Below are 57,671 nucleotides of genomic sequence, written 5' to 3'. Positions count from 1 at the left end.
TCCAGTCCCAGCAGGGGAATTCCCTGTTCTTCGGCTACGTCCATAAGAGGATTATCCTGGTTGGGTGTCGAAGTCACCTTCAGTCTGCCTTCCGCTGTGAGGATCAGCCAGGCCCAGCCCGATCCGAAACGGGCAGCCGCGGCGGCGCGGAATGTTTCTTTAAAGGATTCCGGAGAACCGAAATCCCTGCTTATGGCTTCGGAGAGTTCGCCTGAAGGAAACCCGCCACCACGAGGGGAGAGGGTTTTCCAGAAAAGGCTGTGATTGTAGTGCCCTCCGGCATTATTGCGGATGGCCCGGGGGAGGCCCGATATATTTTCCAGTAATTTTTCCAGGCTTTCGGGATGTATGTCCGCATCTTTCAATGCGGCATTTAAATTGTTTACATAGCCTGCGTGGTGCCTGGAATGGTGAATTTCCATGGTTTCCGTATCAATGTAAGGAAACAATTCGCTGTATGTATAGGGTAATTCCGGTAACTCGTAATGCATGATTTTTTCTTATTTTGGAGAAATGAACGTCGTTTATGGCACAAATATAGTATATTTGCATAATAAACCAAATAATTACTTTGTTTATTATGAATAATGAAGCGGCAGAACATGATAAAGCTGTCCTGATACTTAAAAACCAGGGGCCTAAGAGCCTGAAGGAACTGGCAGCGGAACTGAAGATCACCACGGAAGGTGCGAGGTTTCAGTTGTTGAAGCTTTCCGGGGAAGGTCTGGTAACTTCAGAGAGTGTTTCCCGGGGAAGAGGGCGGCCGCAGCAGATATGGTCACTGACGGATAAGGGGCATTCCAGGTTTCCGGACGCACATTCGAGCCTTACAGTAAGGCTGATACAGAATATACGTGAGAATCTTGGAGAAGAGGCCCTGGAAAAGATCATTATCGCCACAGGAAAAGACAATCTGCGTAAATACGAAGAACTGATGCACGGGGCGGTGACACTGGAAGACAAAATCAGGATACTGGCAGAAATACGGAAGGAAGAAGGGTATATGGCGCATTATGAAAAAACCCATGACGGTTACCTGTTTCTTGAAAATCATTGCCCTATATGTGAAGCGGCCAAAGCATGCCAGGATTTTTGCAGGACCGAATTACGGACTTTTCAATCCGCCCTGGGCGATGAGGTGGTTGTAAAGCGTATAGATCATATCCTTGCCGGCGCACGCAGGTGTGCTTACCTGATCAGGGCCTGATAAAGAACGGTAGCATCAGGATGAAACATTCTCCTGCCCGTCGGAGATTTTTTCCAGTCCGGGTATATTAATGAGAAGTATTTTTTTACCTCCGGTTTTAAGGTATCCTTCCTTCATGAGTCCCGAAAGCATGCGGATAAGCGATTCGGTGGCCGTACCTACCATACCCGCCAGTTCTTCACGGGTGAGTTGTGCCGAAAGAAAACCGTGCTTATCCGTACCGAAAGTTTTGTAAAGGTATAACAGTGTATCCGCAAGGCGCTGTTTCACTGTTTTTTGCGCCATGTTTACGGTGGAATTATTGGCATTTTTCAGGTCGTGGCATACCTCTTTCATCACTTCGGAAGAAAATTCCCTGTTATTGGCCAGCGATCTCAGTATATCTTCTTTCGGCAACAGGCAGATTTCCATATCACTCACCGCAATGGCAGTGAGATTTACCTTTTCGCCGCTTAAAATGCTTCGCTGCCCGAGAAGGTCGCCGCGGGTCACCAGCTTTACGATCTGTTCCCTGCCATTGGCACTCAGCTTGGTAAGTTTACAGATACCGCTTTTTATGCAATAAACACCTTTCGGATGTTCCCCCTCTTCAAATAAAATCTGTCCCTTCTTTATATTTTCCGATGTCCGGCATACCGCCATCCGCATCAGCTCATCTTTTGTAAGTGCATTAAGGGCAGTGAACTGCCGTACTATACATTGCTCGCACCTGTTCATAATTCCTACGGTTGAAATCCGAAGTAAAATTACGAAATATCAACTGATAAATGTCATGTCATTTCTGGTTATAGATCATCACTTTTGCTGTAAAATCACTGGGACATGGAAGATAACGGAAAAGCCTGTTTTCATTGCGGTACCTCCTGTAAAGGAACAGATATTGTATATGATAACAAGAATTTTTGTTGTACCGGGTGCAAAACGGTTTACAGTATACTTGCCGGGAATGGTCTGGAGAATTACTATGATATGGAAGCAGCTCCCGGTATGCGCCCCGGGGAGTACCATTCGAAATACGATTTCCTGGACAACCGGGATATTTCCGGAAAACTCCTGGAGTTTCACGATGGACCTGTACATGTTGCCCGTCTTTATATTCCCGGAATTCATTGCAGTTCCTGTATCTGGATACTGGAAAACCTGAAAAAACTGCACAAGGGCATAAGGGAATCTCAGGTAGATTTTCCGAAAAAGAGTATTCGTGTCACTTATGACAGTGATACGGTTTCCCTGAAGGAAATTGTACTGTTACTGGTTTCCATAGGATATGAGCCCAATATAAACCTGCAAAACCTGGAATCCGTACCGGAGCCGGAAAACAGCTCATTACTGTACAAATTAGGGATTGCCGGTTTTGCCTTCGGCAATGTAATGTTGCTGTCTTTCCCGGAATATTTTGAAGTGGAAGAATTCTGGCTGGAACAGTATAAGCCATTTTTTCGCTGGCTGATGTTTGCCTTGTCCCTTCCTGCGGTTTTCTATGCTGCGGGAGATTATTTTATATCTTCTTATAAAAGTATCCGCTCCGGTTTACTCAACATAGACGTTCCTATAGCTCTCGGCATAGCCGTGATGTTCTTCCGCAGCCTGGCGGATATAACCTTCGGTTACGGCCCGGGATTTTTTGACAGCCTTACGGGCCTGATCTTTTTTATGACCATAGGGAGATACCTGCAGCAAAGAACTTATGACTTTCTTTCTTTTGAACGTGATTACAAATCCTATTTCCCCGTAGCCGTGACCAGGGTATCCGGAGAAAGGGAGGAAGCCGTACAGGTGAATGAGATCGTAAAGGGAGACCGCTTTCTGGTGCGGAACGAAGAACTCATTCCGGTTGACGGTAAACTTTTAAAAGGCAATGCCCTTATCGATTACAGTTTTGTAACCGGAGAGGCGGAACCGGTGGAAAAACAACAGGGAGAGAAATTATTTGCCGGGGGACGGCAGTTATCGGGTTTACTGGAAATAGAGGCTCTGGGCTCCGTCTCCCAAAGCTATCTTACCCGATTGTGGTCCGACAGCGCTTTCGGGGAGAAGAAGGAAGACCGGTACAGTACCCTGACCAACACGGTGAGCCGCTATTTTACGCCTATAGTCCTCGGGATAGCTTTTTTATCACTTGCATATTGGTTATACCGGGGATATACGGATGTTGCATTCAATGCCTTTACCGCAGTACTTATCATAGCCTGTCCCTGTGCGCTGGCCCTGTCCGCACCTTTTGCTCTGGGAAACCTGGTGCGGATTTTCGGCAGAAAAAAATTCTACCTGAAAAATGCTTCTGTAATAGAAAGACTGGCAAAGACAGATACCATTATCTTCGACAAGACCGGAACCATTACCACGGGGAATTCCGCAGCCATTACCTACGAAGGGGATATTCTTAATCCGGAAGAAGAAGATATGCTTAAAAGTACCCTCAGGAACTCTTCCCATCCGTTGAGCAGGCAGTTATACACTATTCTGCATAGCAATGGCATCCTTACGCCCGATATTTTTCAGGAATACCAGGGAGAAGGAATAGAGGCCACATATACGGAGAAACAGATACGTATAGGATCTGCCGGGTTTACAGGAAATAAAAGTCCGGATGTCCCGAGAAAAACAAGTGTCCATATCAGTACTGACAACCATTATCGAGGCAGGTTTACTTTTGGTAATGCCTACAGGGAAGGCATGTTGTTTTTATTTGAAAAGTTATCCCGGACCTACCACCTTGCCATTCTGAGCGGTGACAACGAAAGCGAACGGCCTTACCTGGAACAACTGCTTCCACCGGGAATACAGATGCTTTTTAACCGCAAACCGAAAGACAAACTGAACTATGTTCGGCAATGCCGGGACAGGGGAGCCAGGGTAATGATGGTAGGAGATGGTCTCAACGATGCCGGGGCCCTGCAGCAAAGTGATGTGGGTGTTGTCATTGCCGAAGATACCAATGCTTTTTCGCCCGCATGCGATGCCATACTCGATGCTTCCCGCTTCCGGGACATTCCGCAGTTCATAGATATTTCGAGAAAGGGGATAAGGGTACTTAAAATCAGTTTCGTACTCTCTTTCCTCTACAATATAGCCGGGCTGTCCTTTGCGGTTTCCGGACGATTATCGCCGGTAATAGCCGCTATCCTCATGCCCCTGAGCTCTGTTACCATCGTAGTCTTCGTAACCGTGCTCACCAATTTTATCAGCAGAAATTTAAAATGACGCAATATGACTTTTATCATATTTTGCCCGCTGGCGGGAAAGTAATTTTGACAGCAAAAGAAACCGGAATGAGTGTCATATATATTCTTATAACAGTGAGTATCGCAGTAGCGGTTATTTTCCTTACGGCTTTTATAACCGCGGTAAAAAAAGGGCAGTACCACGATAGTTATACGCCCTCGATACGTATGCTTTTCGAAGACGAACTGGTAGAGGAAAAAGAACCCTGCAAAACAACAGATAATAAACAATCATAACTATGGAAATAGAGCAATTTTATTACGATAACAAAATTGTACGGAAGTTTTTACTGGCCACTATGTTCTGGGGCATTATCGGGATGGCAGTGGGGCTGTTACTTGCATTTTTGTTTTTATTCCCCGGCCTTACCGAAGGTATTTCCTGGCTTAGTTTCGGGCGTTTGAGGCCATTGCATACCAATGCCGTTATTTTTGCATTCGTCGGGAATGCCATTTTTGCGGGGGTATATTACTCCCTCCAGCGACTACTCAAGGCCCGGATGTACAGCGACTTTTTGAGTAATTTTAATTTTTGGGGATGGCAGCTTATTATTGTTTCCGCTGCAATAACCCTTCCCCTGGGGTATACCACTTCCAAGGAATATGCCGAACTGGAATGGCCTATAGATATTGCCATAGCACTGGTCTGGGTAGCTTTCGGGGTAAACATGATAGGTACTATTCTCAAGCGAAGGCAAAGACACCTGTATGTAGCCATATGGTTTTACCTGGCAACCTTTGTTACCGTGGCTGTGTTGCATATATTCAACAGCCTTGAAATTCCGGTCAGCGCACTGAAAAGCTACTCGGTTTACGCCGGAGTTCAGGATGCCCTGGTACAATGGTGGTACGGACATAATGCAGTTGCTTTTTTTCTTACGACTCCTTTCCTGGGATTGATGTATTATTTTGTTCCCAAGGCAGCCAACAGGCCGGTATATTCCTATAAGCTCTCCATCGTTCACTTCTGGTCACTGATATTTATCTATATCTGGGCGGGCCCGCACCATTTGTTGTATTCCGCTTTGCCCGACTGGGCGCAAAACCTGGGTGTTGTATTTTCCATTATGCTTATAGCGCCTTCCTGGGGAGGAATGATAAACGGATTGCTGACACTGCGCGGGGCATGGGATAAAGTACGTACGGATCCCGTGCTGAAATTTATGGTGGTTGCCATTACCGGGTATGGGATGGCCACTTTTGAGGGGCCTATGCTCTCCCTGAAAAATGTCAATGCCATAGCGCATTTTACAGACTGGGTCATCGCTCACGTGCATGTAGGCGCACTGGCGTGGAATGGTTTCCTCACGTTCGGTATGATCTATTGGCTGGTGCCGAGGATGTTCAGAACAAAGCTCTATTCCAATACACTGGCAAACTTCCATTTCTGGATAGGTACCCTGGGGATCGTTCTCTATACCCTGCCGATGTATGTAGCCGGCTTTCTCCAGGCTTCTATGTGGAAACAATTCAATCCTGACGGAACACTGATCTACGGCAATTTCCTGGAAACTGTTACACAGATCATACCCATGTACTGGATGCGTGCCATTGGAGGCTCCCTTTATATAGTTGGTGCTCTGGTTGGTGTTTATAACGTTTGGGTGACTATCCGCAAAGGAAATAAAGTAAATGACGAACTGGCGGAAGCGCCTGCATTGCAACGCGTATCCAAAGGCAAGGTTAGGGGAGAAGGTTTTCATACCTGGCTTGAACGTCGCCCCGTACAGCTTACCATACTGGCTACCATAGCAATTCTTATTGGTGGGATTGTGGAAATCGTGCCTACACTGATGGTAAAATCCAATATCCCTACCATAAGCAGTGTTAAACCATACACTCCCCTTGAACTCGAAGGGAGGGACATATATATCCGGGAAGGTTGTGTGAGTTGTCATTCGCAGATGATCCGGCCGTTCCGCAGTGAAGTGGAACGTTACGGAGAGTATTCCAGGTCGGGGGAATACGTATATGACCACCCGTTCCTCTGGGGAAGTAAACGTACCGGTCCGGACCTGTTCCGGGTTGGCGGAAAATATTCCGACAACTGGCACTTTAACCACATGTGGGACCCGCAGAGCACATCTTCCGGCTCCATTATGCCCAGCTATAAATGGCTGGTTAAGAACAAGCACGACAGAAGCAATACGGAAAGCAAAATGAAAGCCATGGTGTCTCTGGGTGTACCTTATACCGATGAAGACATAGCAAAGGCACAGGAAGATATGAAAACACAGGCGAAGACCATTGAAGCGAATCTGCATAACGACCCGGACTTCGTAAGATCGTATGAAGAGGACAGGCAAATAGCGGAAGAACGCGGAGAAGCATTTACTGAAATGAAAGACCGTGAGATCATTGCCCTGATAGCTTACCTGCAAAGATTGGGAACAGATATCAAAATAAAAGAAACCAACAGTATTACTGATAAAAAACCATAATCATGCTCAAATTCGTTAAAGATCATCTGGCCGGTATTGATGGGGTGGAGATATATCCTGTCATCTCCCTGTCCATTTTCTTCCTGTTCTTCCTGGCCTTGTTCTGGTGGGTATTTACCGCGAAGAAAGATTATATAGAATCCGTAAAACAGATTCCCCTGGAATCCCGAGAAAACCAAGAATCATGAGGTCATTTTCATCTTATCTGCGCATTATTGTCATAGTAGCCCTTGTCTTCGGTGCTGCGGAATATTTTATCGATTCCGGGGACAAGCCCGCGTTTATAGAACACCCCGAGGTGCTTTTATTCCTGTTGGTTTTCACCATTATTCTTGTCGCTGTTGAAGCTGTTCTGTCAGCTTTGCGAAGGCTTACGCAAATACTGATGACCGAAGAGCAGCGGGAAACCGAAAAGGCCCGGGAAGTATGGTACCGGGTATGGATGCGAAAGCTCACCGGGTCCAAACCGATGGAAGAGGAAGGGGAAATTCTTCTGGACCATAATTACGATGGCATCCGGGAGCTGGACAATTCCCTGCCACCCTGGTGGATATACGGTTTTTATCTGACTATAGTGTTTGCTGTGGTTTATATCATCCGTTTTGAAATGTTCGGAGGGCCCGGCCAGGAAGAAGAATACCGGGCAGAAGTAGCCAGGGCCGAGGAAGCAATAGCTAAATACAGGGAAACCGCAAAAGACCTGGTCGATGCCAATACGGTAACCCTGCTGACGGAGACGAAGGACCTGGAAGGCGGAAAAAACATATTTCAGACCAACTGTGTGGCCTGCCACATGGCCGATGGCGGTGGCGGGATAGGCCCTAACCTTACCGATCCGTACTGGATACTGGGGGGAGGTATTAAAAACGTGTTTCACACTATTTCAGAAGGAGGGCGTTCGGGCAAAGGGATGATCGCCTGGAAACAGTCCCTGAGCCCACGGGAAATACAGGAAGTAGCCAGTTATGTCTTGTCTTTGCAGGGGACTAGCCCTGTAAATCCTAAAGAACCGGAGGGAGACATCCCGGAAGAAAAAGAAGAATAAGATCGGGGCTGCCCGGAGGTTTTGTTAGTTAAGGCGTATTTACAGGTTACGCCGGTAGTTATCCTGAATTGCTATTTGTTATTCCGGGCAGCCTATTTTTAGAAAGATAAAAAATGATACAAGAGAACGAGAATTTCCGGGATTCCATAGGTACGGTAAATGCTGAAGGAAAGAGGGCCTGGGTTTTTCCTAAAAAACCTTCGGGAAAGTATTATACCCGCAGGACCCTGGTGAGCTATATCCTGCTTATATTCCTGTTCCTGGCCCCCTTTATAAAAGTAAACGGCAATCAATTTCTGCTGTTCAATATATTGGAAAGGCGGTTTCATATTTTCGGTTTCCCTTTCTGGCCGCAGGATTTCTATCTCTTTGTCCTTTCCATGATTGTCGGTGTCGTTTTCCTGGCACTTTTTACCGTGGCTTTCGGGAGGATATTCTGTGGGTGGATATGCCCGCAGACCATTTTTATGGAAATGGTGTTCCGCAGGATCGAATACTGGATAGAAGGAGACCGCGGCGCACAGATGCGACTGGACAAACAGGTCTGGAACGGGGAAAAAATACGGAAACGGCTTCTGAAATGGAGTATATTCCTGCTCGTTTCCTTTCTCATTGCCAATATATTCCTCGCTTACCTCATAGGAGGCGATGTGTTGCTGGAATATATAAAAGAAGGGCCTGCTTCCCACCCGGGGACATTTATACCTCTCCTGGTCTTTACGGGGGTGTTCTATTTTGTGTTTGCCTGGTTCCGGGAACAGGTATGTATCATTGCCTGTCCGTACGGCAGGTTACAGGGCGTATTGCTCGACGAAAAATCGATTGTGGTAGCTTACGACTATACAAGAGGAGAAGGGGAAAACGGCCGGAAAAAGTTCCGGAAGAATGAGGACAGGAAAACAACGGGATACGGAGATTGTATAGATTGCCTGCAATGTGTACAGGTATGTCCTACGGGAATAGATATCCGCAACGGTACGCAACTGGAATGTGTGAACTGTACCGCCTGTATAGATGCCTGCGACCATATTATGGAAAAGGTAGGCTTTCCAACAGGGCTTATCCGGTATACGAACGAGGAAAATATTCGTACCAAAGCACCTTTCCGGGTTACATTGAGAATGAAAGGTTATGCCGCCGTATTGTTCATACTGGTAGGGATACTCACGGGACTGTTACTTATGAGAAACGAGGTGGAAACTACGCTTCTCCGTCTTCCGGGGCAGTTGTACCACAGGGAAGAAGGAAATATTATTAGCAATGTATACACCTACAAGGCTGTAAATAAAACGACCAGTACGCTGGACAGCATAAGTTTCCGGTTGCTTTCCGGCGGTGGAGAAGTAAAACCGGTCTCCGGCGAGTACTTTACGATCCCGAAACAGGGATTTGCCGAAGGAACCTTGTTTATCAGGGTCCCGTTATCCCGGCTGGACGGAGAAAAAACAAAACTGAAACTCGGACTGTTCCGCAACGGGGAACAGATAGAAACAACTAAAGTAAGTTTCCAGGGTCCCGCACATTACCGGTAGTACGAGAGGTATGAAATATAGTAGTTGGTTTATTTAGTAGTCCGGCCGTCATCCCCGATATCCGGATAGGTTTATGGTCTGAATATTTTAATCTGTTTGGACGGGATGGCGGCTTTTTTACACAACCAGTTTTGATGGATGACAAAACCGGGTCTCCTCTAAGATAATGTCAATGCGTTCATTTTATTGAAAAACAAGTTTTACGGGTACTTAAATAACCGGCACTATAGAAACAGAAAGCCATGAAAAAAATAAAAACAAACTGGGGAACAGCTGTAGTTCTGGCCTTTATAGGGTTTATAACCTTCATTATGTCGTTCGTAATTCGGATGAATACGGAGAAGAAATACGATCACCAGCTGGTGACCGAAGCATATTATGCCAGGGAATTGTCTTTCCAGCAGGATATGGACAGGGAACAACGGACACATGCGGAAGGAATGGAACCCCGGGTGGAACAAAAGGCAGCAGGAATTTATATTTATTTTCCGGAACAGGCCGATATGCAAAAAATTACCGGAAAGGTATCCTTCTACCGGCCCTCTGACCGGGCAGAAGATTTTGAAGTGCCGATAACGCTTACGGAAACTTTTTTACTGGTCCCGGCCCCGCAGTTGCTTCCGGGGCGATGGAACCTGGAAATCGACTGGCAGTACGGTGATGACCGGTTTCTCACACATAAGAAAATCATGTATTGATTTGCTGTGTTTGAAGGAGGAATAACACAAACATATATAAAATGCTTATATCTGCAATCATATTGGGAATAGCCGGGGGCTTTCACTGCGTTGGTATGTGTGGTCCCGTTGCATTGATGTTGCCGGTAGACCGGAATAACGGGAAGAAAAAGGCCCTGCAACTGGCGAGCTACCATTTGGGACGGATTGTCACCTATACGCTTATCGGGTTGTTATTCGGAACGCTGGGGCTGGGTTTCCGCCTGTTCGGGGTACAGCAGCAGTTATCAGTAATTACAGGGGTTGTCATGATAGCCATTGTATTATTGCCCGGGCTTAAGATACCGTCCGGTGTGTTGCCCGCATGGTATTTCCGCGGTATTGCAATGGTAAAGAACCGTCTCGGGGCTGCTATGAAAAGAAAGTCCCCGGGCACTTTCTTTGCTGCCGGATTTCTAAACGGGTTATTGCCTTGCGGAATGGTGTATATGGCTGTACTGGCGGCGATGACTGCGGATGAGGTATGGAAAAGCGGTTTGTTTATGGCCTTTTTCGGAACGGGGACCATACCCCTGATGACGGTATTTGTATATCTTGGTAACGTACTCAAACAAAAGGCACGGCAGAAACTGCAAAAACTGGTCCCGGTTTTTGTCATAGGTATGGGATGCCTCTTTATACTGAGAGGACTTGGCCTCAACATTCCGTATATATCTCCCGGCCCTGTAGTTGACGAAGCAACATACCATGTACAATGTCATTGATATTGGGGCGGTATATGCATTTGCCTTATTTTTGTCATGAGTTTTCATGTATTTCAACGGAGTACATGAATGTATAATTATAATCACTTTACCGTCAGTTGTGTCTCCGGGCAAACAGGTTTTAGGACTGATCCGTAACAATCACAGATAATGAAAGATATTCAGAACAGGAATGATATCTCCAGGCTCGTTTCTTCCTTTTACGAAGAAGTGAGGGAAAATGAGGAAATAGGCCCGTTTTTCAACCGGGTGATCACCGATTGGGAGGCACATATGGAAAAGCTCACGGATTTCTGGGAATCCAACCTTTTTCACAAAGCCGTATATAAAGGAAACCCGCGTATAGCCCATATTCATATGGATGCTGATACGGATCATACCGTGGAAATAAAACACTTCGGAGAATGGATGCGGTTATGGATCAAAACCATAGATCAGATGTTTCAGGGCGAACTGGCTGAACGGGCCAAGAACAATGCCAGGAAAATGTCCACGCATTTGTACCTCGGGATCTATATGAACAGAAAACCGGGCATTGCCGGGAACCCTTAAAGGAATTTCCGGCTAAAAATAAGTGTAAAGTATGTTAAGTAGGTCCGGATTACACCGTGGAACTGAATAACCGGGTTTCCGGTTTTTTTCGCTGCAATCTCAAATCGAAGGCCATACAGATATTGCGTACGAAAGGTTTTCCTGCCGGGGTGACCCTTATTTCATTGTCCCGGATTTCCACAAGACCGTCCTGCCGGGGTTCTTTCAGCATATGAAGTACCTCGGGAATACCTGTAAACCACATATCCGGATTTTTCCAGGAAGTATAAAAACCGCACATAAGATTGAGTATGTGCCGGCGGATGATGAGGTCCTCATCGTTCAGAATATGGCCTTTGTGAATGGGAAGTATATTATTGTTTACGAGAGCATGGTATTCTTCTGTACTTTTTACATTCTGTGCAAAGCCGTACCAGCTATCGCTTATGGCGGAAACCCCAAGTCCTATGAGCAGGGGAGTGTTTGATGTGGTATAGCCCATAAAATTCCGGTGGAGCGTTCCGTTTTCCGAAGCCCGGAAAAGCGGATCGGAGGCCAGGGCGAAATGATCCATCCCTATTTCGGTATACCCGGCTTTGTGCAACAATTTTTTTCCGGTTTCATACAATAGCCGTTTTTCCTTTCCCGAGGGAAGGTCCTCTTCGCGGAACCCCCGTTGCCCGTTGCCGCTTATCCAGGGCACATGGGCATAACTGTAGAGCGCTATTCTGTCGGGTTTCAGGGCCGTGGTGTATTGCATGGTATTTTCCACATCTTCAGCTGTCTGAAAAGGCAGCCCGAAGACCAGGTCGTGCGATACCGACGTAAAACCTGTTATCCAGGCAGCATCGGTAACCTCACGTACCTTCTCAAAGGGTTGCACCCGGTGGATGGCCCGCTGCACATGAGGGGCATAATCCTGTATACCGAAACTGACCCTGCGGAAACCGAGGCCATACAATGTTTTCAGGTGATCTTCCGTAGTGTTGTTGGGATGGCCTTCGAACCCGAATTCGTAGTTTACGGCCCTTTCCGCATATTTTAAAATACCGTCTATGAGCATTTTGAGATGTTCCGGCGCAAAAAAAGTAGGGGTGCCTCCACCCAAATGGATTTCCTTTATCCTGGGTACATGGCTCAGCATTTCCACATACAATTTCCATTCTTTCAAAACGGATTCGATATAGGGGATTTCCACTTCATGCCTTTTGGTGATACGCTTGTGACAGGCACAAAAGGTACAAAGGCTTTCACAGAACGGCAGGTGAATATAAAGACTTATTTCCCGGGAAAAATCTCCCCCGGAAAAAGCGCTTCTCACCGAAGATATCCAGTGCCGGCTGGAAAAACTGTCCGGGTCCCAGTAAGGTACCGTAGGGTAACTGGTGTACCTGGGGCCTGCCACGTCATATTTTCGGATCAGGGAATCCTTCATGCTTACTTGTTTTGACAGCAAAACTACAATGAGGAATGTTCTCCGGAGATGATATTTGTCATATACGGTTCGGGGAGGTTTGCTATATTAAACAGGTCATCTGCTGTGTTGGCAGGTTTACAGATAAAGTTCGTATTTTAGTTGCACAGTGCCCGATCCGTAAAAAAAGCAAGATTTTCTGTCCCCCTTTTTCGGTCTCGTTCGTCATAGGGATAGAAATATTAAAATTTATAAAGATGAAAGAATTCGTATTAATTTTCAGAAACAGTGCCGATCCGCATACCAACCCTTCTCCGGAACAGATACGGGAAAGGATGAACTGGTTGGGAAGCATAGCGGCACAGAACAAACTTGCGGACAAGGGCAACCGTCTCTCGGCAGACGAAGCAAAGACCGTCAAACCCGATAATGTTGTTACGGACGGCCCTTATACGGAGATCAAGGAATTTATAAGTGGTTTTATGATCGTAAAAACGGGATCTATTGAAGAAGCCGTAGAACTGGCCAAGAGCAATCCCATCCTCAAAGCGGGAGGAAATGTGGAAGTAAGGGCCGTATTACCTACTCCGGGTAAATAATGAAAATGTCGGACAAGAAAACATATAGAGAAGTTTTACCATATCTGTTCCGGCATGAATATGCCAGGATGACGGCAGTATTGTGCCGTCATTTTGGTTTAAAGGATATGGAAACCGCGGAAGATATTGCCAGCGCCACTTTTTTGAAAGCGACGGAAGAATGGAAAATACAAGGCATGCCCGATAATCCGGCCGGGTGGCTGTACACCGTAGCGCGGAACAAAGCCAAAGACCACCTGAGAAGGCGAGCGGTTTTTGAAACAAAGGTCAGTGTTTCTTTAAAAGAGGATTCCCCGGAAGGGCCGGGGGAGATAGATTTTTCCGAAGAGGTTATTGCCGATAGCCAGCTGGCCATGATATTTTGGGTGTGCGATCCGGTAAATGCGCCGGAAAACCAGATATGCCTGGCTCTTCAGGTATTGTGCGGATTCAGCATAAAGGAAATTGCCCATGCTTTTCTCTCTGCGAAAGAAACGATAAAAAAACGCTTGTTCCGGGCCAAAGCCAATCTTCGCAAAAACAATGTCCATATCGACCGGCTACCGGAGCCGGTTGTGCTTTCCCGGATGGATTCCGTATTACGGACACTCTATCTCCTGTTTAACGAAGGGTATTTTTCCAGGTCGGGGAACCATTTGATACGAAAAGATTTTTGTTCCGAAGCGATACGGCTGGCCCTGGTACTTGTCGGGGACCGGAGGACCAATACGCCTCAGGTGAATGCACTTCTGGCCCTGATGTGCTTTCAGAGCTCCCGGCTGGATGCGAGAACGGATAATACGGGAGAAACCGTATTGTTTGAAGAACAGGATAAAAAGGAATGGGATAAAGACTTGATACAGAGGGGGAATTATTACCTGGTAGAGGCCTGCTCCGGCAACGCGGCTTCCAAATATCACCTGGAAGCAGGGATTGCTTACTGGCATACCACCCCAACCGATAAGGACAAATGGCAGCATATATTACAACTGTACAACCGGCTCATTCTCATAGAATATTCCCCCGCTACCGCATTAAACCGTGCCTTTGCTTATGCCCGCGTTTACGGTAATGAAGAGGGGATAAGGGAGGTTGAAAAACTCCGGCAGGAAAAAACAGTTTTTTATCACGCTTTGCTCGGATATTTATATACCACCGTAAACAAAGCTGAAGCTTTAAAACACTATTCCGAAGCTTTGGCAAAGTGTACTTCCGGAGCCGAAAAAAGAAATCTGAAGAAAAAAATAGCCGGACTCCGTTAAATTTCTTTTGTAGCTGGCAAAGGTTCCGGTTATGGGTATGCAGAAAGTACCGAACCACTCCGTACCTAAAGACAGGATGGTCTTGATAAACAATGACGTTGTATTTCATTTTTTTGATTATCACATGTTTGAATTGATTAAATATTATGCCATCGACTCATAAACCTATTGCCCTGTATAAGATTATAATTTAAATCGCAACGTTCCGGCTCTTGGACCCGTGCCAACAAACAATTCCATCAGGGTTGTAACATTTCTTCCTTTTTTTCGTCTATTTATTGTGACACTCAATATACTAGTGTCTGTCTTTTTTGTATTTTAGATGTCACACACTACGTTGGGTATGTGGCAAAAGTGCGGTTTGATAACTCCCGGATACATTCCCCTGTTTCACGGGAGCAAATCGGGGATAACCAGATACCCGGGTTGAAGGAAGCTGCCTTCGGGGCAGGGAAACCGGTTTTCGGGGCAGATGGCTCCACAACAAATTTTGTCATGTACTGAACACGCCAAGTTAAACTTTAACATTATTCTTCATGAAGCTAAACATTACGTTTTTAATGATGTGCATGTTTTTCATTTCCTGTAAAAACAGCACAGAAACTAACCGGGAGGAGACGGTCGGGACCTATCAGGTGCCGGTCGAATATTACAAGCTGGACAATGGCCTTAAAGTGATTCTTTCACAGGACAAGACTTCGCCGACGGCCATTGTTGCGGTGTACTACAACATCGGGTTCCGGATAGAACCGAAAGACAGGACCGGCTTTGCCCACTTATTCGAACATATGATGTTCCAGGGATCCGAAAATCTCGGAAAAATGGAATTCATTAATCTGGTACAGAAAAACGGGGGCGTGCTTAATGGGTCCACCAGGTTTGATTTTACCAATTATTTTGAAATTGTACCGTCCAATAAGCTCGAAACCATGTTATGGGCCGAAGCGGACAGGATGAAAGGACTGGATATAACCCAGGAGAACCTGACCAATCAGCAGGGAGTCGTTAAAAATGAAGTTAAGGTAAATGTACTTAACCAGCCATACGGCGGGTTTCCCTGGCTCGATATGCCGCAGTATGCCAATGAGAATTGGTACAATGCACATAATTTTTACGGCGACCTCGAAGACCTGGATGCTGCAAACCTGCAGGATGTAGAAGATTTCTTCAAAACATATTACGCTCCCAATAATGCGGCACTGGCCGTAGTGGGAGATTTTGATACGGAAGAGACCAGGGCCTGGATAGAAAAATATTTCGGAAGCATACCGTCTGCCGAGATCCCTGCGCAGCCCGATATTACGGAACCGGTGCAGGAAGCGGAAAAACGTTTTGTGAAAGACGATTCTCTTGCCAATAAGCCCGCCATAGCCGTAGCATATAAAATGCCCGAAAGAAATACACCGGAATATTTTGCCATGGGCTTGCTGGACCAGATACTGGCTCAGGGAGATAATGCGCTGCTCAGGCAAAAATTGGTTAATGAAAAAGGATATACCTCCGGGATAAGCGGTGGTATAAACTACCTGGGAAACATGTTTAACTACAAAGGCCCTATGCTCTGGATGTTCGATTTTACCTATGATAACGGTACTACCGAAGACGAGGTGATCGGTGCCGTAGATCAGGTAATGGACAGCCTTAAAGGGAATGTAACCCAAAAAACACTGGATGGGGCCATAGTAAAAATGAGATCCGGCCTTTACGATGAACTGGGCGGGACTTTCGGCATGGGAAGGGCCGATCTGTTGTGCAGCTTTGCCCTTTTTGATGATGATCCGGACAGGATCAATTCTCTTGAGGATGAATTCAAAAGGATAACCCCGGAAATTATCCAGAAGACCATCGACAATTATCTAAGGCCGACCAACAGGACCATTCTGCGGGTTAATCCTTTATTAGCTAACGATAAAAAACAGGCACGATGAGAAAACTTATTCTAAATTCTGTATTAGCTGCTTTTGTACTTACCGCAACTGCCCAGGAAAAGGAACAACCGCCGCAGGGAGGAGAACCTAAAGACTTTAAACTGCCCGAAAAGCAGGAAATTACCCTGGAAAACGGTGCCCGGCTTGTTATGGTGCCCTACGGAGCCATTCCCAAAGCAACCGTAAACATTACCGTAAAAACGGGGAACATACACGAGAAGGAAAACGAAGTATGGCTGAGCGACCTCGTGGGTGACCTGATGGAAGAGGGGAGCATCACTAAAGATGCCAGGGCAATTTCGGACACTATGGCCTCTATGGGGGGTAACCTGAACATTTCCGTGTCCAGTCATGCTACGACACTGAATACCAATGTGCTTTCCGAATTTACTCCCAAAGCCATAACCACTATGGCGGATGTGCTGATGCATCCGAAATGGCCGGAGTCGGAGCTGGACCGCCTGAAAAACGACATGAAAAGAAATCTCAGTGTGCGGATGTCAAGGCCGCAGGCACAGGTGACGAAGGAATTTTATGCTTCCGTATATCCTGATCACCCTTATGGCAGGGTATATCCTACGGACGAAATGATAGACTCCTATACGACGGAAGATATCAAAAAGTTCTATGCGGATAATTTCGGGGCGAAACGCACGGTGATCTATGTAGTAGGCAAGTTTGACACCGCTGCGGTGGAAAAAGCGGTAAAAGATGCATTTTCGTCATGGACGGAAGGACCGGAAGTTTCTTATCCTGTTGCCAGGGCTGTTACCAAAAACACAGTAAAGATCATAGACAGGCCGGGAGCCCCGCAATCTACCATCATGTACGGGTTACTTGCTGCAGACCCCTCCAACCCGGATTACCTGGCCCTGGATATAACCAATTCCCTGTTAGGAGGCTCTTTCGGGTCCAGGATAACCAGTAATATCCGGGAAGACAAGGGATATACCTATTCTCCTTACAGTAATCTGGATAGCCGGTATAAAACCGGGGTCTGGTATGAAGCTGCCGATGTAACCTCCGAGTTTACTGGGCCTTCCATAGCCGAGATCAAGAAGGAAATAGTGAGGCTTCAGGAAGAAGCCCCTGCGAAAGAAGAACTGGAAGGAATTAAGAATTATGAGTCCGGAATTTTTGTTTTGCGGAACTCCACTCCCGGTGGGATCATCGGGCAATTGAATTTCCTCGATTTGCATGAACTCCCGGAATCCTGGCTAAAGGATAAGGTAAAGAACATTTATGCCATTACCCCCGAACAGGTACAGGAAATGACCAAAAAGTATATAAGGCCGGAAGACATGACCCTTATTGTGGTAGGGGACAAGGAAAAGATCAAAGACCAGGTAGAGGAAACACTGGATAAAAGCAGTCTGAAAGAATAGTTTATACGGGATTTCCGGTATTTGCCGGAAGTTCCTTTTAAGTAATAGTTAAAGAGCGGGGAAAAAATCTCTTCGCTCTTTTTTATTTTTCAGGTTGAGGATGAAGAGAAGAGCATTTTTTCCGATATGTTGAAAGACCTTATCCCATGGTACGATATTTGCGGGAAAAACCTTAATTTTACATGTTACCGCTTTTAACCGGTATACCATTATAAAAATAAACAGGACGCTTCTTATGCCATTGATATGCCGCAATAATAAAACCGCATCGGAATTCCGGTTAATTCTTCGTGAAGGTAATTTCAATCGCAGGTTTTACGGCAGGGACCGGAAAGAACGGTTTCTGACCATCGCATGGAATCGCGGAAAATCACAAACCGTGGTTGTAGACGGTATTGCATATGATTTTCCCGAAAACAGCATCCTGGCCCTGATCATCAATCAGACCTTTGATTTTTCGGACCCGGAGTCTGTGGTGGCATGGCAGTTTAACCGGGAATTTTACTGTATCGTGGACCACGACAGGGAAGTAGGGTGTGTGGGCTTTTTGTTTTATGGTTCTTCTCAACCGATGTTTGTGAATATAGACGAAGTGCAGCAGGATAAACTGAACACCCTGCTGAAGGTATTCCAGGAAGAATTTGAAATGAAAGATATTATACAGGAAGATATGCTTCGTGTCCTGCTCAAACGTCTCATAATTATTGTTACCAGGCTGGCCAAAAAGCAATACCTGGCCGGGGATATGAACGATGAAAAACTGGATATTATCCGCAAATTCAATTTACTGGTGGAAACGTATTATAAGAAGGAACACGGGGTTAAATTCTACGCGGACCAGTTGTGCAGGTCGCCCAAAACCCTCTCTAACCTCTTTGCCATGTACAACAATAAATCTCCCCTCTCCGTGATCCAGTACCGCATTGTGCTAGAAGCAAAACGGCTGCTGATGTATACCGATAAATCCATCAAGGAAATTGCTTACGAACTGGGATATGACGATGCTGCGTATTTCAGCAACTTCTTTAAAAAACAAACTTCTTTTGCCCCTTCCGAATTTAAGAGTGCGGAAGCTTCATCGGTAGTAGGCATATAAAGTGCGGAAGAATGATTATTTTAGGAAAATATAAATATTTTTAATGTGTTGGAATTGATGTCCGATATACCTGAAGAATACCTGCCGTTGATTGCCCATGTGCAAAAACGAGTGTCTTTCTCCGACACAGAGATACGGACTTTTATCGAAGCTTTTCAGGTAAAAAAGATAAAAAAAAGACAATTTATCATTCAACCCGATTTTGTGGCGACACACCGGAACTATGTGGTTAAAGGCGCCCTGAGGGGCTATACGGTGGCCGATGGCGGACAGGAGAATACCATACAGTTTGCCATTGAGGATTGGTGGATCTCGGATTATAACAGTTATATCTACCAAAAACCGGCAACTATGTTTGTCATGGCACTGGAGGATAGCGTATTATTACAAATAGACCACCGGGCCGAAGAACAATTGAAGCAGTCCGGCCAGAAGTTTGAAACTTTTTTCCGGATCATGGGAGAACGTTCTACCGCCTATATGCAACGTCGCATTATTAGAAATCTTACCTTAAATGCAGAAGAACGTTATGAAGAATTTATTAAAAATTATCCGCTTATAGCTCAGAGAGTCCCTCAATATACCCTTGCTTCATATCTGGGCATGACTACCGAATCGCTCTCGAGAATACGAAATAAAAGAGTTCACAAAAAAAGTTGATCTATATCAAGCTTTTGCCATGACCCATATCAACAGTTTTTATTGAGGTACCTCATTTTAATCCTTCCCTTGCTGTAGCACCTTTGTAATGTCAATATTGGCAATATAATTAAAAACAACAAAGTTATGACAACTACAGCAAAAAACGGAGAATTCTCCATTCCGACAAGAGCAGAAGTTTCTGCGAAGAACCAGGCTATTTTTGATCAATTACAAAAAAGTGCCGGTTTTGTTCCTAATCTTTATGCCTATATGGCTAAAAATGAAACCGCTTTGGGCGATTACCTGGTGTTGCAAAATAGAAAAAGTACGCTTAGGGGAAAAGAAAGAGAGGTCATCAATCTGGTGACAAGTCAAATCAATCACTGTAAATATTGCCTTTCCGCCCATACGGTTTTAGGAAAACTCCACGGTTTTACGGACGAACAGATTCTTGAAATCAGAGAGGGCCGGGCCGCTTTTGACAATAAACTGGATGGCCTGGCAAAATTCACTGCTGCAGTAGTGGAAAGGAAAGGGAAAGTCTCTGAAGAAGTGAAAGAAAATTTCTTCGTTGCCGGTTATACCGAAGCCAATTTAATTGACGCTGTTATTATCATTGGCGATAAGATCATCACCAATTACATTCACAATTTAACCGAAGTGGAAATAGACTTTCCATTGGCAGAAGATATTTAATAGGAACACAAGGAAGGATTGCTACGGAATAAACCGGGGTGCAATTCTTCCCTTTTTTGACTTAAACTTTACAAAATGGAAAATCAAATACAACAAAAGGATATGATCACAACCGCAAATAGTTCTGGTTTGATAAGAAAGACACAATTTGTAGAGGATCTGAACCTTCCGTTTATTGTAAGTATGGGGTCTGTGATAATTATGTTATTATGGGCAGGGGCATACAAAATGACAGATCCGGGGGCGGAAGGAATTGTACCCCTGGTAACCAATAGCCCGTTTATTAGCTGGCATTTTAAATTGTTAGGGACCTACCGTGGGTCTGACATTATTGGTGCAACGGAAATTATTGCGGCTATTTTAATTTTCATCGGATTATTCCGTCCGAAAGTAGGTATGATCGGAACTTTTATTACTATCATGATGTTTACAATAACCAGTTCCATGCTCATAACAACGCCGGAAACGATAATAAATATAAACGGTATGGGATACATGACATTCCTGGGTTTGTTTCTTTTTAAAGACCTGGTTGGATTGGCTGTAAGTCTATATTTGTTAAGCACTTTCCGCAACAAGGCAATTATGAGGACTAAAAAAAATAATTAGTCATATGTAGGCTTTAAATCCATAATGGCTTAATCTTTTTCTTCCCTGATTTTCTGAACTTCGGACAGACATAATGTATTTCGGGAAGTTTAGGCAAGTCATCGGGAAGTTTTTTTATGTGCCTGTTTCCCGGTAGAGAATAAATTTGCTAAAAACAATCGGATATTCATATGCTCCGGAAATACACGGCATTTCCGGGTAAAAATGGAGTTCTTCTAAAACAATTTACAATGAAAAAAATAATTTTAGGTATTGCCATAGTAGTGGTAGTTGCCATTGCAGGTATTTTTATCTTTTCCGGATCTTCGGGGTCTGATGCATCGGAAGTATTTGTTTCGGATGGGAAAGCCATAAAAGGATATGATCCCGTAGCATTTTTCGAAGTGTCTGAGCCGGTTATGGGAAAGGAACAGTTTTCTTATGACTGGAACGGAGCTACCTGGCTGTTTTCCAGTAAAGAGAATATGAACAGGTTTAAAGAAAACCCGGAAGCCTATGCGCCGCAATACGGAGGATATTGTGCATACGGAACTTCACAGGGGCATAAGGCACCGGTGGAAATAGACACCTGGTCTGTAATTGATGGTAAGTTGTACTTTAATTATAACGGAAAAGTCAAGGAGACATGGGATGCAAACCGGGCGAAATTCATTTTGGAAGCTGATAAAAACTGGCCTAAAGTAAAGGGAGAGGAATGATAAAACAACTCTTTACACCTTGGCAGGAGTTGAGTTAACGAAAAGAAAATAAGAAAATTACCCATTGTGTGTTTGGACAAAATACACAATGGGTGAAAAAATGTCTACATAGATCGGTGATTTGCAGCCCGCTTCTGCATGGCATCATAAAGGGTACTTACTTTCTTGTCAAATTCAAGCGGTTTTTCAAAATTCGTTTTTTCGTCCTCCAGTCTTTGGTCTCCGCCAAGAACCACCCTGATCTTTTTGTCCGTAAGCCCTTCTAAGGTAAGTTGCGCTACGAGTTCCGGAGAATCCATATTTCCCGTGGCGGCTGTTTCCATCATCGGTGTGTCCGTTGCTGTGGGATAGACGGTCATTACATGTATGGAAGTACCGTTGAGTTCCCTTCGCATAGCTTCGGAAAACCTGCTAACCGCAGCTTTGGTCGCGGCATAAGTGGCATAAAAAGGCATACCTATCAATCCCAGTCCGGAAGAGACGTTTATAATAGCGGCTTCCTCACTTTCTCTCAGTAACGGCAAGGTGTATTTGGTGAGCAATATCAGTCCCGCTACATTGATGTTCAGTTGCGAGATAATATCTTCATCGCTTGTTTCTTCCAGCGGACCTGCACTTACCACGCCTGCATTATTGATAAGAATATCCAGTTTTCCCCAGTGTTTGTCCACTGCAGCGGAAATTTGTTTTAAATCTCCGGTCTTGGCAACGTCGCCGGGAAGAAAGAGGAAATCGGCCCGGGGGAAATCGGTTTTAAGGGATTTCATTTTTTCCGCACTGCGACCCACCACCGCAAAGGAAGTTGCACCTTTTTCATACAAATCCTTTACGATGGCTTTTCCTATTCCGCTGGACCCCCCGGTAATTAAAATCTTTTTTGTTTTAAAGTTCATAACATGATGTGTTTATATGGGTTGATTCGTTCATGGTTTTTGAGTAAATGAATATTTTGTTTTTTGTTAAATTATTGTTTGTCATATATTTTGATTATATAATTTATATTCTTTGTTTAAGTATATTGATCTCCAAGGAAATCAATGGCCCATCATCCCGGTGGAATGTTTTGTGAAGGTAGCAGGGAAGGTTTTGCATACACAGACCGTAAATCTGTATTCGGGAATTTTAACAGCCGGTTATAAAAATACGATTTATCCCTGTATGCTATAATATGACCATGATATATTACCGTTAAAATCAAAGAAGAGGGCACACAGGCCCTCTTCTTTTGAAAACGGAATGAGTTAGTTGAGTGTAATTTTCACCACCTGGTCCAATGAAGGCAGTGCAGTAAAACTGTTGGGATTCGGTACTTCCTGTATGGGTTTTTCCTCTGGAATAACGGAACCACCCAGATTGATCTGCGTTACACCCGCACCGGGAAACTGGTTGACAGCCGTACCGTTATCGTATAACCTGACCATAGCAGAGATATCCCCGGTTTCACCAGCAGATATACCACCGTCCCCGAGAGCAAAAAACCAGTCGTTCGAGAAGCCGTACATGGTGGCTATGGCAATGTGGTCTCCTTCTTCCAGCGTCAGTTCCTGGCTTACCTTTCCACCCGCTGTTCCGTTAACGGAAGGAAGCAGGACCGTGTTTTGCGGATCGGGTAGTATGTATGTTGCTTTAATTCCGTTTTGTCCGTTCAAGGCAGCGGCCAGGTCTTCGGCATTTCCTGTTTGGGCCAGTAATGCCAGCCCTTCTCCGCGGTCGTTTTCCCCTTCCTTAAAGATCGGGTTGTCTATGCCGTTATACACTACAACAAGGATGGGGGATAGCGGTGTGAAAATACCGGTGTTGTCACTAACATCATCAAAAATCTCCGTATTGTCCCCCATTTCCGAAAGTTTTGTGAGTCCGCTATAAGAACTTTCCTCTTCTTCATAAAGCGGTGCCAGGTTCAGGGGCGCTCCGCCCGCGATATACGAAACTGCCCAGACCCCGGGACTTACCGGGGTTTCATTGGCCGTACCACCGGAAATGTTTTCGAGAGTCAATGTAAAATAAGAGTCACCGTCGTAAACAAGTGAAACCTTTACCAGTTCGGATGCCGGTAGGTAGGGATTTCCCTGGTCGTCAGTACCGTCTACTTCACGGATAGACTTGGCCTCGGCTTCTCCCGGGTGGTCGACATCGGCGCCTGGCACCTGGTTGACCCTGCTCCCGTTATCCCAAAGTTTCAGTTCTTCCGAAACATCGCCTTCTATCGGATCGCCGTTGTCATCATAAACGGATATTCCCGGGTTTTCAGGGGCAAAGAAAAGGTCATTGCTCCAGCCGTACATGGCAGCAAAGGAAACAGTCTGTCCTTTAGCGGCCGAAAATGAAAATGATACGGATTCTCCCGGAAGGATTACCGGGGCACCCGCACCATCCCCCTCAAAAGTGCCGGACTGCACCAGGGTTTTTGCTTCAAGAACATTTTCTACGGTTAGGGTAGCCATTTCGGGAACCGGTTTTCCGGAATTATCGTCATCGTCACTACATGAATATGCAAATACACTTAGCAATAGCAATGTAAGCAATTGATGTGATTTTCTGAATTTTACCATTTCTCTAATTTTTTGTATTTATAAATTATGTCTGACAAAGGTGTAAAAGCATAAAAGAGCAGGAAATAGCAATTTTTCCTCCCGGCATGTAAAAAATTCCCTTAATCCGGAAACCGTATTGTAAAGTGTTCTGGAGAAAAGGAGAAAAATGGCATAAAATATGCAGAGGGAAATATGTACAACCGGACGGGAAGTTCTTATATTTTCTGTACTGTGGTTTTAGGCGTATCTTTGATATGCTATAAAATTAAAGAATACAATGATGACAAGAAAGAATATGGTAAAGATAATGAAGGGCTTATCCTTGTTTGCAGGCGTTTTTGCACTTACGGCATATACAGTATGGGAAAAAGGAAGGAATGTGACACCAACCCATCCGTCCGAAGAAAAAATGATTGCCGTAAAAATGGACACGGCTACTTTTGCCGCAGGGTGTTTCTGGTGTGTGGAAACCCAGTTCCAGCAACTTGAGGGAGTTAAAAAAGTGATATCCGGGTTTACGGGGGGTACGGTGGTAAACCCATCCTACAAACAGGTAACTACGGGGAAAACAGGTCATGCGGAGGCCTGTAATATTATTTATGACCCTTCGGTAATTTCGTTTGACGAACTGCTCGAAGCCTTTTTTGTGGCGCACGACCCCACCCAGTTGAACCGCCAGGGAAACGATATAGGTACACAATACCGTTCGGCAATATTTTATCACAACAGCTCACAAAAGGAGAAGGCCGAATACTACATCAAAAGACTAAACGAAGCAAAGGCTTATGACAAACCAATTGTTACCGAAGTGGCTCCATTTACGGTCTTTTATAAAGCGAAGGATTACCACCAGGATTATTACAATCAAAACAAGTCGGAACCTTATTGCCAGTATGTGATCCAACCCAAACTGGAAAAGTTTAAAAAAGTTTTCAAGGACAAGTTAAAACATGGAGCTAACAAATGAAGATGATAAAAACCGCTCTGGTGCTGTCGGTTGTATTTCTGGCATCCACGGGCATATGTAAAGCACAACAGACAATGGAAACAAAGCACAAAAACAATCCGTATTATTCCCGGACGGACACAACACATCTCAATGTAAGTGATGCGGAGTGGAAAAAGATCCTTTCTCCGGAGCTTTATTATGTGGCCAGGCAACAGGGGACCGAACGGGCCTTTACCGGTAAATACTGGGACAGCGATACGAAGGGGACCTATTACTGTGCGGTTTGCGGAAACCTTTTGTTTCGTTCCGATGCCAAATTTGCCAGTAGTTGCGGCTGGCCAAGTTTTTTTGAAACCGAACGGGAAGGCAGTGTTATTTATAAAGAGGACAATTCGCACGGAATGCACCGTATAGAAGTAGAATGTGCAAGGTGTAATTCGCACCTCGGACATATTTTCGACGACGGGCCGCCCCCTACGCACAAAAGGTTCTGTATGAACTCCGTTTCGCTCGATTTTGAACCGGATAAGCAGGCGGAGTAAGAGTCTGCCAGGAGTTTTGAAGGTGGAGACCGGTCAGGAGGGAATGCTATTATGTATTTAAGGCATTACCCGGCTAACCCTACAATTCCCTGAACATAACATAGGTATCCACAAAACCCAGCTCCTTATGCCGGAAACCTTTGGGAGTAATGCCTGTTATCCGGAAACCGGATTTTTGCCAGAGTCTCAGGGCAACTTCATTGGTACTCACCACGATGTTGAATTGTATGCCTTTGTAACCGCTTTCCCTGGCAAAGGCTATGGAGTGTTCACATAACTTCTTACCTATACCCCTGCCATGCGCCCGGGGGGCCACCATATAGCCACAATTGGCTATGTGATTGCCAAGGCCCGGCTGGTTGGGCTTAATTATGTACGTTCCCAGTATATTACCGTCTTCTTCTATGACAAAAGTCGTCATGGCATCGGCAAACCAGTATGTTTTCATTTCGGTCATGGTCGTTTCCGGGGGATATGCATAGGTGTCGCCGGTTTGCACAACGGCAGAAAAAATACTCCATACGCTCTCGTAGTCGTGTGTGATACTGGCTTTTCTGATCTTCATGGGAAGAGATTTAAACAATACAATTATACGTATTTATACGATTGTTTTATAGTGCCTCCAAACAAAAAATGACTTCATGTCCCCTTGGTTTTACTGTCTAGGATTTCTTCGGAAAAAGCTCCGAATCTTGTATGGGATACCCTAAATATGAGCCGTAAACGGTATCTTTGTACGGAATAATTTCCTAAATATCACGAACTATGCAACAAGATCTGAGTAATTACAGGAGGACGTACGAAAAAAAGGAGTTACTGGAAGACAGTACTCCCGGGAATCCCATGGAATTATTCCAGACCTGGTTTTACGAGGTAGAAAAGACCGGGGGAGTGGAAGAGGCCAATGCCATGACAGTCTCTACCATTGGGGTGGACGGTTTTCCGAAAAACCGGGTGGTATTGCTCAAAAAATACACGCATGAAGGGTTTATTTTCTATACGAATTACAACAGTGAAAAAGGAAAGGCCATTGCGGCCAATCCAAATATCTGTCTCTCCTTTTTCTGGCCTAACCTGGAACGACAGGTAATAGTGAAGGGGATAGCGGAGAAGGTAGCCGAAAATCTGTCCGACGGTTATTTTGAATCGCGCCCGGATGGTAGTAAACTCGGCGCTTTGGCATCTGCTCAAAGCGAGGTTGTTTCGGGAAGGAAAGAGCTTGAAAAAGAACTGCAACGGCTCGAAGAAGAATTCAGAGGAAAGGAAATTCCGCGTCCCGGCCACTGGGGCGGATATCTGGTAAAGCCGGTATCTGTTGAATTCTGGCAGGGCCGTCCCAACAGGCTGCACGACCGGATACGATATACCCTTGAAAATGAACTGGACTGGAAAAAGGAGCGGCTGGCCCCTTGATAAATTGTAAATAAAAGCCTATAATTATATCTTTAGAGAAGATTCCGTACCATATTAATGTTCAAAAAATAGTTTTATGAAACAACTGACCCTAATAAGACATGCCAAATCTTCCTGGGAGTATGGAGTAGGAGACAGGGACAGGCCGTTAAAGGAAAAGGGAATTAACGACGCCATTCTTGTGGCTTCACATGTAAAGGGTAAAATACCCATACCGGATATAGTGTTTTCCAGTCCGGCAAACCGGGCATTGCACACCTGCACTATTTTTTTGAGAATGCTGGATATCCCCCCGGAAACACTGCGGTTAGCAGGGGAATTATACGATTTTTCCGGTGCGTCGGTTTTTAATTTTATCCGGACGTTAAGCGACGATTACGAAAAAGTTATGATCTTTGGTCACAATCATGCATTTACGGAGGTTTCCAATAATTTTGGAAATCGTTATACGGACAATTTGCCTACTTCGGGAATAGTGCATATTATTTTTGAAGAGGACAGCTGGAGAAAGGTCGGTAAAGGTACTACATACCTGATGGTCATTCCGAAGCATTTACGTTAATCATTTATATGGAGATAACACGAAACCAATACATTAACCGGGAACTTAGCTGGTTACAATTTAATGCCAGGGTATTACAGGAAGCAGCCGATGAGACCGTGCCGCTTATAGACAGGTTGCGTTTCCTGGGGATATTTTCCAATAACCTGGATGAGTTTTTTAAGGTGAGGTATGCCACTGTAAAGCGTATAGCACTTGCCGGGCGGAAAGGAAAAAGTGCCCTTGGGGGCGAAGTGGCCAAAGACCTGCTGGAAGACATTACACAGATAGTGATAAAACAACAGGCGGAAAGCCAGAATATCCTTCGCTATATTGAAAAACAACTGGAGAAGGAAAATATTTTTATTATCAATGAGACCGAAGTTTCCGAATCCCAAAAGCAATTCGTGGTCAATTACTTCGTACAAAAGGTCAGTCCGGCACTTGTAACCATTATCCTTAACGATCTTGCCGAATTTCCGTTGCTGAAGGACAGTGCGGCTTACCTGGCGGTTAAGATGGTAATGAAAAAGGAGAAGAAGCCGGGGGCACTGAAAAATATCTTTTCTTCCGAGCCCAATGAAATACGTTATGCCCTGATCGAGATACCGAAGGACATTGATCGTTTTGTCGTATTGCCCAACGAAGGGGATAAAAGCTATATCATTATCCTGGACGATCTGGTGAGGTATTGTATGCATACCATTTTTAATATTTTTAACTACGAATCGCTTTCTGCCCATATGATTAAAATAACAAGGGATGCGGAACTAGATATCGACAATGACCTTAGCAAGAGTTTTATAGAAAAAATATCCAGCAGTGTTAAAGGACGGGAAATAAGCGAGCCTGTGCGTTTTGTGTATGACGACAAGATAGATAAGGACACGTTAAGGTTCCTGAAGAATAAAATGCGGATCAAGAATACAGACAGTGTAATTCCGGGGGGAAGATATCACAACCGGAGGGATTACATGAATTTTCCCAGCCTGGGCAGGGAAGACCTGCTATACGATAAAGTACCCCCTTTACCGGTGGAAGGATTAAGCTTGCAGGGAAGCGTACTGGAAAAGATTGCGAAAAAAGATTATCTTCTCTTTGCCCCGTATCACACCTTTTCCTATGTGATACGTTTTCTCCGCGAAGCTGCCCTGGACCCGAAGGTGCGGACCATAAAGATTACGGTATACCGCCTTGCCAAGGCATCCCAGGTAGCAAGTAGCCTCATTAATGCCGTAAAGAACGGCAAACAGGTAACCGTACAGATAGAGCTGCAGGCGCGTTTTGATGAAGAGGCAAACATAGAGTATGCCGAACAGTTGCAAAGTGAAGGGATCAAGCTTATTTTCGGGGTCCCCGGCCTGAAGGTACACAGCAAGATATGTCTGATAGAAAGGGAAGAACACGACCGGATAAAACGTTACGGTTTTATCAGTACAGGGAATTTTAATGAGGCTACGGCGAAAATTTATACGGATTATACCCTGTTTACTTCCAATCAGGCCATACTGAAGGAAGTGAATACGGTATTTGATTTCTTTGAAACAACATACAAAATCAACAAATACAAGCACCTGGTAGTCTCTCCCCATTATACGGGAAAAGTTTTTTCGAAGCTTATTGACAGGGAGATAGCCAATACGAAGGCCGGAAAAGAAGGGTACCTGAAGCTGAAGATGAACAGCATTACCAATTACAAGATGGTGGACAAGCTTTACGAAGCCAGCAGGGCGGGCGTAAAAATACAGATGATCGTAAGAGGAGCCTGTTGCCTGATACCCGGGGTAAAAGGTATGAGTGAAAATATCGAAGTGATAAGTATTGTGGATAAGTTTCTGGAACACCCCAGATTGTTTATCTTTGGAAACGGGGGAGATCCGAAGGTCTATATTTCTTCTGCGGACTGGATGACGAGGAATATAGATAACCGGGTGGAGGTGAGTTGCCCCATCTATGATGATGAGATAAAAAAAGAGCTCCTGGAAACATTCGAAATAGGTTGGAGCGATAATGTAAAGGCAAGGGTTATTTCCGGAAAGCAGGATAATGCCTACCGTAAAAACAACCTTCCAAAAGTACGCTCGCAGTTTGCTACCTATGATTATTATTTGCAAAAATTAAAATAGAAAGCTAAGGATATATTGAAAATATAAACGGTTCGTTTTCGGGCCTGCAATATAAAAGAAACCGAAAGACAGCTACGAACCGGGGACAAGGGGACAAGGTGCTCCCGCCAACAGGTTATATATGATTAGAATACGAAAATTTGCTGCTATTGATATTGGCTCCAATGCCATAAGGTTATTGATTAACAACGTAATTGAAGAAACGGGAAAAGAAACCCAGTTCAAAAAAAGTTCCCTGGTAAGGGTCCCGGTCCGTTTAGGACAGGATTCTTTTACTGTGGGAGAAATATCCAGGGGCAATGCCATTCGCATGGTAGACGCCATGAAAGCTTTTAAATTGCTGATGAAGGTCCATAATGTGGAGAAGTACATGGCATGTGCCACCTCTGCGATGCGGGAAGCGAACAACGGTAATGAACTGGCGGCGGAGATAGAAAAAAAGTCAGGTATACGTATAGAGATCATAGACGGAAAAAAGGAGGCGGCCATAATAGCTTCTACAGACCTTCACCAGCTCATCGATACGGAAAAATCTTATCTGTATGTAGATGTGGGAGGGGGAAGCACCGAATTCACCATATTTACGAACGGCAAAATAGCAGCTTCCAGATCTTTTAAAATAGGAACGGTGCGGTTGCTCAATGAGATGGTGGAAGAAGGCGTATGGAAAGAAATAGAAAAATGGATAAAGAAAAGTACCAGGAATCTCAAAAGCCTGTCCCTTATAGGTTCGGGGGGAAATATTAACAAACTGTATAAAATGTCCGGGAGGAAGCCCGGCGAACCCTTGTCCTACATCTGGTTAAACGCCCAGTACCAATTCTTGCAAAGTATCAGCTATGAGGACAGGATATCCGAACTGGGATTAAACCCCGACAGGGCAGATGTTATTATTCCCGCGACGCGTATATTTCTTTCCGCTACCAAATGGAGCGGGGCTAAGAAGATACATGTTCCTAAAATAGGATTATCGGACGGGATCGTAAAATTGCTTTATTACAACGAGAAGGAGAGCTGATATTTACCGGGCCTGACCAATTAACTACCCGACCAACCGGCATGATATATTTTCAAAGTAAATATCTGTACCTTATACTCCTGTTGTTGAGTATGGTTTTCCCTATCCTGGCCCAATCGGGAGATATGAACACTCCGGCAGGTTTTGATTCCATCCGTGCGGATATCCCCAAGGGCAAGGTGGAAACACTGGAATATGCTTCGAAAACTGTGGGAACGGACCGTAAAGTCACCATATATACGCCGCCGGGTTTTTCAAGGGACAGGAAATACAATGTCTTGTACCTGCTGCACGGAATCGGAGGAGATGAAACAGAATGGTATTATCACGGAAAACCGAATGTAATATTTGATAACCTGTATGCCCGGGAAAAGCTGGAACCTATGATAGTAGTCATGCCAAATGGCAGGGCAATGAAAGATGACCGGGCAGGGGATAATATATTTGATAAGGAAAAGATAAGAGCTTTTTCCGATTTTGAAAATGACCTCCTGGATGACCTGATTCCTTTTGTGGAAGCCAATTATCCCGTATATAAGGACCGGAATAACCGTGCTCTTGCAGGTTTATCTATGGGAGGAGGACAAGCGCTCAATTTCGGTCTTGGTCATCTGGAAACATTTGCCTGGATAGGGGCTTTTTCTCCCGCCCCGAACACCAGAGTCCCGGAAAAACTTGTACCCAGGCCGGGGAAAGCTATTCGTAATCTCCGGTTACTGTGGATTTCCTGCGGTCAGGAAGACGAACTTCTGTATATCAGTGAACGGACCCATCAGTACCTTGCTAAAAAAGGGATTCCTCATACCTATTATGTAGAACCGGGACAGCATGATTTTTCCGTTTGGAGGAATGACCTTTACCAGTTTTCACAACTACTCTTCAGGTGATTTAATGCTGCTGTTTTTTGTCTCTCAGTTACTTCCCGGTTTCATTCTGTTCCACAGTTTTTTCCTGGAATCATTCTCGTTAAAAGTACTGCGGAGTTTTTTGTAAACGTGGTTACTGCATACGGAAATCAGGAAAGAGTCGAAGGTATCGGGCTCGATTTCCGATCTTCTTTCCCAGACTTCGGTGAAAACTTCCGCGGTAATCTCCCGGCTGATATCTTCCGATTTCAGGAAGGACAGGGCAAAGCTGTAAATACGGGAATGGTAATGTTCATAAATGTTCATATAAGCGTTAATGTCCCCTTCCTTAAGAGATAATAATACATTTTCGGTAGAAATTTTTTCTTGAGAATTTTCCATATTCAAAATTTTACTCGGTTAAACTCTTACCGGGACAACCCTGTGAAATACCTGTAATAATGCCTTTTTATGCCATTGGGCAGGTTATTATTGCTCAATGGTGGTCATCAGGAGGGGGAAGGCACTTTCAGATTAAAAAATTACTCGATATTTTACAGAATTATACCCTGTCCTTTATACCTAAGAGAAGGCTTTAGGTGAAATAGCAGCTAAAAGGGTGGATAGATTATTAAGAAAAGTGATTTTAGGAACAGAATTTTAAGTGTAATATTCTGAAGTGTAGTTTTTTACAGGGCTTAGTGCTCTCCTTAAAATTGTTAATAACTTTTACCCCTGTTTGTAGTTGAAATAAGATAAAGAAGGATTTTTACGCGGTTGGGAGCCGGAAATAATTACTTCTTTCCGGTTATGGTTATGGCGGCAAGCAGATCTTTATAACTCATGGACTTCAGATCTTCATCAGTATAAAAAGGACTTAACTTATCATCGTTAAAGCTATAGAGTTCCCAGTGTTTCTTATGGTACTCCAGGGAAGTGAGGTTTTCTACCCAGTCACCGGAATTGAGATAAAGGCAAGTACCGTGCCTGTTCACTTTCCGGATCATCTTGGGCTGGTGGATATGACCGCATATCACATATTTATATCCGTTTTGTATGGCCAGGTCGGCAGCTACCTTTTCAAAATCATTAATATATTTTACGGCCTTTTTTACACTGTTTTTTATTTTCTTGGAAAGAGAATATTTTTCTCTTCCCATTTTTACCAGTATCCAGTTTATAAACCTGTTGAACAATATGAGGAAATCATATCCCCAGCCTCCGAGTTTGGCGATCCACTTGGTGTGTTGTATGGAAGCATCGAAAACATCACCGTGGAAGATCCAGGCTTTTTTCCCGTCCAGTTTCAGTGATAATTTGTCCAGGATAGCGATGTTTCCCATGGTTACATCGCTGAATTTCCGAAGCATTTCGTCGTGGTTCCCGGTGATGTAAAAAACCTGGGTCCCCTTGGTGGAGAGGTCTATGATTTTTTTGATGACCTGGAGGTGTTTTTTAGGAAAATAGCGTTTCCGGAATTGCCAGATATCTATGATGTCCCCGTTGAGGATAAGCTTTTCCGGATTTATGCTGTTCAGGTAAGAGAGCAGTTCGCCGGCATGGCAACCATAAGTGCCAAGGTGAACATCCGATATGACGACAATCTCTACTTTGCGCTTTTTCAAGGCGGAAAAATTTTCTGTAAAGAAAAAAAATCTGTGTTAGTTAAAGATTACCTGGCAATTAATTATTTATGAGCATATTGTTAAGGGATTGTGATCCCGGTGGCTTCGGTACAACAGTCTGCGACTGTTACTCAACTACCTCGTTTTGGCTAAACCTACAACTTGTTACTGTAATTACCAACTAGTAACCCCAAATTCAATATTAATTTTGAATAATTAATTATTAACATTTACATTTGTTCAAAATCAATTTAGATGGCAGGAAATTCCTTTGGAACGATATTTAAACTTACGACTTTCGGAGAATCACACGGACAGGCTTTAGGAGGGATTATAGACGGATGTCCGGCTGGACTGGAGCTGCGTCTCGATGAAATACAACACGAGCTGAACCGTCGGAAGCCGGGCCAGTCAGCCATAGTAACACAACGGAAAGAACCGGATGAATTCCGTATACTTTCAGGCATTTTTGAAGGAAAAACAACTGGTGTGCCTATTGGTTTTGTTATTGAGAATACCAATCAGAAATCACATGACTACTCCCATATCAAGGACAGTTACCGCCCCAGTCATGCCGACTATGTTTATGACCAAAAATACGGCCTTCGGGATTATCGCGGGGGGGGTAGGAGCTCGGCCCGCGAAACGGCCTGTCGTGTAGTGGCCGGCGCCGTCGCAAAACAGTTACTTAAAGATATTCGTATAGATGCCTTCGTATCTTCCGTAGGTGATATTTTCCTTGAAAAACCTTACCAGGACCTGGATTTCTCCAAAATAGAAAGCAATCCCGTACGCTGTCCCGACCCGGAGATCGCTGCGAAGATGGAAGATTATATAAAAGAAATACGAAAGCAGGGAGATACGGTAGGAGGTACGGTAACCTGTGTTATTCGCAATGTCCCCGTAGGACTCGGGGAACCGGTATTCGACAAACTGCATGCCGATCTGGGAAAAGCCATGCTATCTATAAATGCGGTAAAAGGCTTTGAATACGGTAGTGGTTTTTGCGGAGCTAAGATGAAAGGAAGCGAGCATAACGACCTGTATAATCCGGACGGGACCACCAAAACAAATCTCTCCGGAGGGGTGCAGGGAGGAATCAGTAACGGTATGGATATATATTTCCGGGTAGCTTTTAAACCCGTAGCAACCATTATGCAGAAGCAGGAAACCATAGACCGGGATGGCAATATTGTGGAAATGCAGGGAAAAGGGAGACACGATCCTTGCGTTGTCCCCAGGGCGGTGCCTATCGTTGAAGCTATGGCTGCCCTGGTATTGGCGGACCACTACCTGTTGAGCAGGAATTCCAGAATATAGCCCGAAATACGATATTTCCGGTTCGTCATGGGTTAAGAATGGCGGGCGGCTATTGCATTAATTTTAGAAACTTATGAAGAAAAAGATTGCATTACACTGGCAGATCGTCATAGGAATGGTGTTGGGAGTTGTGTTTGGACTTGTCATGGCGAATGTCGGAAAACCGGATCAGGAAATAAAAGATAAAGCGGCCGGTTACCACAAGGAATTGACAGCATCTCTCTCCAGGCAGGAAGTGTTAAAAGAAGAACTTAAGGAACTCGGCACCCGTTTCAGGGAGGGCCGGACCGGAGGGATGACTTACCTGGTAGAGAAAGAGAACATAGAACAGGAGATAAGTGCCCTGGACGAAAAAATAGAAGCGGATCAGAAAATACTGCTGGAGTTACCGACAGAACCCAAGGGGAAAACATTCATAGAGAACTGGGTTTACCCTTTCGGAGAGTTGTTTATTAATCTGCTAAAGCTCATTGCAATACCGCTTATTATTGCGTCGCTTATTAAAGGAGTTGCGGATTTACAGGACATATCAAAACTGTCCAGCATTGGTATCCGGACGATGATATTGTACATCCTTACCACCATTTTTGCCATTACCATAGGGCTGGGAGTGGCTAATATTATTAAACCGGGTTCCGGTATTTCCCAGGAAACCATAGACCGGCTGACCAGTAACCCAGGTAATGCGGATGTTGTAAACCAGAGGATTAGCGATAGCCAGACCCAGACCAAGAACTTTGTGGAATTTTTAGTGGATATTGTTCCCGACAATATTTTCGGGGCCATGGGAGATAACAACCAGATGCTCCAGGTTATATTCTTTACGATAATGCTGGGTGTTTGCATGCTGTTGATAGGCGATGAAAAGGCAAAACCCCTGAAAGATTTTTTCGACAGCCTCAATGATGCCATTTTGAAAATGGTAGATCTCATTATTAAAATAGCCCCCATAGCTGTATTTGCATTGCTGGCCAATGTGGTTGCAGGGACCAATGATGTAGAGGTATTATTGGCTTTGCTAAAGTACTCGCTTACGGTAATCGGGGCTCTGGCCTTAATGGTAGTGGTATATATGCTGATCGTGGGGTTGTATGTCAAAAAGAACCCGTTGTGGTTCCTGAAGCAGATCGCTCCCGTGCAGTTACTTGCTTTTTCGACAAGCTCCAGTGCTGCCACACTCCCTGTTAATATGGAAAGGGTAAGGGACCATGTTGGAGTGGACGAAGAGGTCAGCAGTTTTGTGCTGCCCATCGGTGCAACTATAAACATGGACGGAACAAGTCTTTACCAGGCCGTTGCAACCATTTTTATATGCGAAGCACTTCATTTTGACATTACCTTTGCAGATCAGCTGACTATTGTATTCACGGCTTTACTGGCATCTATAGGTACTGCCGGGGTTCCTGGAGTTGGGGTAGTAATGCTTATTATAGTATTGCAATCCATCAATTTCCCGGCGGAAAAACTTCCTTTGGGGATTGCGCTTATTTTATCCGTAGACCGGATACTTGATATGTGCAGGACGGTTATTAATGTAACAGGAGATGCTACAGTGGCCACCGCCGTAGCCAAATCGGTGGGAAAACTGGGAGAACCCCAATACGAGGATTAGTTGTACTCTTTCTTAAAGAAAAGGTAAATGCCAAGAGCGGGAAGCCGAAGAAAAAATCCTGCGGAATTAAATTTTGTCAGGAGCTAAGAAAATTTGCTATGAAGGAATATGATATTTTAATAGTAGGGGGCGGGCCTATAGGTATAGCCTGTGCCCTGGAAGCAAAGAAAAACGGGCTTAATTATATAGTTCTCGAAAAAGGTTGCATAGTCAATTCCCTGTATAATTACCCCTTGAATATGACTTTTTTCTCCACATCGGAGAAACTGGAAATCGATGAAATTCCCTTTATTAGTACAAAGAGCAAGCCGCAGAGGGCTGAGGCGCTGGAATACTACAGACGTATTGTGACCTCAAATGATCTGGATCTGCGTTTGTTTGAAAAAGTAGAGCATATCGAAAAAGAGAACAAATTGTTTTCTGTCGTATCTTCCAAAGCGGTTTACACTGCAAAACAGGTGATTATTGCAACGGGATTTTACGATATTCCGAATACCATGGGGGTGCCCGGGGAGGAGTTGCCAAAAGTATCCCATTATTACAAGGACCCTCATTATTACGCCGGTCAGAAGGTTATTGTGGTCGGGGCAAGTAATTCTTCCGTAGATGCGGTACTGGAAATATACCGTAAAGGAGGGGATGTTACTATGGTGGTCCGGGGAGAAGAGATCGGAAAAAGGGTCAAATACTGGGTTCGGCCAGATATCGTGAACCGTATTGCGGAAGGCTCCGTTAAAGCCTATTTCAGAAGTAATATAGAAGAGATCAGGGAAGAGGAGGTAGTGATCGATACCCCGGAAGGAAAAAAGATTGTGCCCAATGATTTTGTACTGGCACTTACCGGGTATATGCCGAATTTTGCTTTCCTTGAAAAAGCAGGAGTGAATTTGTCCGATGACGGAAAGTTTTACCCTTCCTACAATCCGGAGACTATGGAGACCAATGTAGGCGGATTATACCTGGCGGGGGTAATCTGCGGGGGTATGGATACCCATCTCTGGTTTATCGAAAATTCCAGGATACATGCAAAGCTTATTATAAGGGATATTTTGCAAAAAGCGTGACAAAGACCGAAAAGATATTTACGGGATCGGAGTGATGGAACTGATCCTGACAATACTGTCACAGTTTTTTACAAATACTTCAACTTTACCTGTTTTTAGCGATCCTTCGACCGTATAGGTTTTACAGGAGTCCAGATGGGTGTTGCTTTTGGAGAAAATAACATCTCCGTCCGTAAATACCGAAGTTTTAATACCTGTAGTGTCTATAGTGTATTCTTCCAGGTTCTTTTGTGCCTCATTTTCATAAACAATTGTTTTGTTCCGGATATCCTTCAGGACCCTGCAATTGGGGGCATAGCAAAATTCCGTGCCCTTTTCGCGAAAAATAAAAGCGACAATAACAATACCTATGGCCAGTCCTATAAAATAATAGCCGAATCTTCTCAATATCTCCATAAAAACGGGTAATTAGTCTCCGGAAGCAAATGATTTTCGTTTTCTAGAAAATCAGAAGGTTAATATCGCTATGCGACAGGTTAAACCATTCCGCTACCGTTCTGTTCGTTAAAATTCCGTGGTAAAAATACAACCCGTTTCGCAAACCGCGGTCAAATCGGAGGGAATTTTCGAGTCCGCCTTCCTCCCCGATTTTAAGAAGATAAGGAGTAAAGATATTGCTTATGGAAACGGAAGCCGTACGTGAGTACCTGGCCGGGATGTTAGGCACGCAATAATGAACAACACCGTATTTCTCAAAGGTAGGTTTGTCGTGTGTTGTGACTTCACTCGTTTCGAAGCAACCGCCCATATCAATGCTTACATCAATAATTACCGCGCCGTTTTTCATGTTCTCTACCATAGTTTCGGTCACAACAACCGGGGCGCGATTATTTCCCCTTACGGCTCCGATAACCACATCGCAACGTCTCAGTGCCTTAAAGAGGTTTTTGGGTTGCAGGGTAGAGGTATACATGGGCTGGCCCAGGCTGGTTTGTATACGGCGGAGCCGTGTAATGGAATTATCGAATATTTTAACGCTGGCCCCGAGCCCGAGTGCGGACCTGGCTGCAAACTCGCCTACAGTCCCGGCACCGAGAATAACAACATCTACAGGAGGAACGCCGCTTATGTTACCGAACATGAGACCATTGCCGTTATTGGCATTGGTCATCAGTTCTGCGGCGATCAGTACGGAAGCCGTACCGGCAATTTCGCTCAGGGAGCGTACCGCGGGATAATTACCGTCTTCGTCGCGTATGTATTCAAAGGCTATGGCAGTGATCCTTTTTTTGGCCAGTTCTTCAAAGTATTTTTTGCTCTGGGTCTTTATCTGCAGGGCAGAGATAAGTATGGTCTGCGGGTTGATTAGCTGGAGTTCATCCAGGGATGGCGGTTCTACTTTAAGGATAATGGGACAGGAGAATATTTTTTTGATATCATTGGTCACTTCGGCCCCGGCCTCACTGTATTCCCTGTCGGTAAAGTTGGCGCCTTCCCCGGCATTGGATTCTATAATAACCCGGTGCCCGTGTGCAGTAAGGGCATTTACGGCATCGGGGGTGAGACAGACACGCTTTTCCTGATAAGCTATTTCCCTGGGAATACCTATAAACAGTTCTCCTTTTTGTTTCAGGACCTCCAACATCTCTTCCTGCGGCAACAACTGCTGTCTGGTAAATGGCGACGAAGCTACATTCATAATCTTAACACTACAAATACCTGTAAAGCTATAAAATTATTTGGAGAAATCGTCGTCTTCCACCTCATACTTTTTCAATTCTTCATCCAGTTTCCTCATGTCTATGCCATGTACAACCTTATCGAAAAGTTTTAGGCGGATTAAATAGACTAAGGGAATTATAATTAGCATTATAGGAATCAGGTAGTAAATTTCGAATTCGTCGTAATAGCGAATGTCATCATTAATGACACTGAATAGTTGAAAAACATACATAGCAATGGGAATGAGAATAACGTGGTACCACCAATGTTTACAGGTGAAGAACCACAGGAAAAGCAGATATAAAGGGACGAATTTCCCTAAGAAAATCCATGTAAATGTATTTAAGTTTTGATAAGTAGGACTGTTGAAACTGAAGACAAAAAATTCCCAACTTTGTTCTGTAGGAAAACTGTCATACAAGTAAAAAATATATGGAGAAAGCGCTATTAATGCAGCGACAATGCTTCCTATTAATAGCGAACTCCGTAAACGTCTTTTTTTAGATTTTTTTACCTTCATATATTTTTATATCAAAAATAATTACAAACCAATATACAAAGAAGGCATCTTAAATTAAAAGACTTTTTTATAAAAATGCTTTTTTAATTAAAAAGAGATTAAATGTCTACTATGAAATATTTATATACAGATTAGTCACTCTTTTAATTGGCTTAAGAGGTAACTGGAAAATTAAACAACTCCATTTTTAGGAGGTTTTATTGTTTCATCATATTTATCTATAAATACCAGATTGTTTATATTATCTAAATTAATCTCGATAAGGAATATTTGAGAGTTTTCGAAATTATTACTCAAATTATTGGATGTCTTTGGATTAAAGAAATAAAATGAATAAGATACAATTGATAGAATTACAAAAAATAATTTTACTGATTTCATGATAGTTTGCTTTTTGGTTATTTAGTTGTAGCAAACCTACCAAAAAATAAAATCTTGTCAATTAATACTTTCGTCGTAACTTTATTACTTTTTATCGAAAAAAAATGGATTTTGAATTTTTTTTTTCGTATGAAGAAAGAACTGTACAATATTACATAAAAATCCTTAATAAGATACGGTATTTTTAATTAATGTTATTTCTTACATAGTACGTGAGACATATTTCAGATACTTTTATAATATAAGTTTCCTGTTTCCATAGCCTTAAAATCAGTTAATTCTTTTGGGTGATGAAAACCCTTGTCTGGGTATTTTATTTTAATAAGTTATATTTCATTGTAGTAATCGACAAAGTGTTTGTTTTTATCGATAAAAAGCATATTTTTGATTTTAAAAATATACTTATGAATATATCAGGTAAGCTGAGCTGCCTAGTATTTTGTATCTTTTGTTTTCCCTTTGCCCTTTTAGCTCAGGAATATACTTTAAATGGTGTTGTTAAAGACGGAGAACAGAATGCGCTCTCCTATGTTAATATAGTATTGATACAACAGTCGGACTCTACAGTGGTGTCCGGGACCTCATCCGATAATGCGGGAAAGTTTGCTATTACTGAGGTAAAAACAGGAAACTATATTCTGAAAGCCACTTTCGTCGGCTACCGGGATGTGGAGAAACCGATTGAAGTAAACGATGATATAAATGTAGGGACTATTTTGCTGGAAGAGGTAACCGAATCCCTGGAGGGAGTAACTGTAACCTCCGGAAAGCCTTTGGTGGAAATAAGAAGTGACCGCCTTGTTCTTAATGTAGAAAATACCTCTTTTTCTGCCCAATCGTCCTTTGATATTCTCCGGAATACCCCCGGAATACTGGTATTAAACGACCAGATTGTAGTGCGGAATACCCAGGCAACTGTGTATATCAACGATAAAAGGGTTTATTTGTCCGGGGAAGAACTAAAAAGCCTGCTGGAAAATTATTCGGGGAGTAATATCCGTAGTGTGGAGGTCATTACTACACCACCTGCCCGCTATGATGCGGAAAGTGGTGCTGTGGTTAATATTGTAACATCCCGGAGTATTTCCGTTGGATACAAAGGTAGTGTTAATGGAAGGTGGACAGAAGCCATTTTCCCCAAATACAGCCTGGGTACGGATCATTATTACAAAAATAATTTCCTGGATCTTTTTGTGGGTTACAGCTATAATCCCAGGAAGGAATACAAACACGATAATAGTTACTTTAATTTTTTTGACGGAGATACTCCAGATAACCGATGGGAAGTGGATTTTAGAAGAACTACCAGGTCGTATGCCCATAATTTGCATACCATTATGGATTTTACACTCAATGAAAAAAACTCGCTGAGTGTAACGGCCAATATTATGCACTCTCCCGGGAAGACTTACGATAATAACGTAGTTACCGATATTTTTGATACGGTTGGTAACCTGGAATCTTATTTTCTGACAGACAGTGAGCTGGATAACGACCGTTCCAATCTCGCTTTTTCACTGGACTACACTTACAATATTAATGATAAGGGCGCAAAAATGAATGCGGTGAGCAACTATATTTATTATGATGATCGCCAGTTTCAACTTTTGTATACCGATTATTTTGATCCTAATTCAGTACCAACAGATCGTAATTATTTTGATTTCCTGGCTAAACAGCGGAATAATATATTTACCCAGCAACTGGATTTCTATCTTCCTTCGGAATGGGCCCTAGTGGAAACCGGATTAAAGTATTCTTCCATAAGCAGCAATAGCAGTGTGGATTTTGACGGGGACGATATTCCCCCGGAAACAGAAGATGACCGGTTTAAATACCGTGAAAATATTTATGCTGCTTATGTAAGTTTTAATAAGGAATGGGAGAATTGGTCTGCCAATATCGGGCTTCGGGGGGAATATACAGATATGGAAGCTAATTCCGTAGTTATGGGAGAGGTGAATACCCAGACCTATTTTGAGTTATTTCCAACAGTAGTTATAGAACATACTATTAATGAAAATCATCAGTTAGGGATCAATTACAAAAGAAATATAGATCGTCCCAGGTATGGAAGTCTTAATCCTTATCGTTATTATTTATACGAAAGACAGTATAGTGAAGGAAACCCAGGCCTTACTCGTTCTATAGATAATAAAATTGCTTTGGATTATGTTCTTAAGAAGAAATTCATATTTTCTTTATATTATCAACATACCAACAATGAGATACAGGGGCTTACTTTTCAGGACAATAAGAATAAGGTTATAAGTGAAGGGCAATATAATATCGAAGAAGGACTTCAATATAGCCTGGATTTTACCTATTATTCCTATATAAAAGATTGGTGGTATTTTTATACCTACATGTCCGGGTATTATATGGAAAACAGTTTTCCGGCCATACAAAGCGAAGTTCCTGTTCAGAAACTGAATACTATGGGATATTACGGTCGGGCGTATAACCAGTTCACCATATCGAAGGATCGTAGCTTTACCGCTAACCTGTCTCTTTTTTATATGTCCAATTACATACAGGGATCTTTCACCTTTAAAAACCGTTTTTCTACCGATATAGGGTTAACCAAAAGACTTTGGAAGAACAGAATTATTGCTTCCCTGAATCTTACAGATATCTTTAATACTCAAAATATCTGGCTGGCGTCCAGGTACCAAAACCAGGATAACGGCTACATAGCAAGACCGGAAACACGAACCGTTTCTTTTAGTCTTAAATACAATTTCGGAAACTATCGTCTGGACGACAACAAAAGAGACACTACCCCCGATGAACAGGAAAGGTTAGGGGAGTAGCGCCTTATCTTTATGACTTCTAAAGGTTTAATTTTTGCGCACCGCTTTGGATAAACCGTCTTTGTGCAGCATGACGGATATGGCCTTTAACCGCATGTAAGGAACGCTCATATTAATATAGCCGCCGCTCTCTCCGACACGGATTTTATCCGTTCCCCAGGAGTTTTTTACCTTGTAGTATACGTGGCCTTCCTGGTCTTTTACCTTTCCTACGATATGCATCAAATGGTCGTCGGTGGTATGATAGTTCTCGAATTCCTGCTGCCGGTATTCCGGGGAGATGCTTTTTTCCTGTTTTATGTCTTTTAATATAGTCCTGGTGTCTGTTTCGTTTTCTGGGATTACCGCTACGCCGTCTTTTTGTGAGAAGGTGGGTTCACTCACATCACAGTCCAGCGCAAGGGTATACCCGTTTTCGAGAGCATGATCTATAACCGCTATAAACTCGTCCAGCGGAAGGTTGTAGTAGCTTCCGTTGGAAAAGTTATCAGGGATGTTAAGTATAAAGTCCGAATAGAAGGGCTTGTGCGTAAAGGAAGTGACGGACACATAATCTTCCGGTTGTATCTTGGTCATTTCAAGAAAAGATTCGGGGGTATAACTTTTACCTTCATACGTGAATTCTTTGATTCTTTTTCCCAGGTATACATCCAGAACGCCCTCGACAGCCTTCTTCCAGTTGGAAGAAAGTGTTTTAGCAGGATTTTCCACGTATACGTTTAGCATGCCTTCCAGAACAGAGACCATTTCGATATGGTTGTGTTTTTCCTGTCCTTCTTCCAGTCCGGTGTAAACACTTTGGGGAACGATCCCGTATTTCCTGATACTGTTTATGACATCGTGTGAAAGCCCGCCCTGGCTGAACCGGGCATTTCCCTGTCTCATCACATAATTCCATGCCTTTTCAGGGTAGGTGTTCCGCACGTTATACATTTCGGAAATATCGATCTGTTTTCCGGTTATCCGCATAATCTCCGATTCCAGGAAGGAAGACGTAGAAAAACTCCAGCACGTTCCCGTAATGCCCTGGCTTATAACCGGGGTACTTTCCAGGTCCGTAACTGTTTCAAAAGTATACTGTTGTGCGAAGGAAATAACTGAGAAGCATAGAGCACCCAGCGATGCAAGAATCTTTTTCATTATATGGTATTGGGTTAAAAAGACTAAAAAGGATTATTTTTACGCAAAATAACAAAATTATGAGTAAAGCAGATTGGAAAGTAGTCAAAGAATACGAAGATATCACTTATAAAAAATGTGGCGGTGTGGCCAGGATAGCCTTTAACCGCCCTAATGTACGCAATGCTTTTCGTCCCAAAACCGTAGGGGAGCTTTTCGAGGCCTTCCTGGATGCCCGTGAAGATACTTCCATAGGTGTGGTTTTGCTGTCTGCCGAAGGGCCATCTACCAAGGATGGTATATATTCCTTTTGCAGCGGGGGAGACCAGAATGCCAGGGGACACCAGGGATACGTAGATGATTCCGGGATGCCGAGGCTGAACATACTGGAAGTACAGCGGCTCATTCGTTTTATGCCCAAAGTGGTCATAGCCGTAGTTCCCGGATGGGCTGTTGGCGGAGGGCATAGTCTGCATGTGGTCTGTGACCTGACCCTGGCCAGTAAGGAACATGCCATTTTCAAACAGACGGATGCCGATGTGACCAGCTTTGACGGTGGGTACGGCTCGGCTTATCTCGCCAAGATGGTAGGACAGAAGCGCGCCCGGGAGATCTTTTTCCTCGGCAGGAACTACTCGGCACAGGAAGCCTTCGATATGGGCATGGTAAATGCCGTTATACCGCATGAAGAATTGGAAGATACGGCGTTCGAATGGGCTCAGGAAATCCTCGCCAAGTCACCGACTTCCATAAAAATGCTGAAATTTGCGTTTAACGCTACGGACGACGGTATGGTGGGCCAACAGGTTTTTGCCGGTGAAGCTACCAGGCTGGCTTATATGACAGATGAAGCCAAAGAAGGGCGAAACGCCTTCCTGGAAAAGAGAAAACCGGATTTCAGCAATATTAAATGGATTCCGTAACGTTTCCCGGATAAGATTACCCTTACCGGAATTCCGTAGAGGGAATATTATTTTCCTGCTAATATATTTTACATGACAAAAACAAAGGCTTTTATTTCCGCGGCACGTCTCCGGACACTGCCGCTTTCGGTATCCGGGATTATTACGGGGACCGGCATTGCCGCTTCCCGCGGTTTTTTTAACTGGCAGATTTGCGTACTCGCGCTCCTCACCACAATTGGTTTCCAGGTACTTTCCAATTTTGCCAACGATTACGGGGACGGCGTAAAAGGGACGGACAATAAAGACCGTATAGGTCCGCAGCGTGCTTTGCAGAGTGGTGCCATAACACCCGGGGAAATGAAAAAGGCGATGATCCTGACCATAATCATTACGCTTCTGGTGGCCATACTGCTTATTTATGTTGCTTTCGGAAAAGAAAACTTTCTGCTTTCCCTGGTATTCTTCCTGTTGGGGATCGCTTCCATAGTAGCGGCCATAAAGTATACCGTAGGGAAATCGGCATATGGTTACAACGGATTGGGAGATGTTTTCGTTTTCCTGTTTTTCGGGCTTCTCAGTGTAGCCGGAAGTTATTTTCTCTATGTGAAAAACCTGGACTGGACCGTTTTTCTCCCGGCAGCTTCTATTGGTTTGCTCAGTGTCGGGGTACTAAACCTTAATAATATGCGTGATGAAAAAAGTGACGCTGCATCCGGAAAGAACACTTTGGTGGTCAAAATCGGAGGTAAACGGGCGAAAAAATATCATTATACTATCCTCATCCCATCATTACTACTGTTTTTACTTTTTGCTCTCCTCCAAAGTTTTTATATTTATCAGTATATATTTCTTTTGGCATTTATCCCTGTATTGAAACATATAAAAACGGTAAAGAAAAATACGGTGCCTAAAGAACTGGACCCGGAGTTGAAAAAGCTGGCCATAAGTACATTTTTGCTGTCACTCCTTTTCACACTGGGGCTTGTTCTGTAAACAGAAATAATCTCAATCCGATTAAATAAACAGAAAATGAAGATCACATATTACGGACACGCGAGTTTAGGAATAGAGGTAAACGATATTCATATTTTGGTAGATCCTTTTATCTCCGGAAATAAAAAAGCCGCACATATAGATATAAACCAGATAAAAGCAGATTATATCCTCGTTACACATGCACACCAGGACCATACGCTTGATGTGGAGACCATAGCACAACATACGGGGGCTATGATTATTGCCAACTTCGAGGTAGCCCATCATTACGGGGATAAGGGAATAGATTTTCACCCGATGAATCACGGGGGGAGCTGGGATTTTGAATTCGGAAAGGTGAAATACGTCAATGCCATCCACACTTCTTCTTTCCCGGACGGAAGTTATGGCGGACAGCCGGGGGGATTTGTCATTGAGGGAGAGCATAAAAATATCTACATTGCCGGAGATACGGCCCTTACCATGGACATGAAACTCATTCCCATATACCTGAAACTCGATCTGGCCATTTTACCTATCGGGGATAATTTCACTATGGGGGTCGATGATGCCATTATAGCTTCTGATTTTGTGGAGTGCGATAAAATTTTAGGATATCATTTCGACACCTTTGGGTATATCGAAATAGATCATGAAGAAGCCAAACGGAAATTTTTTAATAAAGGAAAAGATCTGATGTTACTTTCCATAGGCGAAAGTATAGAGCTTTAATGAAGATTCGGAGATTTGGAGACGAGGGGATAGAATGGGGGAAAAATTAAGACACATAAGGATTTAAAGGTATATCAGCTTTCTTTTGAGTCAGGAATGGAAATATTTAAGATATCCAAATCCTTTCCGAAGGAAGAAAGATATTCTTTAACAGATCAGATAAGAAGGTCTTCCAGGTCAGTATCCGGAAATTTGGCAGAGGCCCGGAGGAAAAGAAAATATCCGAAAGCATTTGCAGCAAAATTGTCAGATGCGGAGGGAGAAGCTGCCGAAACCCAGGTGTGGTTGGATTATGCTCTGGCATGTGATTATATAAATAGCGAGACCCATACTGTTTTATATGAGAAATATCATTACATTTTGGGAATGCTGGTTAAAATGATAATAAATCCGGAAAAATGGAATTTGTAATTGCAATAAAGGACTTGATTAACAAAGCAGGACTATTCTTCCAAATCAGGAATTTCCAGTTTCTCTCGCTCCAGGTCTCCAAATCTCACTGTCTCCAAGTCCATCAGTCTTTCTCCGGACACTTTAAAATGCTTGAACAATAAATGAAAGCATCCTACCGGAAGTATATACTTCAGTTTAAAAGACCCAGTGGTACCTCAAGGGGAATTCTGAATGAAAAGGAAACCTGGTTTATCTTCCTGGAAGATAACGGCAGAACAGGAATAGGAGAGTGTGGTATTCTCCGAAGCCTCAGTGCAGATGACAGGGAGGACTATGAAGAAAAGCTGAAATGGGCATGTGACCATGTGCATTGGGGGATTGATTATTTATACGGGGAGCTTAAGGAATTTCCCTCCATCCAGTTCGGAATGGAACAGGCTTTTCTCTCCCTCCGATCGGAATCTCCGTTTCTTTTATACCCTTCCGCATTTACCCGGGGCGAAGACTCCATACCCATAAATGGCCTGGTATGGATGGGAAGTAAAGATTTTATGCAGGAACAGATCCGGGAAAAACTTCAACAGGGATTTCGCTGTATTAAGATGAAGATCGGGGCCATAGATTTTGAAACCGAGCTGGACTTGCTTAAATCCATACGCAAAGAATTTTCATCTTCGGATATAGAGATAAGGGTAGACGCAAACGGGGCCTTTACTCCAGGTAATGCGCTGGAGAAACTGAACGGCTTATCCGAGCTGGACCTGCATTCTATAGAACAACCTATCCGCCAGGGACAATGGGAAGACATGGCGCGTCTTTGTGCCGGTACTTCTTTACCCATAGCCCTGGATGAAGAATTGATAGGTGTTTTTGATCTTTCCGTGAAAAGGGATCTTTTAAGGACCATACAACCGCAATACATAATTTTAAAACCGAGTCTGGTAGGTGGATACCGGGGGAGCAGGGAATGGATTCAACTTGCCGGAGATTATAATGCCGGGTGGTGGATTACCAGTGCTCTGGAAAGTAATATCGGCCTGAATGCTATTGCCCAGTGGACATATACGCTCAAAAATACAATGCCTCAGGGGCTGGGAACAGGAAGTCTCTATACAAATAACCCGGACAGTCCCCTTGAAGTAAAAAAAGGCACATTAGAATATAATACAGCCAAGAGCTGGGAGATAAATACACTGAAAAATTAATATATGTATATAGAACAGGCATTTAAAGGAAAACACGAATTGTGGAGATATATTCTCGGCGTTTTTGTGACTTTCGGGGGAAGTCAGGTCATAGGAAGTTTTGTTTTGGGGGCAGCTTTGGCTTATAAAACATTTAAAGGGGAGGATGTAGACCTGTCAAACCCTATGGATATTCTCACCCTATACGACCCCAATATTATGCTTGTATTACTACTGGTCCCTTTTGCTTTGGGGCTGGCGGGACTGTATCTTTGGATGAAGCCGGTTCACGGGTTGCCCTTTAAGGTATTGCATTCGGCCAGGCAGAAACTCGACTGGAAAAGGATATTTTTCTCTTTTGGTATATGGGGGCTTGTGAGTATTGTTTTTGTATGGGTGGGATATTTTCTTTCCCCGGAGGATTATCAATGGAATTTCAAGCTGCTCCCTTTTGTTATCATGTGCATCCTTTCCGTATTGCTGATACCGTTACAAACCAGTTTTGAAGAATATATTTTCAGGGGATATTTGATGCAGGGGATAGGTGTATTTGCGAAAAACCGGTGGGTCCCGTTGGTAACTACTTCCCTTATTTTCGGGCTAATGCATATTTTTAATCCGGAAATAGGTAAAATAGGATATGTAGCCCTGGTGGCTTATATAGGTATTGGTTTTTTCCTTGGAATAATAACGCTTATGGATGAAGGGATTGAACTGGCACTGGGGTTTCATGCCGCCAATAATCTTTTCATAGCCCTGTTTGTTACGGCCGACTGGACTGTTTTCCAGACGCATTCCGTATTAAAAGATTTATCCGAACCTTCCGTAGGATTTGAGATTTTCTTTCCGTTAATAGTGGTTTATCCCATACTAACCTTCATCTTTGCAAAGAAATACGGCTGGAAGGGCTGGAAGGATAAATTATTTGGAAAAGTAATACCACCGGTACCGGAAGATCCCGTACAAGCCGAAATATAAATGACTTACAGATAAAAACATGATGAACACAGGAGAGTTGTCCATAACGTATAAAAATATTCACAACCGCTTCAAATTGAACGGTACCTATTTCAGCAGGGAAGATCTCAGTCTTGTGGCTTACAATTTCATAAAAGAAGGAGAACCTTACCAAAAGGTTATCGGCGATTTTTTGCTGGACTGGCTGGACAACCGGGAAACCATTGCGGTTAATACTTCCGGTTCTACGGGGAAACCTAAAAAAATAGCGTTGTACAAACAGCATATGGTGAACTCGGCAATAGCTACGGGGGACTTTTTCGGGATTACAGTGGGAAATTCTGCTTTATCGTGTTTACCGGCCGATTATATTGCCGGAAAGATGATGCTGGTCCGGGCGATGATCCTGGGATTGGAAATAGATCTGGTTAAGCCGTCATCAACCCCTGTGGAAAAGATAAGCAAGGAGTATGATTTTGTGGCTATGACTCCTATGCAGTTACAGAACTCTCTTCCCGTCCTGGATTGTATCAAAACCCTCATTGTAGGAGGAGCCCCGATGTCCGGAGCATTAGAAGCGAGATTAAGCAAAACCGGGTGTAAAGTCTATGAAACCTACGGAATGACGGAAACTGTTACTCATATTGCCGCCAGGAAAGTAAGCCATCCGCAATCCGGAAGGGAGCGTTGTTTTACCCTGGTTCCGGGCGTAGAGATAACGGTAGATGACAGAGGTTGCCTTGTGATCAATGCCCCGGGGGTTTCAGATGTGGCCATTACGACGAATGACCTGGTGGAACTGGTTTCCGAAAAAGAATTCCGATGGTTGGGAAGATATGATAACCTGGTGAACTCGGGAGGAGTAAAGCTTGTCCCGGAACTCATAGAGGAAAAAATACGGGAAGTAATCAGCGGTCGGTTTTACGTCGGGGGAATTCCCGATGACAAACTGGGGGAAAAGTTGGTCTTATTTATTGAAGAAAAAACAAACCCGGGGTTGACAACAGAAGAAATCCGGGCAAAAATAGCCGGATTGAAGTCGTTGGATAAGTATGAACGTCCGAAAGAAGTCCGCCTGATTAAAAACTTTAAAGAGACCGGAAGCGGAAAGGTATTAAGACATAGAGATTTGTAATCCGGCTTTCCTGCTGATGTGTAAATTATCCGGATTTGTGTTGTTTTGTACGATATTCGGTTATATATTTGCACCGCTTTTGAGGAAAAGTAAAGGGTCGCGTAGCTCAGCTGGATAGAGCATCTGCCTTCTAAGCAGACGGTCACAGGTTCGAATCCTGTCGCGATCACTTAAAAATCAAAGGCTTACAAATTTGTAGGCCTTTTTTGTTTCCTGAAAATGCATACTTTGTGCATACTTTTTGGAAATACCCTCTGAATTAATAAATTTTAACAAACTTTAACGTTTTTTGAAACTTTTTGATCTTTGTAAAGCCTTTTTAAGTATATCTGATTACCTTATTATAAATAGGAATTTTTGGTAATGGCATAAAATCTCGAATTCCTACCTAAAACAGATAACAGATATATGCGGAATAAAGAAGAAGCCTACTTTTATTTAGACTAATATAGATTTGTCACCATCATTATTCTTTCAGATATGGGTTTCTATTGAGGTTGCGTCCAAGTTACTGGAGTGCAATAAAATTTCCGCAATCCAGATTTATGTTAGAATAATTGAATGGAAATTGAATAACAAGATGGAAAATAGAAGAAGTAGTTTTTAGTAGATTTTTTTAAACTTGATACTGTTTAAATTTTGTCCCGATAACTGGAATTCAATTATCTTTCCTTTCTCATTTTTCACAAAATCCAACGTCCCAAAAAACGGTTTATTTGAATAAAACCTATCTTTGGAAAGAGGGTGCAAATCAATGTTGTCGTTAAAACTATGAACGGCAATCAATTGATTATTTTTAATAACCAATTCATATACTGTATTGAATGCTGTGCTTTTATAAATACCTGTATATTCTATAAGATTTATATCCTTTGACTTTGGAGCATTTAGCTTTACTTTCTTGCAGTCATACTTAAAGTCCGCAATATGAAAGTTAAAGCCATTCTCATAAAAAGAAAACTTGCTTGTAGGAATGTAGGGAAACAAGAAGTCTCCATCGCCTATAACAGGAAGCGGAGCTTTATCGTGTGTTCCATAAGATTGAAAATAGAGCGTATCGTTTTCTGCAGTAATATTAAAATAGGTTCCGGGAAACATCTTGTACGTACCTTCAAAACGCTTTAATTCTTGTGTGGTATAGTTGACCTTTTTTGGCGACAATGGTTCTTTTTGATATTCTTTTAGAAGCAAATCAACGGTTTCGTAAACAATTTTAAGGGGTGTAAAATCATTATTGTTTCCCAGCAATACTATTGAAAATCTATGCTCGGGTACGTGTAAAATATAAGAACGGTAACCCGCATCGCCACCTCCGTGAAAGACCACCTTCAAACCTTTATAGTCTTTGAATTCCAGGCCCAATCCATAATGTCTAGCTTTCCCCGAGTTGAGAGTGGTTTTTTCTTGCATTTCCTGGAAAATTTCTTGATTTTCAGAGTGTTGAAAATTAATTGCCCATTTACTCAAATCGTTAATTGTCGTGCTTATACCTGACGAACCGTTCACCATAATATTAAAGGCATAGTTCTCATATTCTCCATTCGTTAATCTATAGGAATGGGCTTTGTTTTTAACAATTAATGATGAATTATCCACGGCCATACTATGCATCATTCCCAAGGGAGTGAAAATTCTATCTTTCAAGATTTCCTGAAAAGGTTTCCCTATAATACGTTCTATAACTTCTGCAAGTAATACATAACCGGTATTGTTGTATTCATATTTATCTCCAGGCTTAAAGTTTATTTTTTTAATATTCAACAACATCTGTACAACTTCCCTATGTGTCATTCTATCTTCAATCCCTATTCCTCGAAGACGGGCCAATTCGAATAGGTTTGGTAGACCGTGGGTGTGATTTGCCAATTGACGAAGCGTTATTTTATACGGGAGTTGTTTTAGTTCAGGCAGGTGTTGTCTTAAATCATCTTCCATGGACAATTTACCTTCCTTTTCTAATAACACAGCCAAAAAAGCGGTAAATTGCTTGGAAACAGATGCGATATGAAAAACTGTAGAATCGGTTATGGGAATTCCGTATTCCATATCTGCCAATCCTATTTGATTGGAATAGACAGTTTTCCCCTTTTTTATGATTGCCATTGCAATACCTGGAGTACCAGGTTGATAATAGCTGTTTAATAATGAATCCACTTTGTGCCATTGCTTTTCTTCAATGTTGTTTTGCGCAAATACGGATAGAAAAGATAGTAATAGGAGGGTTACGGTTAAAAACGGTTTTTTCATTTCTGTAATATAATTTTTCAGCAAAAATGAAATTTAAAACAGTCATAAACGTCCGATTAAAGAAAGTCGGACTGATTTTATAGGTAGAAATAGGTTCACTTTAACCGGACAAAGCTGATTTTCTATATGATGTAGGTGTTTGATTTGTTTCCTTCTTAAAAGCAGTATAAAAAGAGGATTTGGAATTAAAACCTACCTGATAAAGTATTTCTAAAATGGTGAGTGCTTCGTTATGCGGATTTCCTAAAATTCTTTTGGCCTCCTCAATCCGGTATTCGTTTATAAAATCAAAGAAGTGTTTTCCCAAATATTGATTGATAAGTATTGATAGTTCTTTTTCCTGCATACCGAACTGGGAAGCTAATTTTTGAAGCGTCAGTTCAAAATCCAAATACGGTTTCTCATTTTCCATATAAAAAGTCAGCCTTTTTATGGCTTCATTGGAAGCAATATCCTTTTCGGCTGTTGTTTTGTACTTATCGGTTGTTGATTTTATGGGCTTCAGAGCTGCCCTAACACCTGTAAAAAGATATGGACTGTATAAAGCTTTTAAAACAAACCAACATATAACGGACAAGGCAGAGATACTGATCAAAATATAAATGTACTGTAGTAAATGCTGGTCATTATGGAAATAATGTGCTCCCAACTTCACTAAAACAAAAACGTGTGCAATACAAAAAATAACTGTTGCTTGAAATAACCATTTATAGTTGGTGTAATCAGGGTTTGAATAATTTTCCAGATAGATTGTTTTGTATTTTTTGAGAGCAAAAAAAATAGCAACGATATAAGCGAAGTATTGTACCTCTCCCACGATTCTCAAAATTAAAAGGCTTTGATTAGAATAAGAATTAATTTTTAGAATCAATAAAAATAGGAAGAATAAACCCGTATGTAATAGGTGTTTGGGTTTAAGGGTAAAATCTGAATAACAAACAGAAAGCACATATAAATAAAATGCGGGCATTTGCAGCAGTGAAGAAGCCGATTTCAGAATTTGAAAATTCAGATACTTGGCTGATCCATCAATCAAGAATAAACCTGTTAGATCAAAAGCGGTAATGAGAAGAAAAGTGGCAAATATTTGATTGGGTAACCTTTTATTGCCTTTAACACTAAAAAGAAAAGCAGAAAACAGCAACATCAAAAAAACGATGATTTTCCCTAAACTTGATATTAACTCTATATTATTCTCCAAAAAAAATTCGGTTTTTTAAAATTACACCACGTTATATGTTACAAATATAACTTTATCACCAAAGAATATTGGGACAAACCTAACACGGGCATCGGTATTCCGGAAGTTTAGCTTAGGAATAAACCTAATTTAAGTTCTATAAATATTGTTAAAAATGGGCGTGATGGAATTGGTAGACATGTCAGACTTAGGATCTGATGCCGCAAGGTGTGGGAGTTCAAGTCCCTTCACCCGCACAAAAACCGGAGAGAGATCTTCGGCTTTTTTTGTTAAAATTGTTTCATTTTTTTTCTCAGGTACAACCTAGGTACAACATTTTGCCATTTTTGAGGTTGGAATATGGTTTGATGGCTATTGATGTTTAAGAATATTAAAGGGGGCAATCATAATAGTATTTACCTTAATTTCATATTCACTCTGTCCCAAAAATAGAATGAATTTGGGACAGGAAATCTTCCGTTAGTGCAGTGTGTTATTTAACGCCCCAACCAAATTATCTTATTTTAAAGGGTCATTGTTTTTAAGTTTATGAAGATTTTGTAGCTTCCATAGAACAGCAGGGAATCTTTCAAAATCGTAAACGCTCCAATCCCCCGGTGTAAGCTCTTGAAGTCCAAAAATATCTTTATCTTCTTTTGTTAGGCTTTCTTTGACGGCCGTTATAAGTCGGTTCCTGGTTTTTTCAAAATCTTCATAGGAAAATGGGACATAGCTCATTCCATCAAAATGATTTTCCATAGCATGACTTTGGTCCGTGAGGTTAGGGCTGAGCATTTCGTGCAAAGGACGGTTGCTCCCCAATAGACAAAGTAAAAAGCCTTTTTTTATTTCGTCCGTTAAACCTTCGTTCTGCATTAGATATTTGAACAAATCCCTAAGGTGTTGACTGTCCAAAGCAGCACATATTTTATCCCCCATAAAGTTGGCCTAATGGGACTACATCAATAGCACAGAATGCTGCAAACTCATCTTGGGCTTTTTCGCATAGCATCATTTCCTTAGTACCAGAATTGTTCTTCTTTTTCAAAGTCCTTTTCAGACAGTCCTGAAAACTTGTTAAGGTAATCATATAAGGATCTCCTATCCATTTCACAATGATTTAAACTAAAAAAAGGCCTGCATCCAAAAGATGCAAGCCCAGTATAATTAATAATTTTTCAAGATTTTTAAGGCTTCTTGAATGTGTTTTTCGCCATTTAGAAAATCCCTGAATTTATGGAGAATCATTCCTTCTTTATCCAGGACAAAGGTCTCCCTTCCGGTTAAAAACAAAACATTCCTTATACCAAACATTTTAAGAACTTTGTTTCCAGGATCACTTAATAAAGTAAAGGGTAACCGATGATTTTTCTGAAAGGCCTTATGATTTTCAACACTGGCATTATTTATGCCAATCACCTGAAATCCCATATCAGAAAAGGTTTCAAAGTTGTCACGAAAAGCACAGGCTTCTTTGGTGCAAACCCCACTTTCATTTTTAGGGTAGAAATATATAACTGCACCTTTTTGCAGAATGGCTTCCGGTAACTTCACCCAAATTCCATTCTGATCCTTTAGTTGAAATTCAGGAATACGAGTTCCTGTTTCCAGTCCTTTTGCTTTATTGAATATTCCCATCGTATTAATCTTCTAAAATGGTTTGTAAAATTTGTAGGACTTCATCCGGTCTAGAAACAAAGGGACTATGCCCGGAAGTAACTTCATAAGTTTTGGTGATGCCGGCATCTGATGCCATTTTCTTCTGAAACGAATAGGTAATGGCGTGATCTTCTTTGGTAAATACATAATACTTGTTGGATATCGTATTGTAATCTTCCCCTGAATAAGCTAAAGGGGTTGCCAAAGGAGCCAAAGGTTCTGGTTTGAGGTTTTTTATCAGCAAATCAACTTGTGCCTGGGCTCCATATTGGCAGAAGATTTCCGGAATATTGGTTTCCGGATCTGCAATGGCCGCAGTGCTACCATCCGCAGAGAATTCTAGGGCAGACGGTAATAAGGATGTGGTATCCAATGCAGAATTATCCAACACACTTTTTCCGTTTTCCGGAATAAAGCCTGCTATATAAACCAGCTTTTCAATCTGTTCCGATACTTCAGCAGCAGTCTGTGTAATTACTGCACCGCCAAGACTATGTCCCAGTAAAATAACTGGAGTGCCTTGAGCTGCAATAGCTGTCTTTACTTGTTTTACATAGGCTTCAAAAGTAATGTCTGCCACTGGAGTTTCATCTTCTCCGTGCCCCAATAATTCTACGGCCACTACAGTATGGCCCTGCGATTGCAATTGGTTTTTTACCTGATCCCATACCGAGGCATTCTGCCAAGCTCCATGTACCATTACTATGGTAGCATATTCAGTATCAGTGGATGTATGGTCATCATCATCCGAACATGCTTGCATGGTGTAGAATACCATACTCAATAACGCAATAATTTTTAAATTTTTCATTTTCATTTGTTTTAAAATTCATGTCACAAGTAACAGCTACTATTCAGAGAAATTTTTACTTAAGTTAAATGCACCAAACTTTTTTTCATGTTATTTAATGCTTATATAATCCATTAGAAGATTTACCAAAAAGGAAATACGTGTAACAAAAACTTCCTAACAACATTTAAATCGCACTTCTGAAACCCGGAAGGAACTTCGGCATCTGTTGGTTTCTCTAAGTCCATGTTGTATATGTTTCCTTTTCGTTTGATTCTTTAAAAAAGGAAAGCGCTACTGTGAAGAATGCCTAAATAATAGTTTTGAGATTACACAAAGCTACATTTGAATAAGAACTATTAGTTAGTATTGAATCCGTAAGTTTCATTTAAAAATTTACTCAAGCTTGTCGGCTTACGGCCGGTAATTTTCTGAAAATTATCTGATGTCTTTTCAAATTCACCTTTTACGATAGCCCTCGCCGATAAGATACTAATATCGATAAGAGCTTGTGGGATCCCATGCTCCTTAAGTGTTTTTTCGAAATTTACTTCCGATGGTGATACGTAGCTAATGGTAGTGTTGCTTATCTCAGAAATAAGTTTTGCTATTTCATCAAATGTGTACGCTTTTTCACCACTTACCTCATAGACCTTGTTTTCGTGCCCCGCCGTGGTTAATATTTCTGCAGAAAGCTCTGCTATATCCTTTCGGGCTATAAACCCGCTTTTGCCTTGTAGTGCTGGGAAGTAAATGGTCTGGCTGGTAAGGATATTTTCACCAACAAATAATGGGATCACTTCCATATAATAATTATTTAGTAAAAAAGTATAAGGTATTCCTGAGTTTTTAATGGCTTCTTCGGCAATTAAATGTCCTTGGGCAAGTGTGGACAGGGTATGGTTAACGGCCCCATCCTTTCGTGAAAAACTGGTGTATACTATATGTCCTACTTTTGCTGCTTTTGCCGCTGCTACAACATTTTTGTGCTGAACCAAACGGGCTTCAAGATCAGAGCCTGAAACGAAGTACAGTTTGGAAATTCCTTTAAAAGCCTCAACCATCGTGGTTATATCATCGTAATTCGCTATGCGGATATTAATTCCTTTACTGGTAAATGCTTCTGCATCCTTGGGATTCCTTAGCATAACAGCGATGTTACTTGCGGCTGTTTTTTGTAATAATGATTCAACTACAAGGGCTCCTAAATTTCCGGAAGCCCCTGTTACTAATATTTTACTGCTCATATTCTTTGAGTTTGGGTGCTTATTAATTAAACTTTTTTATAAATGGCTATTTAAAAATTCAGGAGGAACCCAAGGGCCTTCCCCGTGTACATGTATAACCGTTTCTACATCATTCCAAGAATAATGTTTTACACCAGGAGGTATCACTGCAATTGCACCGGCACCAAGCGCTACTCCTTTTGACTCGTCAAACTCAGCTCCGATGCCTAAGTGCATTACTCCTGAGATAACAATGTTGCGTTCAAAAAAAGGGGCTGAGTGTTCATGCATTGCTGCCTTGTATCCAGCCGGCATCTTTACACGTGCAATAAATGGCCCCGGTGATGATATTGTACCTTCCACATCAAAGTACTTTACTTCCGGAGCTCCCGGGAAGTCTTTCCATTTTATATTTTCAAACTGTTCTATAATCAGCTCGCCTTTATTTTTAAATTTATTTTCCATTTTGTATTGA

Annotated in this window: 57 protein-coding genes and 2 tRNA genes (1 of these 59 running past the window's edge); 39 read left to right on the top strand and 20 right to left on the bottom strand. The window is 42.8% G+C overall.

Annotated features, from left to right (window positions below):
- Positions 1 to 491 carry the 5' portion of a superoxide dismutase gene (locus ED312_RS07150; RefSeq protein WP_240643050.1) on the bottom strand. 118 nt of this gene lie to the left of the window's left edge, so 491 of the gene's 609 nt are visible here — the first part of the coding sequence; its start codon is at positions 489 to 491; its stop codon lies off the left edge, out of view.
- A gap of 89 nt (positions 492 to 580) precedes the next feature.
- Here ED312_RS07150 and ED312_RS07145 point away from each other — a divergent pair, with 89 nt between their 5' ends.
- Complete coding sequence (locus tag ED312_RS07145) at positions 581 to 1,207, top strand: helix-turn-helix transcriptional regulator (protein ID WP_123215320.1); 627 nt, start codon at positions 581 to 583, stop codon at positions 1,205 to 1,207.
- Positions 1,208 to 1,222: 15 nt separating this feature from the next.
- Here the strand turns inward: ED312_RS07145 and ED312_RS07140 are convergent, their stop codons facing one another.
- Positions 1,223 to 1,924 carry a Crp/Fnr family transcriptional regulator gene (locus ED312_RS07140; protein ID WP_123215319.1) on the bottom strand — a complete coding sequence of 234 codons (702 nt, stop codon included), beginning with the start codon at positions 1,922 to 1,924 and terminating at the stop codon, positions 1,223 to 1,225.
- A gap of 105 nt (positions 1,925 to 2,029) precedes the next feature.
- Here ED312_RS07140 and ED312_RS07135 point away from each other — a divergent pair, with 105 nt between their 5' ends.
- The 9 genes from ED312_RS07135 to ED312_RS07095 all read left to right on the top strand — a co-directional run bounded on the left by ED312_RS07135 (position 2,030) and on the right by ED312_RS07095 (position 11,442).
- The gene (locus ED312_RS07135) at positions 2,030 to 4,411 is read left to right on the top strand and encodes a heavy metal translocating P-type ATPase (protein WP_123215318.1); all 2,382 of its coding nucleotides are present in this window, start codon (positions 2,030 to 2,032) and stop codon (positions 4,409 to 4,411) included.
- A 68-nt stretch (positions 4,412 to 4,479) separates the two neighbouring features.
- The gene (gene ccoS / locus ED312_RS07130; protein WP_123215352.1) at positions 4,480 to 4,668 is read left to right on the top strand and encodes a cbb3-type cytochrome oxidase assembly protein CcoS; all 189 of its coding nucleotides are present in this window, start codon (positions 4,480 to 4,482) and stop codon (positions 4,666 to 4,668) included.
- Positions 4,669 to 4,670: 2 nt separating this feature from the next.
- A complete protein-coding gene (gene ccoN / locus ED312_RS07125) occupies positions 4,671 to 6,872 on the top strand; it encodes a cytochrome-c oxidase, cbb3-type subunit I (RefSeq protein ID WP_123215317.1) in 2,202 nt (733 codons plus the stop codon).
- A 2-nt stretch (positions 6,873 to 6,874) separates the two neighbouring features.
- Positions 6,875 to 7,060: a CcoQ/FixQ family Cbb3-type cytochrome c oxidase assembly chaperone gene (locus ED312_RS07120; protein ID WP_123215316.1), complete on the top strand. Its 186-nt coding sequence runs from the start codon at positions 6,875 to 6,877 to the stop codon at positions 7,058 to 7,060.
- On the top strand, positions 7,057 to 7,917 hold the full coding sequence (locus ED312_RS07115) for a cbb3-type cytochrome c oxidase N-terminal domain-containing protein (RefSeq protein WP_123215315.1): 861 nt from the start codon (positions 7,057 to 7,059) through the stop codon (positions 7,915 to 7,917). The genes ED312_RS07120 and ED312_RS07115 overlap by 4 nt, the downstream gene beginning before the upstream one ends.
- 113 nt (positions 7,918 to 8,030) lie before the next feature.
- Positions 8,031 to 9,449: a cytochrome c oxidase accessory protein CcoG gene (gene ccoG / locus ED312_RS07110; RefSeq protein ID WP_123215314.1), complete on the top strand. Its 1,419-nt coding sequence runs from the start codon at positions 8,031 to 8,033 to the stop codon at positions 9,447 to 9,449.
- Between the two features lie 242 nt (positions 9,450 to 9,691).
- The gene (locus tag ED312_RS07105; RefSeq protein ID WP_240643049.1) at positions 9,692 to 10,147 is read left to right on the top strand and encodes a FixH family protein; all 456 of its coding nucleotides are present in this window, start codon (positions 9,692 to 9,694) and stop codon (positions 10,145 to 10,147) included.
- Positions 10,148 to 10,188: 41 nt separating this feature from the next.
- Positions 10,189 to 10,890, top strand: a complete 702-nt coding sequence (locus ED312_RS07100) for a sulfite exporter TauE/SafE family protein (RefSeq protein WP_123215313.1) — start codon at positions 10,189 to 10,191, stop codon at positions 10,888 to 10,890.
- Positions 10,891 to 11,040: 150 nt separating this feature from the next.
- On the top strand, positions 11,041 to 11,442 hold the full coding sequence (locus ED312_RS07095) for a group III truncated hemoglobin (protein ID WP_317125667.1): 402 nt from the start codon (positions 11,041 to 11,043) through the stop codon (positions 11,440 to 11,442).
- Between the two features lie 49 nt (positions 11,443 to 11,491).
- Here the strand turns inward: ED312_RS07095 and hemN are convergent, their stop codons facing one another.
- The gene (hemN, locus tag ED312_RS07090; protein WP_123215311.1) at positions 11,492 to 12,856 is read right to left on the bottom strand and encodes an oxygen-independent coproporphyrinogen III oxidase; all 1,365 of its coding nucleotides are present in this window, start codon (positions 12,854 to 12,856) and stop codon (positions 11,492 to 11,494) included.
- 236 nt (positions 12,857 to 13,092) lie between these two features.
- On the opposite strand from hemN, the gene ED312_RS07085 reads away from it, so the two are divergent.
- From ED312_RS07085 to ED312_RS07040, 9 genes are all read left to right on the top strand, one after another.
- Positions 13,093 to 13,434 (top strand): YciI family protein, encoded by a 342-nt coding sequence (locus ED312_RS07085; protein WP_123215350.1) that lies wholly within the window; start codon positions 13,093 to 13,095, stop codon positions 13,432 to 13,434.
- A 5-nt stretch (positions 13,435 to 13,439) separates the two neighbouring features.
- Positions 13,440 to 14,675 carry an RNA polymerase sigma factor gene (locus ED312_RS07080; RefSeq protein WP_123215349.1) on the top strand — a complete coding sequence of 412 codons (1,236 nt, stop codon included), beginning with the start codon at positions 13,440 to 13,442 and terminating at the stop codon, positions 14,673 to 14,675.
- A 536-nt stretch (positions 14,676 to 15,211) separates the two neighbouring features.
- Positions 15,212 to 16,603: a M16 family metallopeptidase gene (locus tag ED312_RS07075; RefSeq protein WP_123215310.1), complete on the top strand. Its 1,392-nt coding sequence runs from the start codon at positions 15,212 to 15,214 to the stop codon at positions 16,601 to 16,603.
- Positions 16,600 to 17,988, top strand: coding sequence for a M16 family metallopeptidase (locus ED312_RS07070; protein WP_123215309.1), 1,389 nt, complete (start codon positions 16,600 to 16,602; stop codon positions 17,986 to 17,988). Before ED312_RS07075 ends, ED312_RS07070 begins: the two co-directional genes overlap by 4 nt.
- Positions 17,989 to 18,223: 235 nt before the next feature.
- On the top strand, positions 18,224 to 19,084 hold the full coding sequence (locus ED312_RS07060; RefSeq protein ID WP_123215307.1) for a helix-turn-helix domain-containing protein: 861 nt from the start codon (positions 18,224 to 18,226) through the stop codon (positions 19,082 to 19,084).
- A 57-nt stretch (positions 19,085 to 19,141) separates the two neighbouring features.
- On the top strand, positions 19,142 to 19,744 hold the full coding sequence (locus ED312_RS07055) for a Crp/Fnr family transcriptional regulator (RefSeq protein ID WP_123215306.1): 603 nt from the start codon (positions 19,142 to 19,144) through the stop codon (positions 19,742 to 19,744).
- A 126-nt stretch (positions 19,745 to 19,870) separates the two neighbouring features.
- Positions 19,871 to 20,422, top strand: coding sequence for a carboxymuconolactone decarboxylase family protein (locus tag ED312_RS07050; protein ID WP_123215305.1), 552 nt, complete (start codon positions 19,871 to 19,873; stop codon positions 20,420 to 20,422).
- A gap of 75 nt (positions 20,423 to 20,497) precedes the next feature.
- Positions 20,498 to 21,031 carry a DUF417 family protein gene (locus ED312_RS07045; RefSeq protein ID WP_206363217.1) on the top strand — a complete coding sequence of 178 codons (534 nt, stop codon included), beginning with the start codon at positions 20,498 to 20,500 and terminating at the stop codon, positions 21,029 to 21,031.
- A 230-nt stretch (positions 21,032 to 21,261) separates the two neighbouring features.
- Complete coding sequence (locus ED312_RS07040) at positions 21,262 to 21,729, top strand: YHS domain-containing (seleno)protein (RefSeq protein WP_123215347.1); 468 nt, start codon at positions 21,262 to 21,264, stop codon at positions 21,727 to 21,729.
- Between the two features lie 104 nt (positions 21,730 to 21,833).
- On the opposite strand, the gene ED312_RS07035 is transcribed toward ED312_RS07040, so the two are convergent.
- Together ED312_RS07035 and ED312_RS07030 are read right to left on the bottom strand one after the other, a co-directional pair.
- Positions 21,834 to 22,622, bottom strand: a complete 789-nt coding sequence (locus ED312_RS07035) for an SDR family NAD(P)-dependent oxidoreductase (RefSeq protein WP_123215304.1) — start codon at positions 22,620 to 22,622, stop codon at positions 21,834 to 21,836.
- A 348-nt stretch (positions 22,623 to 22,970) separates the two neighbouring features.
- Positions 22,971 to 24,281 (bottom strand): spondin domain-containing protein, encoded by a 1,311-nt coding sequence (locus tag ED312_RS07030; protein WP_123215303.1) that lies wholly within the window; start codon positions 24,279 to 24,281, stop codon positions 22,971 to 22,973.
- Positions 24,282 to 24,540: 259 nt separating this feature from the next.
- Between ED312_RS07030 and msrA the strand changes: the two genes are divergently transcribed.
- Both msrA and msrB read left to right on the top strand, forming a co-directional pair.
- The gene (msrA, locus tag ED312_RS07025; RefSeq protein WP_317125666.1) at positions 24,541 to 25,230 is read left to right on the top strand and encodes a peptide-methionine (S)-S-oxide reductase MsrA; all 690 of its coding nucleotides are present in this window, start codon (positions 24,541 to 24,543) and stop codon (positions 25,228 to 25,230) included.
- A 74-nt stretch (positions 25,231 to 25,304) separates the two neighbouring features.
- Positions 25,305 to 25,754, top strand: coding sequence for a peptide-methionine (R)-S-oxide reductase MsrB (gene msrB / locus ED312_RS07020; protein ID WP_394342854.1), 450 nt, complete (start codon positions 25,305 to 25,307; stop codon positions 25,752 to 25,754).
- A 79-nt stretch (positions 25,755 to 25,833) separates the two neighbouring features.
- On the opposite strand, the gene ED312_RS07015 is transcribed toward msrB, so the two are convergent.
- Entirely contained in the window at positions 25,834 to 26,319 is a 486-nt protein-coding gene (locus tag ED312_RS07015; RefSeq protein WP_123215301.1) for a GNAT family N-acetyltransferase, read from the bottom strand.
- Between the two features lie 200 nt (positions 26,320 to 26,519).
- Here ED312_RS07015 and pdxH point away from each other — a divergent pair, with 200 nt between their 5' ends.
- The 5 genes from pdxH (at position 26,520) to ED312_RS06990 (ending at position 31,739) form a co-directional block, all read left to right on the top strand.
- Positions 26,520 to 27,167, top strand: coding sequence for a pyridoxamine 5'-phosphate oxidase (gene pdxH / locus ED312_RS07010; protein ID WP_123215300.1), 648 nt, complete (start codon positions 26,520 to 26,522; stop codon positions 27,165 to 27,167).
- A 76-nt stretch (positions 27,168 to 27,243) separates the two neighbouring features.
- On the top strand, positions 27,244 to 27,729 hold the full coding sequence (locus ED312_RS07005) for a SixA phosphatase family protein (RefSeq protein WP_123215299.1): 486 nt from the start codon (positions 27,244 to 27,246) through the stop codon (positions 27,727 to 27,729).
- 8 nt (positions 27,730 to 27,737) lie between these two features.
- A complete protein-coding gene (gene ppk1, locus ED312_RS07000) occupies positions 27,738 to 29,834 on the top strand; it encodes a polyphosphate kinase 1 (protein ID WP_123215298.1) in 2,097 nt (698 codons plus the stop codon).
- Between the two features lie 121 nt (positions 29,835 to 29,955).
- Positions 29,956 to 30,852 carry a Ppx/GppA phosphatase family protein gene (locus tag ED312_RS06995; protein ID WP_123215297.1) on the top strand — a complete coding sequence of 299 codons (897 nt, stop codon included), beginning with the start codon at positions 29,956 to 29,958 and terminating at the stop codon, positions 30,850 to 30,852.
- Positions 30,853 to 30,893: 41 nt separating this feature from the next.
- Complete coding sequence (locus ED312_RS06990) at positions 30,894 to 31,739, top strand: alpha/beta hydrolase (RefSeq protein WP_123215296.1); 846 nt, start codon at positions 30,894 to 30,896, stop codon at positions 31,737 to 31,739.
- A gap of 24 nt (positions 31,740 to 31,763) precedes the next feature.
- On the opposite strand, the gene ED312_RS06985 is transcribed toward ED312_RS06990, so the two are convergent.
- Both ED312_RS06985 and ED312_RS06980 read right to left on the bottom strand, forming a co-directional pair.
- A complete protein-coding gene (locus ED312_RS06985) occupies positions 31,764 to 32,099 on the bottom strand; it encodes an RNA polymerase sigma factor (protein ID WP_123215295.1) in 336 nt (111 codons plus the stop codon).
- A gap of 392 nt (positions 32,100 to 32,491) precedes the next feature.
- Positions 32,492 to 33,322 (bottom strand): UDP-2,3-diacylglucosamine diphosphatase, encoded by an 831-nt coding sequence (locus ED312_RS06980; RefSeq protein ID WP_123215294.1) that lies wholly within the window; start codon positions 33,320 to 33,322, stop codon positions 32,492 to 32,494.
- Between the two features lie 255 nt (positions 33,323 to 33,577).
- On the opposite strand from ED312_RS06980, the gene aroC reads away from it, so the two are divergent.
- The 3 genes from aroC (at position 33,578) to ED312_RS06965 (ending at position 37,318) form a co-directional block, all read left to right on the top strand.
- Complete coding sequence (aroC, locus tag ED312_RS06975) at positions 33,578 to 34,642, top strand: chorismate synthase (protein ID WP_123215293.1); 1,065 nt, start codon at positions 33,578 to 33,580, stop codon at positions 34,640 to 34,642.
- Positions 34,643 to 34,715: 73 nt separating this feature from the next.
- Positions 34,716 to 36,254, top strand: coding sequence for a dicarboxylate/amino acid:cation symporter (locus ED312_RS06970; protein WP_123215292.1), 1,539 nt, complete (start codon positions 34,716 to 34,718; stop codon positions 36,252 to 36,254).
- Between the two features lie 98 nt (positions 36,255 to 36,352).
- A complete protein-coding gene (locus ED312_RS06965) occupies positions 36,353 to 37,318 on the top strand; it encodes a YpdA family putative bacillithiol disulfide reductase (protein WP_123215291.1) in 966 nt (321 codons plus the stop codon).
- An 18-nt stretch (positions 37,319 to 37,336) separates the two neighbouring features.
- Here the strand turns inward: ED312_RS06965 and ED312_RS06960 are convergent, their stop codons facing one another.
- From ED312_RS06960 to ED312_RS06945, 4 genes are all read right to left on the bottom strand, one after another.
- Complete coding sequence (locus ED312_RS06960; RefSeq protein WP_123215290.1) at positions 37,337 to 37,714, bottom strand: DUF4258 domain-containing protein; 378 nt, start codon at positions 37,712 to 37,714, stop codon at positions 37,337 to 37,339.
- Between the two features lie 43 nt (positions 37,715 to 37,757).
- Positions 37,758 to 38,957, bottom strand: a complete 1,200-nt coding sequence (locus ED312_RS06955; RefSeq protein ID WP_123215289.1) for an alanine dehydrogenase — start codon at positions 38,955 to 38,957, stop codon at positions 37,758 to 37,760.
- Positions 38,958 to 38,993: 36 nt separating this feature from the next.
- Positions 38,994 to 39,212: a hypothetical protein gene (locus tag ED312_RS24230; protein ID WP_240643048.1), complete on the bottom strand. Its 219-nt coding sequence runs from the start codon at positions 39,210 to 39,212 to the stop codon at positions 38,994 to 38,996.
- A gap of 459 nt (positions 39,213 to 39,671) precedes the next feature.
- A complete protein-coding gene (locus ED312_RS06945; RefSeq protein ID WP_123215287.1) occupies positions 39,672 to 39,881 on the bottom strand; it encodes a hypothetical protein in 210 nt (69 codons plus the stop codon).
- 404 nt (positions 39,882 to 40,285) lie between these two features.
- Here ED312_RS06945 and ED312_RS06940 point away from each other — a divergent pair, with 404 nt between their 5' ends.
- Positions 40,286 to 42,694 (top strand): outer membrane beta-barrel family protein, encoded by a 2,409-nt coding sequence (locus ED312_RS06940; protein WP_170164460.1) that lies wholly within the window; start codon positions 40,286 to 40,288, stop codon positions 42,692 to 42,694.
- Positions 42,695 to 42,721: 27 nt separating this feature from the next.
- On the opposite strand, the gene ED312_RS06935 is transcribed toward ED312_RS06940, so the two are convergent.
- Complete coding sequence (locus ED312_RS06935; protein WP_123215285.1) at positions 42,722 to 43,834, bottom strand: C1 family peptidase; 1,113 nt, start codon at positions 43,832 to 43,834, stop codon at positions 42,722 to 42,724.
- Between the two features lie 59 nt (positions 43,835 to 43,893).
- Here ED312_RS06935 and ED312_RS06930 point away from each other — a divergent pair, with 59 nt between their 5' ends.
- The 8 genes from ED312_RS06930 (at position 43,894) to ED312_RS06895 (ending at position 50,263) form a co-directional block, all read left to right on the top strand.
- Positions 43,894 to 44,736, top strand: a complete 843-nt coding sequence (locus ED312_RS06930; protein WP_123215284.1) for a 1,4-dihydroxy-2-naphthoyl-CoA synthase — start codon at positions 43,894 to 43,896, stop codon at positions 44,734 to 44,736.
- 72 nt (positions 44,737 to 44,808) lie between these two features.
- Positions 44,809 to 45,711 (top strand): 1,4-dihydroxy-2-naphthoate polyprenyltransferase, encoded by a 903-nt coding sequence (locus ED312_RS06925; protein WP_123215283.1) that lies wholly within the window; start codon positions 44,809 to 44,811, stop codon positions 45,709 to 45,711.
- Between the two features lie 36 nt (positions 45,712 to 45,747).
- Positions 45,748 to 46,425, top strand: a complete 678-nt coding sequence (locus ED312_RS06920; RefSeq protein WP_123215282.1) for a metal-dependent hydrolase — start codon at positions 45,748 to 45,750, stop codon at positions 46,423 to 46,425.
- Between the two features lie 45 nt (positions 46,426 to 46,470).
- Entirely contained in the window at positions 46,471 to 46,836 is a 366-nt protein-coding gene (locus tag ED312_RS06915) for a four helix bundle protein (RefSeq protein WP_206363218.1), read from the top strand.
- 143 nt (positions 46,837 to 46,979) lie between these two features.
- Complete coding sequence (locus tag ED312_RS06910) at positions 46,980 to 48,023, top strand: o-succinylbenzoate synthase (RefSeq protein ID WP_123215280.1); 1,044 nt, start codon at positions 46,980 to 46,982, stop codon at positions 48,021 to 48,023.
- A 3-nt stretch (positions 48,024 to 48,026) separates the two neighbouring features.
- Positions 48,027 to 48,980 carry a CPBP family intramembrane glutamic endopeptidase gene (locus ED312_RS06905; protein ID WP_123215279.1) on the top strand — a complete coding sequence of 318 codons (954 nt, stop codon included), beginning with the start codon at positions 48,027 to 48,029 and terminating at the stop codon, positions 48,978 to 48,980.
- A 19-nt stretch (positions 48,981 to 48,999) separates the two neighbouring features.
- Entirely contained in the window at positions 49,000 to 50,094 is a 1,095-nt protein-coding gene (locus tag ED312_RS06900; protein ID WP_317125665.1) for an AMP-binding protein, read from the top strand.
- A 95-nt stretch (positions 50,095 to 50,189) separates the two neighbouring features.
- Positions 50,190 to 50,263 (top strand) — tRNA-Arg (locus tag ED312_RS06895).
- Between the two features lie 434 nt (positions 50,264 to 50,697).
- Here ED312_RS06895 and ED312_RS06890 read toward each other — a convergent pair.
- Entirely contained in the window at positions 50,698 to 52,341 is a 1,644-nt protein-coding gene (locus ED312_RS06890) for a serine hydrolase domain-containing protein (RefSeq protein WP_123215278.1), read from the bottom strand.
- A gap of 100 nt (positions 52,342 to 52,441) precedes the next feature.
- Complete coding sequence (locus ED312_RS06885; RefSeq protein ID WP_240643047.1) at positions 52,442 to 53,542, bottom strand: helix-turn-helix domain-containing protein; 1,101 nt, start codon at positions 53,540 to 53,542, stop codon at positions 52,442 to 52,444.
- Between the two features lie 156 nt (positions 53,543 to 53,698).
- On the opposite strand from ED312_RS06885, the gene ED312_RS06880 reads away from it, so the two are divergent.
- Positions 53,699 to 53,778, top strand: a tRNA-Leu gene (locus ED312_RS06880).
- Between the two features lie 262 nt (positions 53,779 to 54,040).
- Here ED312_RS06880 and ED312_RS06875 read toward each other — a convergent pair.
- The 5 genes from ED312_RS06875 to ED312_RS06855 all read right to left on the bottom strand — a co-directional run.
- Entirely contained in the window at positions 54,041 to 54,397 is a 357-nt protein-coding gene (locus ED312_RS06875; protein ID WP_148044232.1) for a hypothetical protein, read from the bottom strand.
- 291 nt (positions 54,398 to 54,688) lie between these two features.
- On the bottom strand, positions 54,689 to 55,159 hold the full coding sequence (locus ED312_RS06870; protein WP_123215275.1) for a peroxiredoxin: 471 nt from the start codon (positions 55,157 to 55,159) through the stop codon (positions 54,689 to 54,691).
- Between the two features lie 4 nt (positions 55,160 to 55,163).
- Entirely contained in the window at positions 55,164 to 55,991 is an 828-nt protein-coding gene (locus ED312_RS06865) for an alpha/beta fold hydrolase (protein ID WP_170164459.1), read from the bottom strand.
- A 338-nt stretch (positions 55,992 to 56,329) separates the two neighbouring features.
- A complete protein-coding gene (locus tag ED312_RS06860; RefSeq protein ID WP_123215273.1) occupies positions 56,330 to 57,217 on the bottom strand; it encodes an SDR family oxidoreductase in 888 nt (295 codons plus the stop codon).
- Between the two features lie 36 nt (positions 57,218 to 57,253).
- Positions 57,254 to 57,671 (bottom strand): cupin domain-containing protein (locus ED312_RS06855; RefSeq protein WP_123215272.1); only part of this gene is annotated, 418 nt, incomplete at its 5' end.

The organism is Sinomicrobium pectinilyticum (assembly GCF_003725735.1).
Classification (GTDB): Bacteria; Bacteroidota; Bacteroidia; order Flavobacteriales; family Flavobacteriaceae; genus Sinomicrobium; species Sinomicrobium pectinilyticum.
This window is presented reverse-complemented; position numbering and strand designations above follow the sequence as displayed.

Bases quoted from the DNA above. Each gene is read 5' to 3' on its own strand.
- ED312_RS07145 (WP_123215320.1), top strand. From the start codon at position 581: ATGAATAATGAAGCGGCAGAACATGATAAAGCTGTCCTGATACTTAAA.
- ED312_RS07140 (WP_123215319.1), bottom strand. From the start codon at position 1,924: ATGAACAGGTGCGAGCAATGTATAGTACGGCAGTTCACTGCCCTTAAT.
- ED312_RS07135 (WP_123215318.1), top strand. From the start codon at position 2,030: ATGGAAGATAACGGAAAAGCCTGTTTTCATTGCGGTACCTCCTGTAAA.
- ccoS (WP_123215352.1), top strand. From the start codon at position 4,480: ATGAGTGTCATATATATTCTTATAACAGTGAGTATCGCAGTAGCGGTT.
- ccoN (WP_123215317.1), top strand. From the start codon at position 4,671: ATGGAAATAGAGCAATTTTATTACGATAACAAAATTGTACGGAAGTTT.
- ED312_RS07120 (WP_123215316.1), top strand. From the start codon at position 6,875: ATGCTCAAATTCGTTAAAGATCATCTGGCCGGTATTGATGGGGTGGAG.
- ED312_RS07115 (WP_123215315.1), top strand. From the start codon at position 7,057: ATGAGGTCATTTTCATCTTATCTGCGCATTATTGTCATAGTAGCCCTT.
- ccoG (WP_123215314.1), top strand. From the start codon at position 8,031: ATGATACAAGAGAACGAGAATTTCCGGGATTCCATAGGTACGGTAAAT.
- ED312_RS07105 (WP_240643049.1), top strand. From the start codon at position 9,692: ATGAAAAAAATAAAAACAAACTGGGGAACAGCTGTAGTTCTGGCCTTT.
- ED312_RS07100 (WP_123215313.1), top strand. From the start codon at position 10,189: ATGCTTATATCTGCAATCATATTGGGAATAGCCGGGGGCTTTCACTGC.
- ED312_RS07095 (WP_317125667.1), top strand. From the start codon at position 11,041: ATGAAAGATATTCAGAACAGGAATGATATCTCCAGGCTCGTTTCTTCC.
- hemN (WP_123215311.1), bottom strand. From the start codon at position 12,856: ATGAAGGATTCCCTGATCCGAAAATATGACGTGGCAGGCCCCAGGTAC.
- ED312_RS07085 (WP_123215350.1), top strand. From the start codon at position 13,093: ATGAAAGAATTCGTATTAATTTTCAGAAACAGTGCCGATCCGCATACC.
- ED312_RS07080 (WP_123215349.1), top strand. From the start codon at position 13,440: ATGTCGGACAAGAAAACATATAGAGAAGTTTTACCATATCTGTTCCGG.
- ED312_RS07075 (WP_123215310.1), top strand. From the start codon at position 15,212: ATGAAGCTAAACATTACGTTTTTAATGATGTGCATGTTTTTCATTTCC.
- ED312_RS07070 (WP_123215309.1), top strand. From the start codon at position 16,600: ATGAGAAAACTTATTCTAAATTCTGTATTAGCTGCTTTTGTACTTACC.
- ED312_RS07060 (WP_123215307.1), top strand. From the start codon at position 18,224: ATGCCATTGATATGCCGCAATAATAAAACCGCATCGGAATTCCGGTTA.
- ED312_RS07055 (WP_123215306.1), top strand. From the start codon at position 19,142: ATGTCCGATATACCTGAAGAATACCTGCCGTTGATTGCCCATGTGCAA.
- ED312_RS07050 (WP_123215305.1), top strand. From the start codon at position 19,871: ATGACAACTACAGCAAAAAACGGAGAATTCTCCATTCCGACAAGAGCA.
- ED312_RS07045 (WP_206363217.1), top strand. From the start codon at position 20,498: ATGGAAAATCAAATACAACAAAAGGATATGATCACAACCGCAAATAGT.
- ED312_RS07040 (WP_123215347.1), top strand. From the start codon at position 21,262: ATGAAAAAAATAATTTTAGGTATTGCCATAGTAGTGGTAGTTGCCATT.
- ED312_RS07035 (WP_123215304.1), bottom strand. From the start codon at position 22,622: ATGAACTTTAAAACAAAAAAGATTTTAATTACCGGGGGGTCCAGCGGA.
- ED312_RS07030 (WP_123215303.1), bottom strand. From the start codon at position 24,281: ATGGTAAAATTCAGAAAATCACATCAATTGCTTACATTGCTATTGCTA.
- msrA (WP_317125666.1), top strand. From the start codon at position 24,541: ATGATGACAAGAAAGAATATGGTAAAGATAATGAAGGGCTTATCCTTG.
- msrB (WP_394342854.1), top strand. From the start codon at position 25,305: ATGGAAACAAAGCACAAAAACAATCCGTATTATTCCCGGACGGACACA.
- ED312_RS07015 (WP_123215301.1), bottom strand. From the start codon at position 26,319: ATGAAGATCAGAAAAGCCAGTATCACACACGACTACGAGAGCGTATGG.
- pdxH (WP_123215300.1), top strand. From the start codon at position 26,520: ATGCAACAAGATCTGAGTAATTACAGGAGGACGTACGAAAAAAAGGAG.
- ED312_RS07005 (WP_123215299.1), top strand. From the start codon at position 27,244: ATGAAACAACTGACCCTAATAAGACATGCCAAATCTTCCTGGGAGTAT.
- ppk1 (WP_123215298.1), top strand. From the start codon at position 27,738: ATGGAGATAACACGAAACCAATACATTAACCGGGAACTTAGCTGGTTA.
- ED312_RS06995 (WP_123215297.1), top strand. From the start codon at position 29,956: ATGATTAGAATACGAAAATTTGCTGCTATTGATATTGGCTCCAATGCC.
- ED312_RS06990 (WP_123215296.1), top strand. From the start codon at position 30,894: ATGATATATTTTCAAAGTAAATATCTGTACCTTATACTCCTGTTGTTG.
- ED312_RS06985 (WP_123215295.1), bottom strand. From the start codon at position 32,099: ATGGAAAATTCTCAAGAAAAAATTTCTACCGAAAATGTATTATTATCT.
- aroC (WP_123215293.1), top strand. From the start codon at position 33,578: ATGGCAGGAAATTCCTTTGGAACGATATTTAAACTTACGACTTTCGGA.
- ED312_RS06970 (WP_123215292.1), top strand. From the start codon at position 34,716: ATGAAGAAAAAGATTGCATTACACTGGCAGATCGTCATAGGAATGGTG.
- ED312_RS06965 (WP_123215291.1), top strand. From the start codon at position 36,353: ATGAAGGAATATGATATTTTAATAGTAGGGGGCGGGCCTATAGGTATA.
- ED312_RS06960 (WP_123215290.1), bottom strand. From the start codon at position 37,714: ATGGAGATATTGAGAAGATTCGGCTATTATTTTATAGGACTGGCCATA.
- ED312_RS06955 (WP_123215289.1), bottom strand. From the start codon at position 38,957: ATGAATGTAGCTTCGTCGCCATTTACCAGACAGCAGTTGTTGCCGCAG.
- ED312_RS24230 (WP_240643048.1), bottom strand. From the start codon at position 39,212: ATGTATGTTTTTCAACTATTCAGTGTCATTAATGATGACATTCGCTAT.
- ED312_RS06945 (WP_123215287.1), bottom strand. From the start codon at position 39,881: ATGAAATCAGTAAAATTATTTTTTGTAATTCTATCAATTGTATCTTAT.
- ED312_RS06940 (WP_170164460.1), top strand. From the start codon at position 40,286: ATGAATATATCAGGTAAGCTGAGCTGCCTAGTATTTTGTATCTTTTGT.
- ED312_RS06935 (WP_123215285.1), bottom strand. From the start codon at position 43,834: ATGAAAAAGATTCTTGCATCGCTGGGTGCTCTATGCTTCTCAGTTATT.
- ED312_RS06930 (WP_123215284.1), top strand. From the start codon at position 43,894: ATGAGTAAAGCAGATTGGAAAGTAGTCAAAGAATACGAAGATATCACT.
- ED312_RS06925 (WP_123215283.1), top strand. From the start codon at position 44,809: ATGACAAAAACAAAGGCTTTTATTTCCGCGGCACGTCTCCGGACACTG.
- ED312_RS06920 (WP_123215282.1), top strand. From the start codon at position 45,748: ATGAAGATCACATATTACGGACACGCGAGTTTAGGAATAGAGGTAAAC.
- ED312_RS06910 (WP_123215280.1), top strand. From the start codon at position 46,980: ATGAAAGCATCCTACCGGAAGTATATACTTCAGTTTAAAAGACCCAGT.
- ED312_RS06905 (WP_123215279.1), top strand. From the start codon at position 48,027: ATGTATATAGAACAGGCATTTAAAGGAAAACACGAATTGTGGAGATAT.
- ED312_RS06900 (WP_317125665.1), top strand. From the start codon at position 49,000: ATGATGAACACAGGAGAGTTGTCCATAACGTATAAAAATATTCACAAC.
- ED312_RS06890 (WP_123215278.1), bottom strand. From the start codon at position 52,341: ATGAAAAAACCGTTTTTAACCGTAACCCTCCTATTACTATCTTTTCTA.
- ED312_RS06875 (WP_148044232.1), bottom strand. From the start codon at position 54,397: ATGCAGAACGAAGGTTTAACGGACGAAATAAAAAAAGGCTTTTTACTT.
- ED312_RS06870 (WP_123215275.1), bottom strand. From the start codon at position 55,159: ATGGGAATATTCAATAAAGCAAAAGGACTGGAAACAGGAACTCGTATT.
- ED312_RS06865 (WP_170164459.1), bottom strand. From the start codon at position 55,991: ATGAAAAATTTAAAAATTATTGCGTTATTGAGTATGGTATTCTACACC.
- ED312_RS06860 (WP_123215273.1), bottom strand. From the start codon at position 57,217: ATGAGCAGTAAAATATTAGTAACAGGGGCTTCCGGAAATTTAGGAGCC.